The following is a 45121-nucleotide window of genomic DNA, read 5'->3' as shown; positions in this document are numbered from 1 at the left end:
TCTACTTGAGAAACTACCCGTAATTTAAAAGCTATACTGTAGTCTCTTTGGGTGCGCTTTTCTCTTTTTAATACTTGTTCTTTCATAAATAAGTCGATTAGTTGTCAACTTATTTCAGGACGGGACAATAAATACAAAAAAGCCTCCTGAAATCAGGAGGCTTATTTTTTACATTCTGTTTACAGTTCCAATTCCCAGTAACTCCAACGATTTTTTGATCGTTTTTGCGGTAAGGTCTGATAGATTCAGACGGAATTGTTTGATATTTTCATCATCCTGATTCAGAATAGGATTATTCTGATAGAATGAGTTATACGATTTTACAAGATCATATACATAATTAGCAACTAAAGCCGGGCTTAATGTCTCAGCGGACTTAGCTACTACTGTTTTGAAGTTGGCCAATTGCATAATCAGTTCTTTTTCAAACTGGTTCAATACAACATCAACTGTTTCTTTATATTCAAATGCTGCTTTAGATAACAATGACTGAATACGAGCATACGTATATTGAATAAATGGTCCTGTATTCCCATTAAAATCGATACTTTCAGCAGGATTGAAAAGCATTTTTTTCTTAGGATCCACTTTCAGCATAAAATACTTTAAAGCTCCTAGCCCTACTGTTTCGTAAGAAGCTTCTTTATCTTCTTCAGAAAGAGTTTCAAGCTTTCCTAACTCCTGAGCTTTAGATTTTGCCGTCTCATACATTTCCTGCATTAAATCATCAGCATCTACAACAGTTCCTTCACGGGACTTCATTTTTCCTTCCGGTAATTCAACCATTCCGTAAGAAAGGTGGAATAGCTGATCTGCCCATTCATATCCTAATTTTTTCAGTATCTTAAATAAAACTTGGAAATGATAATCCTGCTCATTACCTACCGTATAGATAAGTTTCTGAATATCGTTTTGTTTGAAACGTTCAACAGCTGTCCCTAAATCCTGTGTCATATACACTGAAGTACCATCAGAACGGAGCAATAGTTTTTGATCAAGTCCTTCATCGGTAAGGTCACACCAAACAGAACCATCTTCTTTTTGATACAACACTCCCTTATCCAAACCTGCCTGGATCAGGTCTTTTCCTAAGATATAGGTATTACTTTCATATTGAACCTGGTCAAAATCAACGCCTAATCTCTTATAAGTCTCATTGAATCCTTTGTATACCCATGAATTCATCTCTGCCCAAAGATTTCTTACGGTTTCATCACCATTTTCCCAATCTAAAAGCATTTTTTGAGCTTCCTTCATTACCGGAGCATCTTTTTTAGCCTGCTCCTCGCTTATGCCCTGACTCACTAACTCAGAAATTTCTTTCTTATAATTTTTGTCAAATTCTACGTAATAGTTCCCAACAAACTTATCGCCTTTGGTATTTGTTGTTTCAGGGGTTTCTCCGTTCCCGAATTTCTCCCAAGCCAGCATCGATTTGCAGATATGAATTCCTCTGTCATTAATGATCTGAGTTTTAATAACATTATATCCGGCCTCTTTTAAAATCTGAGCTACAGAAAACCCTAACAGGTTATTTCTGATGTGTCCTAAGTGAAGAGGTTTGTTGGTATTTGGCGAAGAATATTCCACCATTACCGTTGCATTTTTCTTCTCTATTGTGGAAAAACCATTGTGAACAGATCTGAAGTTATCCACAAACAATTGGTTTTTAACTTTAACATTAAGGAATCCTTTAACAACATTGAAGCTTTCGAAAATATCCGTCTGCTCTGTTAGCGCTTCTCCTAATTCAACCCCGATATTTTCAGGATTTTTCTTCAATTGTTTTACCAACGGAAACGTAACGATGGTAAAATCGCCTTCAAATTCCGTTTTATTTTCCTGAACTTCCAGTTTGATGTCTTTTAACTGATATACATTTAAAATGACCTCTGAAAGTTTTTGCTCTATAATATCTTTAATATTCATCTCAAAATTTAAAGCACAAATTTAGTGAATAAAAAAGACAAGTCTATAATACAGAGCCAGACATTCAATTATTTAGAACATTTTTGAATAATCATTTTGAAAACCAACATCTTGCTATATTTTTTATATATTTATTCTACTAATCAAATAACTTTATTATGAAAAATCTAAAGAAAATCACAAAAGACAAGCTAAAAAAAATCACCGCAGGAGATGCACCTTGCTGCGAGCCATGGGGACAATGCCCTGATGGTTATAAACAATGCCAGGAATGGGGAGCTTGTGTCCCGAAATATATTGACTGCGGGGTATAAAAAGAGAAGCTGTCTCCTATGCTTGCAAAGTCAGATGTAGGAGACAGCCTATTTTTATACATACAAATAAAAAACCGCCCGAAGGCGGTATAATATGAATGTTGTTAAATATATTTGATATTAATTAATATCCCAGAATACTTTGCTACTCTGTGTATCAGCAGTTGCAGCACCCCATTGAGCGACTACTGCTTGTGTTCTGTTCTGGTTATTTACACTTCCTTCGTTTACCGGATAAGGCATTCTTACAGGAACTGCTCTTGAACCAGGCTTAACAAAAGTTCTGAAATCAAGTCTTCTGGAGAATTCCCAAGCTTCAAAACCTCTGTTATAAGCAGCTATCCATGCTTGATTACCAATTTTTTGTTTCCAGGTACCTGGTAAAGTTGCATAATTATTTGCTGCAAGATAAGCTGCCTGATCTACAGCGTCAACACCCCAGAAATCCAAAGAAGCTTTCATCCCAGCTGTGAAGTAAGTTGCGGCTGTACCTCCAACGTTAAATCCTCTTTCTGCAGCTTCTGCAAGCATAAAGTTAGTTTCTGCAGCGTCAAATAAATAAGCCATACTATCAGCAACTAAAAAACTGTCCTGAACATGAGAGAAATCAGCAAATACATTTTGTTTACCATATAAACCTCCTACATAAGCACCATTTTTAAGGGTAAAATATTTAGGTCTTCTTGGATCAGATGAAGCATTCAGTGCATCTACAAATGTATTGGCAGGAATAAAGTCATTTCTTCCACTTGTAACCATCTCCTGGTATACAGGGCTGGTAAATTGTCCAGAAGAGCTAAACTTCAAACCTAAGTTCTGAGCATTTGTTAAAACAACTCCTTTTGAATAAGCACTTTCAACTGTTGTTTTTGCTAAGGCATTATTTGTATCTGCTAAATTAAGCCCCATTCTCAATTTAAGAGTATTAAGGAATAATTTTATCTTATCGTTGTTTCCTCCAAAAATCGGATCATTAGAACCAAAGCCTGAAGATGAATTTGACTCCACTAATGCCAGTGCTGCATCAGCTCTTTTAATAAGGTCAGTATAAATTATTTTTGCATCATCATACACTGGTGTAGGATATTTATCAACCTGAAGAGCCTGAGAGTAAGGAATATTACCATAAGTATCCACCAGAGTACTGAAAATATAAATTTCCAATGCTTCAATCGCCGCTGTTCTACTTGCTTTTAGTGAAGCATCTGGTAATGCATTTACAGCAGTTCTGGCTAATTCCAGCTTTGTCATTTGCGAATACATTCTAGTCCAGTTATTATCTGGTACGTTTCTTTTTAACAGATTATATACAGATTCATCTATGTATTGAGTTTCTGTCCATTGTTGTGTAAAAAATCTGAAATTATTAAAATTTACACTTGGTGTTGTCATCTGTGAAACCAATCCTACACTCGCAGAAGTAAACATAACTTCAGTATTTACCTCAGCCGGATTTTTAGGGTCATCATTCAAACTTGTTATATCTCTTCCGCACGATGTTAGCAATAACCCAGCAGCAGAAAGACCTATTATTATTTTTTTCATTGTAATGCAGTTTAGAAGTTAATAGTAAAGTTAGCACCAAAAGTTCTGGTTGTTGGCATTGCACCAATAGAATAACCTCTAGATAGGTTTCCTCCATTTACACCTAAAGAAGATCCTCCAGTGTATCCAGCTTCAGGGTCAGCATAAGGTAACTCTTTATGAATAATCCATAGATTTCTTCCAAAAATACCAAATTTCATAGATTTAATGAATGTATTAGCATATAAGCTCTTTGGAATATCAAAATAGATTGCAGCTTCTCTTAGCTTAATAAAAGTAGCATCATAAACAAATTGACTTGCAGGATAATTTCCTGATGTTAATATTGAACCAGTTTCAGAAGGAGCTTGATCAGCCGCCAATGGCACATTGTTAGGAACATACTGTCCATTTTGCATTACCACCCCTGGTAAAATTACACCCGGCTCCCTGATTGCCAATGTTTCAGGATAAAGACCAGTGTCTGTTCCATATAACATATCTCCAGAATATACACTTCCTCCTTGCTGACCATCAATAAGGAAAGTAAATGTAAACGCTTTATAGCTGATACTATTTCTTACACTCCAAGTCCAATCCGGCATAATGTTACCAATACTATTGGTTTTGGATGTGGTAATCATATAAGCTCCGGTTTCAGGATCAATAACCTTCTGGCCATCAGGAGAATAAATAAAATCTGTTCCATGGATCTCTCCGTATGGTTTTCCTACCTCAGCATTAAATGATACTGAATTCACCCCTAATCCTAACTGTAAATTATTAATTCCTTCGTTAAGACTTAAAACTTTATTTCGGTTAATTGCCCAGTTTAAGTTCATATCCCACTTCAAGTTAGAAGTTTTAATAGGAGTAACATTCAACTGAACTTCAATACCTTTATTTTCAAGCTCTCCAGCGTTATACCATTTTCTAGAATAACCCGATGCTGATGAAATTGGTACTAATAAAATCTGATCTTTTGAATTAGTTTTATAAGCACTGATATCAAATCCGATTCTGTTGTTTAAGAATCTTGCTTCCATCCCTACTTCTATTTCAGTAGATCTTTCAGGTTTCAAATTAGGATTATTTTTATAACTAAATGGATCTACAATAGGAATTCCATTATACAAACTTCTGATATTATAAGTATCAATCAATCTGTAATTATCTGTAGTCTTACCAACCTGGGCCCAGTTTCCTCTAACTTTCCAGAAAGATAGCCATTTTTGGTTGATAAGGTTAGATAGTACTACAGAAGCAGATACTGATGGATAAAAATAAAGGTTATCTCCATCTGGAAGATTGGATGACAAATCTAAACTTCCTGTACCTTCAAGGAAATAAGTGTCTTTATATCCGAATGAAACCTGAGCATATCCTCTTGGAAGTGTAGAAGTAGCCTTATATTCCTGGGCAGGAAGTACTTGACCAGCAGAGTTTCTTATTGCATATAGCCCTGGTACAATTAACCCTTCTCCAGACTTATCCGGTTCTGTAGAAGCATCTAAAGTTTCTATAACGTTTCTTCTTATAGATGTTCCTAATACTCCTCCTAAACTTATATCATTATCAAACTTCTTATTGTAGTTTGCAAATAAATCAAAATTTAACTCGTTAGTATACAAATTACTCAAATAATAACCAGAAGCAGCATTCAATTGAGAAAGACCAAACGCTTCAGCTTTACTTCCTACTGCTTTTCTTACTTCGTTAGTCTGATAAGCAAAATCTGTAGATACTCTACCTGTTAAGCTAATGGCATCTGAGAATTTATAATTCAACATTCCATAACCGAAGAATCTGTTTCTGCTATCACTTTGATAGTTTTGGTATCTGTCAAAATAAGGGTTATTCCAATATGCTGGAGTAAAGAACTTAGTTGGATCACTGTATCCATTTAAGTTCCAGGTAATATTCTGACCTGTATTAAAATAAGCATCTCTTAACTCATAAATATCAGTATTGGTTTGCCACCATTGTCTGAAGCCTGTAAGGATATTATCGTTATATCCTGTAGCATTTCTACCTTTAGTATTCTGCATTGTTAAGGAAGAATACACTGTAGCAGTTAACCTATCAGTCACTTTATAATCAAACTTTGCAGAAATTGTATTTTTCTTCTGCTCAGAATTAGGCATTATACCTGTTGTTAAAAAGTTATTATAGTTAATTAAAATACTTGAGTTTTCATTTCCTTTTTCTATTGTAACAGAGTTAGAAGTTGTTTGTGCACTCTGGAAAAAGTCTATTGGAGTTCTTTTTGCTGCTACCCAAGGAGTTGCTTTATGATACCCTGGCAATTGCGGATATAGAGAATTCCATTGATACACCATTAAGTTAGGATCAAATGCAGTACCTACTGATGCATCATTATTGGTTCCAACTACAAGGTCATCTATTCCATCACCATTTACATCAGCATCTAAAAAGCTTGATCCCCCATAACCTGATCCATATTTATTCTGATATTTAGCGAATGTAGATCTATCAACCTCCCCGTATTGGTATTCTGTTGATAAGGTAACCCCCCATTCGTTGTTCTTTCTGGATTTTCCTTTTTTAGTAGTAATTACGACAACCCCCGCAGAAGCTCTTTCTCCATATAATGCAGAAGCGGCTGCTCCTTTCAGAACGTTAACACTTTCAATGTCGTTCGGGTTTAAGTCAGAAATTGAGTTACCTCCATCGAAAATAGTATAGGAAGAGGAAATAGTACTGTTGTTATTACTAATTGGAACCCCATCTACTACGAAAAGTGCCTGGTTATTACCCCCGATAGATTTCATACCACGTATCACAACACTTGATGCACCCCCAAAGTTTGCACTTGTTACGACCTGAACCCCTGCAGCTTTCCCTGCCATCTGGCTTGAAATGTTCCCTGTGTTAGCTCCTTCTCTTAAAACATCTCCCTTAATTTCCTGAGATGCATATCCGAGTGCTTTTTTCTCTCTTTTAATACCAAGAGCGGTTACGACTACGCCCTCGATTTCTTTTGTTTTAACAGTATCTTTCTTTTGCTGAGCATTGGCAACAGCAATAGAAGAAGATAATACTAAAACAAGAAGACCTGTTGTTAGTTTCTTCATATCAAATTAATTTTGTACCCTACAAATTTGTAAAACTTTCTTAACAACACAAAGATTTTTTTAAAAAAAATAATGATTATTCAATAATCAAGAATTAAAGAAGACAAAAAACTATTAAATTAAGTTAAAACCACATTTTTTAACAAAAACAAAAAAAATTAATCGATATTTTTTTTTGAATACATTAATCACATCAATTATGGATATTTTCTATATACATATTTGCCATATACCACATTAATACATTGATTTACAGAAATATAAATCTCACACCATAGAGAAAACAGAAATAAAAAAACGACATACAATGCTTTGCATATATTTTTTTTATTCCAAAAAACACGATAAAAACGTCGAGCAAGCAGCGAAAAACACACTATAATTTCAATAAAAAATACGAATAAATTAATATAATAAAATCATAAATAGAGTCCTTTCAAAGAAAGATATATATTTTTTTCAATATCCATCTGTTTTCTGATATCTCTTATAAAATTCAGCTTTTACATTTTCCCAAAGGCTCAAATTCCCATCGCTGAATATTTTCATAAAAACGGTCAAAACATAAAGCTAATACATCCGTTTTTTATAATTTTACATCTCGTATATCACATATAAATATGGAATTATTACATAAATGGACAGACCATTACATTGAAGCAGGATGTGATGAAGTAGGAAGAGGATGTTTAAGCGGACCAGTAGTTGCAGCAGCTGTCATTTTAGATGATAAATTTAAACAGAACCTGGTTAATGATTCCAAGAAGCTGACGTTTAAAACAAGAATGGATCTGGATAGCTATATCAAGGATAATGTAAAAAATTATGCCATTGCAGAGCTTCCGCCTGCATTTATTGATGAGCATAATATTCTTAATGCAAGTATTCATGCCATGCATCGTGCATTAGATCAACTCACGATAACACCGGAACTTATTCTGGTAGACGGAAATAAATTCCATCCCTATAATTATATTCCCCACCAATGTATCATTAAAGGAGATTCAAAAGTCTTATCTATTGCTGCAGCGTCTATTCTCGCTAAAAATTACAGAGACAGATTAATGATTGAGCTTCATGAAGAGTTTCCTGAATACGGATGGAATACCAACTTCGGATATGCCACAAAGAAGCATCAGGAAGCGCTCATCAAACATGGTCCTACAATACACCACCGACAGTCTTTCAGATTGAAATATGATTAATGAGATAAATAAGAGTTCTTTATAAAAAAAGAGAAGCAAATTGCTTCTCTTTTTTATTGATCGTTGAAAGATTATTTCTTTTTTCTTTGCTGTTCCTGAGCCTGTTGTTGCTGTTGAGCCTGCTCCATCATCTCTCTCATCTTCTTCTGGAATTTCCCTTCTGTTTTTGGCTTTTCTTTATTAGCCTGGATCTGAGCATGAATCTTCTTCTCATCCAGAATTACATATTTAATCACAAGAATAATTAAGATATTAATCGCATTTGATACAAAATAATACCATGAAAGACCGGATGCTGAAGTGTTCAGGAAGAACAAGAATGTAATCGGGAAGATATACATTAATACTTTCATATTTGGCATACCCTCTTGCTGTGGCTGCTGCATGTTTCCTGATGTCATTACAGTATAGATTAAGATAACCACTGTACAAGCCAATGCGAAGATGCTTAAATGGTCTCCAAGGAATGGAACTTTAAATGGTAACTTAATCAAATCATCATAAGCAGTTAAATCTTTTGCAAACCAGAATCCTTGCCCTCTCAAATCAATAAAGTTCGGGAAAAAGCGGAATAAAGCATAGAAGATCGGAATCTGTACCAATGCCGGTAAACATCCAGCCATCTGATTGACTCCTGCCTTTCTGTAAACTTCCATTGTCGCCTGCTGTTTCTTCATTGGATCAGCATCCTTGAATTTAGCATTCACTTCATCAATTTCCGGACGGATTACCTTCATCATTGCACTCAGCTTATGCTGCTTGTACATAATTGGTGAAAGGATTAATTTTACAATGATCGTCATGGCAAAGATTACCCAACCTGCAGATAGTCCCCAGCTGGCAATAATTCCATATAACCACATGAAGAAGTAACGGTTCATGGCTCCGATGAAAGACCAGCCTAAAGGAAGAATCTCATCAAAGTTTTTATCGTAAGATTTAAGCAATGGCAGGTCCAATGGCATAAAATACCATGTAAAATCCTGGTTCAACTCACTTCCGGTCATCTGAACGAAACCTTCATAGTTGAATTTCTTCAGGTATTCTCCTTCTTCTACATTCTCCTGATTTCCTTTACTTTGGGTAAATCCGTTCTTAGCTTCAATCACAGAAGAGAAGAACTGTTGTTTTACTCCAATCCAGTTAAGGGTTTCTTTCTCCTCATCCATTGTAGTTCTTCCATCATAATCATAATCTTTATAATTATTGAAAGCATAAGAGAATTCAGAATGAGATTGTTCCTGAGCTCTACCTTTTTCAAGGTTTCTTACATTATAATCCCAAATAAAATCTGCTTTGTTATCGGAAGTAACTGCAGAAAGTCCCTGAGTTCTTACTTTAAAGTCAAGGGTATACTTAGGAAGTAATGTATAAATAAACTGGATAACAGCACCATTATAGTTAGCTGTCATGGTTACAGCGTTACCATTAACAGAAGGTGTAAAAACTAAATCTTTAGTATTGACAACCTTTCCTGTTTTGTCTTTAAACTGAAAACCGTAGTTTGAATTATTTTTATTGATAAGATAAAGCGGAAGGTCAGCCTGATCCGTTTTATTATTGTATGCTTTGTATTCTGAAAGCTGAACTTTAGAAACCTGTCCTCCTAAGCTTGAAAACTCAATATTTAATTCTTTGTTAGACAAATTAGCGGTTTGAATTGCGCCAGGAGTTACATTTGGATTGATATTAGTGGCCTGAGCTTGTTTTACGGCATTTTTTACCTGTTCCGTTTTCTGCTGCTGAGCTTTTAACTCTTCTTCTTTCATCTGCTTGTTCTGGAAATAGAACATCGCTCCGAAGAGAATCAGGCATAAAACCGCGAAACTAATCATCTGCTTCTTATCGATTCCGTTGTTTTGTTGCATTTTATTTTTGTTATAATTAAAATTTCCTATTTATTGCCTTGCTACAATTCTATAATAAAATTGATAAATCTGTAGCAAATTTGAGCTGACAAAAATACTGTTTTTTTATCAAAACTCTATACTATAATACATTAGTATATAATAAACTCAGGCTGAGAAAAATCAACCTGAGTTTATGGATAGACGTTTATGGTAATAAATTACCTTATTTGTTATCGCAGGATTGAATGATAAGCACTCTTCCCTACTAAAATATCCTATTTAGAAGTTTCACAAGCCTTAATGAAAGCTCTGAACAAAGGATGCGGTGTAGCTACCGTACTCTTATATTCCGGGTGGTACTGTACTCCAACATAAAATGGATGTCCTGGTAATTCCAGTGCTTCAACCAATCCTGTTTCCGGGTTTGTTCCTGTTGCTAAGAAACCATTCTTTTCAAATTCCTGAAGATAATCACTGTTGAATTCATAACGGTGACGGTGTCTTTCAGAGATATTCTTGCTTCCATAGATTTCATTCAGTCTGGATCCATTTTTCAAAGCACATTTCCATGCTCCAAGACGCATTGTACCTCCTTTATCTATTACATTCTTCTGTTCTTCCATGATTGAAATTACAGGGTCTGGAGTTGCAGTATCGAATTCCATAGAGTTTGCTTTTGTATGTCCTAAAACATTTCTTGCAAATTCAATGGTCATGATCTGCATTCCTAAACAGATTCCCAACATTGGAATTTTATTTTCCCTTGCATATTTCGCGGTAAGAACTTTTCCTTCAATTCCTCTGTCTCCGAAACCAGGAGCTACAAGGATACCATTTACTCCTTTCAGAGTCTCTTTAATATTGTCTTCTGTAATATCTCCGCTGTATACCCATCTTACTTTTACTTCAGTTTCAAGGTCAGCACCTGCATGCTTGAACGCTTCAGCAATAGAGATATAGGAATCCTGAAGAGATACATATTTTCCAACCAATGCAATTTCAACTGTTTTCTTAGGATTCTGGAATTTTTTAAGGAAACTCTTCCAGTCTTTCAGGTCAGCATCTTTATCACTTTTCAGATCCAGTTCTTTCAACACTACATCGTCAAAGTTTTGCTTCTGAAGGTACATTGGAACTTCATAAATTGTTTCCATATCCTTACATTCGATAACATTTTCCAGTGGAACGTTACAGAACTGAGCCAGTTTTGCTCTCTGATCTTTTGGAATTTTATGCTCTGTTCTGCAAACCAATACATCAGCCATAATACCGCTTTCCATCAACTGACGAACGGAGTGCTGAGATGGTTTTGTCTTTAATTCTCCACTTGAAGCCAGATAAGGCAATAAAGTAAGGTGGATCACCATAGAATTTTTCTCTCCCAATTCCCACTTCAACTGACGTACAGTTTCAATGTATGGTAAAGATTCAATATCTCCTACAGTTCCTCCGATCTCTGTAATGATAATATCGTAGTTCTGTTTGGAAAGGATTTTAATTCTACGCTTAATTTCGTTAGTAATATGAGGAATTACCTGTACCGTTTTTCCAAGGAAGTCTCCTTTTCTTTCTTTTTCAATTACAGTCTGGTAGATTTTTCCTGTAGTAACGTTGTTGTTTTGGGATGTAGGAGCATCAAGATAACGCTCATAGTGACCTAAATCCAGATCCGTCTCCGCACCATCTTCAGTCACATAACACTCTCCGTGTTCATAAGGATTCAAAGTTCCCGGGTCGATATTGATATAAGGATCAAGTTTTTGGATCGTTACGTTAAAACCGCGTGATTTTAGCAATAGTCCCAGAGAAGCAGACACGATTCCTTTTCCCAAAGATGAAGTTACACCTCCTGTCACAAAGATGTATTTTGTATTCTTTTTACTCATTAGATTAGGTTTGTGCAAAGTTATGGGAAAAAGAAATACAAAGCAATTTTTTAAATTTTGAAAATACTAAAACATGCTTCAAACAACCATAAACCCTGATTATTTTTTTATTTATATTTTGAAATAGATAAAGTATACCTATTCATAACCACATCATAAAAAGAAAACCCTTAAATATAAAAAAGTGGTTCTGAAATTCCCCAGAACCACTTTTTATTTAAATTTATACTGAAATTATTTCTTAACCAATTCAAAATAGGTATTAATCTCAACCCATTTAGCAATGCCAGCCGCTGATGGGTCATAGTTCAAATTATACTCAAAACGGTTGACTGTGAATTTTGCCCTAAGCCCCATGATCTCTTTACCATCTTTATTTTTTGTAATTCCTCCTAATATTACAGGTATACTAACATCTTTTGTAACATCTTTAATGGTAAGCTTTCCGTTAAAAATATATGAACCGTCTTTTTCTTTTGAAGCAGAAGTTCCTGTAAATTTAATACTTGAGTATTCGTTCCCAGCAAAAAAATCCTTACTCTTAAGATGTTTATCTCTCATCTCAACACCTGTATTAATTCCGTCAACATCAATGTTTATATCAAATTTGGCATTATCAAGGCTGTTGCCTTTCGTCGTAAGATCTCCTCCGAACTTATCAAATCTTCCCTGAACGAAACTGATTCCCATATGTTCAATATTGAAATTTACTGAAGAATGCATCGGGTCAATATCCCAATGGTTCTGTGCAAAAGAAAAAGTACTTAAAAAAGCCAATACGAAGGATAAAAATAGTTTTTTCATTGTAATTATAATTTTACATTAATATTTTAGTTTCAACAAAGCTAAGATATAAAGATATTTCTATGATTGATCTATATTCAGTATTTGTTATTTAAATCCATTTAAGTCTCGGAAAAAAAATGCTTTTTTTATAACTTCGCAGTATGGCAAAACTGAAAACGGCATATTTCTGTCAAAACTGCGGAACCCAATATTCCCAATGGATGGGACAATGTAAAAACTGTGGGCAATGGAATACCCTGGTGGAAGAAGTAGTGGAAAAACCCAATAGTAAAGCGGTACCTTTCTCAAAAACCAAACAACATGTCATCAATATCATTGAGGTAGAAACGAGTGAAGAACCAAGAATAAAAACACCTTCCGAGGAACTTAACCGCGTTCTTGGAGGCGGGATTGTTTTAGGTTCCGTTACCCTGATTGGTGGTGAGCCAGGAATTGGGAAATCTACCCTGCTGCTTCAGCTTGCCTTAAAAATGAAGAAAAAAATTTTCTATGTGTCAGGAGAAGAAAGTGCTTCTCAGATTAAAATGAGAGCAGACAGGTTAACGGATGTTCAAAACCCGAACTGCTTCCTCTTTACAGAAACTTCATTAGAAAAAATTCTCCACGAAGCCAAAAAACTGGAACCGGATTTCATGATCATTGACTCTATCCAGACTCTTCAATCCCAATTAATAGAAAGCTCTCCCGGAACTGTTTCGCAAATAAGGGAATGCTCTAACGAGATCATTAAATATGCCAAGGAAAACAGTATTCCTGTATTTTTGGTAGGTCACATTACCAAAGATGGTCAGATTGCCGGACCAAAGGTATTGGAACACATGGTAGATGTGGTTTTAAACTTTGATGGAGACAGAAACCATCTTTTCAGATTATTGAGGGCTAACAAAAACCGTTTTGGGTCTACTTCGGAAATCGGAATTTATGAAATGATTTCGCAAGGATTAAAAGAAATTAAAAACCCTTCAGAAATCCTTATTACTAAAAAATTTGAAGAACTTTCAGGAAATTCAGTTGCCGTAACCCTGGAAGGAAACAGACCGATGCTTTTAGAAATCCAGGCATTGGTAAGTACAGCTGTTTATGGTACTCCGCAAAGAAGTTCTACCGGATTTGATTCCAAAAGGCTGAATATGCTTCTTGCTGTTCTTGAAAAAAGAGCAGGCTTCCAATTGGGAGCTAAAGACGTGTTCCTTAATATTACAGGTGGGATAAAAACGGATGATCCGGCTTTAGATTTAGCCGTGATTGCTTCTGTTCTTTCCTCTAATGAGGATATAGCCATTTCAGAACATTATTGTTTTGCCGGAGAGATTGGTCTTAGCGGAGAAATTCGTCCGGTTGCCCAAATTGAGCAGAGAATTACCGAAGCAGAGAAATTGGGCTATGAAAAGATTTTTGTTTCCAACCTCAATAAAATTCCAAAAAGGAAATTTGGGATCAAGATTGAAGAGGTAAGCAAAATTGAAGATTTCCACGAAAGACTTTTTTAAATAAGAAAACAAAACCAATCTTATCAAAACAGAAATGAGATTGGTTTTAGATTAAAAAAAGCAAAAGCAGGAATAAAAATTGTAAAAGTCAATAGAATTTAAGATCTTAACAGAAGATTTTTCAAATAATGAAAACAAGTATCCTGAAATATTACAGCAATCTTGCAGAATCCTACGATGAGAACCGGTTTGGAAACTCATATGGGAAATATATTGACCAACAGGAACGAACTTTTTTAACTTCTTTTTTCCACCATAAAAAGTATACAAAAATTCTGGATCTGGGTTGCGGAACTGGCCGGCTATTAAATTTTGCAACTCATGGTGCTGATTTCAGTGAAAATATGCTGAAGGTAGCTCATCAAAAACATCCTGAAAAAAACCTGGCTGTAGGTGAAATTTCCAGAATACCTTTTCATGAAAAATTTGACTGTATTTTCTGCTTCCACGTGATCATGCATCAGAACCAGGAAGAAACCAAAGCATTTTTAAACGAATGTTATCAAAAGTTAAATAAAAATGGAATTCTGATCTTCGATTATCCTGTAAAAAACAGAAAAAAAACTATTTCTCCGCAGGAAGACTGGCATGCCGGTAATAGCTTTTCGGTTTCAGATATCAGTGGGCTTTCAAAAGATCAATGGAAAATTAAAAATACAACCGGAGTATTATTTTTCCCGATTCACAGATTACCGAAATCCATCAGAAAATTCTTTCTCCCTCTCGATACATTCCTTTGCCAAACTTTTCTGAAAAATTGGGCTTCTTATCAAATTACCGTTTTAGAGAAAATATGAAACAGCAGTTAAGAAAGTGGATTCCCCATTCATGGAAGTTGCAGGTGAAGCTTTTGCAGCAGTATTTTGATGAGCAAAGAAATAATTACACCTATCCAAAGGAATACCGTTCAGAAAATATTGGCGAATTTTCATTGAAGCTTAAGCAAACTATCAAAAATGGAGCTTTTCATCATAACAAAATACACAATTTAAAAGTTGTAGGTGATAAGATTAATCACCTTATCATACATCCGGGAGAGGTATTTTCTTTCTGGAAGATGATTGGAAAACCCAACGTAAAGAATAATTTTAAGGAAGGCCGGAACCTCATCAATAATACTATTTCAAGTGATTTGGGTGGTGGAATTTGCCAGTTCTCTTCTATTTTATATCATTTAGCGCTTCAATCCGGATTAAAGATTCTGGAAAGATATCCACATTCTATGGATATTTATAAGGATGAGGAACGTTTTACTCCCTTGGGTGCAGACTGTACGGTTGTTTATGGCTACAAGGATCTTAAGATTCAAAATTTATTTCCGTTTCCTGTACAGTTTAAAAGCCTGGTAAATAATGATGAACTCCATCTCAGCCTGATTTCTTCGGAAGAAATAGTTTTAAATGAAATTGAGTTTAAATATCAGGAAATTGAAAAAGGAGTTTGGGTGGAAACGAATTGCAATAGCCAAACTTTGTTTAAAAATTTCTATATTCGTTTATGAATTATCTGGCTCATTCCTTTCTTACTTTCACTGACGGACAAATTGTCGGCCAGTTTTTGGAAGACTTTATCCGAAACAGGGATCGCTTTTCTTTTCCTAAGGATATTCAGGATGGAATTACTTTACACAGAGCGATTGATACTTTCACAGATTCCCACCCTGCCATTCATGAAGCTAAAAAGGTTTTTGCCCCTTTGGTAAGACTTTATGCCGGAGCATTTGTAGATGTCTCTATGGATTATTTTGTAGCTAATGATCTTTCTCTTAATTCTCTTGCAGAATGGAAAGCTCATTCTTTAAGAGTTTACAGAATTTTAAATAAAAATGAAGAATGGCTCCCCGAAAACTTCAAAAGAATGCTGGTTAAGATGGAACAGGACGACTGGCTTTATAATTACCGCGAAGACTGGGGAATTAAATTCAGTATCCAAAATGTATTGAACAAAGCCAAATATCTGGATAAAGATATTCCTGTTTTTGAAGCTTTTTTAAACAATAAAGCATTCCTGCAGGAATGTTATAATGATTTTTTTCCGGACCTTCTGGCTCATGCAAAAGGAATCAATACTCTTCTTCGGTTGGAAAATTAAAACTGTTTATAAAGGTATCTATTCGGATAGGTTAATTTTTCACTCTTTCTGTCTCCGTTGACAATGATATGGACGATATTAATCTGGTCATCGAAAAGATTATACAGGAAACTCACCGCTGCTTCTACTTTTTTAGGATTGGCTACAGGTTCTGATTCGAGGTAGACATTTACAGATTCGTGATCTTCTTCATATCCTATATAATTTACTTTGAGAAATTTGTTGTCTGTTTTCAGTTTAAAATATTCCTGACAATATCTGGACAGTGCTTCATTCAGTTTTGTCTTATATTTTTCATCATTAAAATGAAAAGCTCCACCATATTTTTTCCCAAGACCATTTTCCAGATCATCAAGAAAGAATCTTCCTGTTACTTCAAAGGTTTTGGACTTAGAACTATAATTGATCTCTACAGATCCTACATGATAAGGATGCCATAGTTCTGTAAAAGATAATAAAAAAACAATTGGGAGTAACAATAGCCATAATTTCTTCATAAACCTTCACTTTTAAATAATGTGTACGAAATTAATCATTATTTTCGTACGCATTATATTTTACTTTATGATGCAGGATTTTCTATTTTATTTAAACCTTGGATGGGAACACATTATTTCCCTTGATGCGTTAGATCATCAGCTCTTTGTTCTGGCACTGATTGCTGTTTACTCTTATAGTGACTGGAAAAAAATTCTGATCCTCGTAACAGCATTCACCATCGGGCATTCCATTACATTAGCGCTAAGTATTCTTGATGTTTTCAGGGTTCCTTCAGATTGGGTTGAATTTCTAATTCCTTTAACCATTGTTCTGACCTCACTGGATAATATTATCATGAAGAACCAAAAGCAGACATTAATGCGTGCCAATTACTATCTTGCCTTGATTTTTGGATTGGTTCACGGGATGGGCTTTGCCAATACAGCAAGAGTAATGATTGCTAAAAGCCAGAGTATTGCAGTTCCGTTATTAGGTTTTAATATTGGATTGGAACTGGGACAGATCATCATTGTTGGAGCTATTCTAATATTACTGTTTATTTTGTTAACTATTTTTAAGGTCAACAAAAAAGATTGGATTCTTTTTGTCTCATCAGGGGTTTTTGCTTTATCCTTAAAAATGACTTTAGAAAGAATTCCTTTCTAAACGCAAAATATTTTTATTATTTCAACAGCTTATTACTATCTTTGACAATTATTAAATCATTTCGGTTATGAAACTAAAAGTTGTTATACTTTCACTTTCTGTATTTGCATATACAGGTTTCACCGCACAAAATATTCAGAATAACCCGGGCAGCAACCACGGAAACAAGTTTGAACAGCTGGGAACTATTCTACCAACACCCAATATTTACAGAACAGCTTCCGGCGCGCCAGGACATGCCTACTGGCAAAACAGGGCTGATTATAACATTACCGCTTACCTTGATGAAGATAAACGAAATCTGAAGGGTTCGGAGACGGTTACCTATTACAACAATTCTCCTGATGAGCTGGATTATATCTGGCTTCAATTAGATGAAAATGAGCATTCCAGCATAAGAAATGCAGGATATGATAATTCTTCCGTACTTCGTCCGTCAACAACTGATCAACAGCTGAAGGTTACAGAACTTCCTGTAAAAGACAATGGGTATGGAGTAACGCTTGAAAAGGTAACTGATGCTTCAGGAACTCCTTTAAAATATACCGTCAATAAAACAATGATGCGTATTGACCTTCCAAAGGTTTTGAAAAAAGGAGAAAAATTTGTTTTCAAAGTAGACTGGAACTACAATATCGGAAACCGAATTAAAATGGGAGGCCGTGGTGGTTATGAAAACTTCCCTGAAGATGGCAACGACCTATATACAATGGCACAGTGGTATCCAAGAATGTGTGTGTATAGTGATTTCCAGGGCTGGCAAAATCATCAGTTTACCGGAAGAGGAGAATTTGCATTGGTATTCGGAAATTATAAGGTCTCTATGAATGTCCCTGCAGATCACATTGTAGGAGGAACCGGAGAATGTAAAAATTACGATCAGGTATTAACTGCTGATCAACTTTCAAGATACAGAAAAGCTGAAAATGCTTCTGAACCTATAGAAATTGTAACCTTAGACGAAGCTAAAAAAGCAGAAAAAAATCATTCCAAGCAAAGAAAAACATGGGTTTTTGAAGCCAATGATGTAAGGGATTTTGCATGGACTTCTTCAAGAAAATTTGTTTGGGACGGAATGCGTGTTACGATTCCTGAAAATAACAATAAGGTAATGGCTATGAGCTTTTATCCTAAGGAATCTTACGGACTTTACAGAAAGTTTTCCACAAAAGCAGTAGCTCATACGATTAAAACCTATTCTGAATTCACTATTCCTTATCCATATCCGGTAGCTCAGTCTGTAGAAGCGGCCAGCGGGATGGAATATCCAATGATCTGTTTCAACTTCGGAAGAACGGAAAAAGACGGAACTTATTCTGAAGGAACTAAAAATGGAATGATCGGGGTAATTATTCATGAAGTAGGACACAATTTTTTCCCGATGATCATCAATTCTGATGAGAGACAATGGGCATGGATGGATGAAGGGTTAAATACTTTCACGGAATATCTTACTGAAGAAAAATGGGACAACAAATTCCCATCTAAAAGAGGTCCGGCATGGACGATCGTAGATTACATGAAGCTTCCAAAAGATCAGCTGGAACCTATCATGAGTAATTCTGAAAATATTGTTCAGTATGGTCCGAATGCTTATTCAAAACCTGCTACAGGATTGAATATCCTTCGTGAAACGATTATGGGAAGAGAACTTTTTGATAAAGCATTCAAAACGTATGCAAAAAGATGGGCTTTCAAACACCCTGAGCCTGCCGATCTTTTCCGTACTATGGAAGATGCCAGTGGTGAAGACCTTGACTGGTTCTGGAGAGGATGGTTCTACGGAACTGATCCGGTAGATATTGCCATTGATAAAGTAACTGTAGCAACTCCTGACCTGGAAACGAATCCAAAAGCGGCTGAAGAAATAAAATATCAGGTTGATAAACCTTTAGTAAACAGCTTTGAAGACCTTTCAAAAATCAGAAACAGAGAAGATAAAAATATTACTTTCTATGTGGACAAGGATAAGGAAGCCCAGGACTTCTACTACCGATATGACAGAGGACAAGAAAAAGTAAGCACTAAAGAATACACAGCTAAAGTAGATGCTACTCTACCTTTGGATGCTAAGGATAAAGAAAAATTCAAAAATATCACGGCTTATCAAATCGACTTTTTGAACAAAGGCGGGCTGGTAATGCCAATCATTCTTGAATTTACTTTTGAAGATGGTTCAAAATTATATGATAAGTCTTCTGCACAAATCTGGAGACTGAATGAGCAAAAGGTTTCTAAAACGTATTATTTCGATAAGAAGCTTAAATCTATTCAGCTAGATCCAATGAGAGAAACTGCGGATATTGATACAAACAATAACTTATGGACCAACAATGGCTCCAGTGGTGAGACTTCCAAATTCCAGCTCTTTAAACAGAAACAGGAAGGTGGTCCGGCAAGAGGAAGCTCAACCGGAAAAGTAAATCCGATGCAGGCCGCAGGAAAAATATAACAAATAAAAAAACAGCTTTATTAAGCTGTTTTTTTTATTTTAACCAAAATACTCTTTCAAATGATTTTTATAAGTTCTTCCCAGTGGAAGCTGCTCTCCGCTTTTCAAATAAATCGTATTGGAATCATATGAACTGATATGGGAAGACAGCACAATATATGATTTGTGAATTCTGATAAATCCTAAATTCTGATAATTTTCTTCAAAATTGGACATCCGCTCCAGAATCATATATTTTTTCAGATGGGTCATCAGGATAATATATTCTCCAAAACCCTGAACCCATTTTATATCTTTAAGCAGGACTTTATTCATGATATAATTCGATTTGAACATAATAAAGTCTTCCTGTTTTTTATCTTCTGCAGACTGCTTAAACTGTAAAAAATCTTTTGCTTTATAAACGGCTTTTTTAAATGTTCCAAAATCTACAGGCTTCACAAGATAATGCACCACATCCAGCTCAAACGCTCTGACTGCATACTGTGTTTCCAAGGTAAGAAATATGCACAAAGGTTTGTATGGCAATTGCAGCAAAAGGTCAATCCCATTGATATAGGGCATATTGATATCCAGAATAACAAGGTCTATCCTATTCTTTTGTAAATATTGAAGGGCCTCTTCAGGATTCTGAAAGGTTTCTAGTAATTCAACATCTTCTATCCTTGCACAATAATTCCGGATAAGTTCTAATGCGGGATATTCATCATCCACTCCTACAATTGTCAGGTTAGCCATTATAGTTTAATTTTTAAAAGGGTCTCGTATGTGTTGTTTTCAGTTTCTTTGGATATAAAAGTAAATCTTTCGGGGTAGTATTTCTCCAGAATACTGATAACAGCTTCATTTCCCAGTCCGTGATTATCCGGGTTCTCCATAAAATTTTTATTTTTTGCTACAGAATTTCTGATTTCAAATACAAATTCCTGATCCTGGATCTCATATTTTACTTTTATGAAACTTTCCGCCTCTATTCCTACTGCTGAATGTTTGAGAGCATTTTCAAATAAGGTAAGACAAACAGAGGGAGGAATTTCAACAACTTCCAGGATTTCTTCCTCACCAATTTCAAAATCAATCTCCAATACATTATGGTATTTTAACTGGTAAAGTCCAATAAGCGATTGAATGGATGAAAACTCCTGCTTAATGGTAATTTTCTCTTTATTGGTATCATAAATAACATATTGAAGCAATTTGCTCAACTGTAAAATAGATTCTGAGGTATTTTCTGATGGATTGAAACTTTTGGAATAGATATTATTAAGTGTATTCAGCAGAAAGTGAGGATTTAATTTGGATTTCAAAAGAGCAAGATACAACTGATCTTTTTCTTCTCCCAATTCTTTAAAATCCTGTTCAATTAAAAATTTATCTTTCGTAATCCCCAGAAATGAGGCAACCAGAATCACAATCCCTTGTGCTGTGTAAACGTTATACAGAAATTTTGTATTGGATAATGTCTCATTAAATTCCATATTGAATACGGCAGGTTCCAGTAAAATCCTAAAAAGGCTTGATACCAGAAAACAAATAAAGGCATACAGGATAAATTCCGGATACTTATTGGAAAGATAAAACCGGGGAACGAGATAAAAATACACCAGATAATACATTCCAATATTGAAAATAATCACAAAGAATACAGACCAGATGAGTTCAGGAACATCCAAAAAGTAATTTTCGGTGAAAAAAGTAATGATGAAAAAGAGTAAAAAGAATAAAACGTGCTGAAATTTCAACAGAAATCCCCAATGATATTCCATCAGCCTTTTCAAAACTTTACCATTTAATAAAATTCTGAAAACCAACAATATAAATATAATATTGATAATAAAAAACATCTAAAATATCCAATTTTCAATCTTTCAAATATAAGACCTTTTTTTCCTGAGATTGCAGTTCACTGATAAAAACTGCTATTGATTGAAAAATAAATTCATGGCTCCTTCTTATAAATATATTTGGAACAACAGGATATTAATTCAATTTTACATGAAAATTAAATTATCATTAATCATCGTTTTTTTATTCGGGTTCAGCCAGTGTATCTGTGCACAAAGCCGTGATAATTATAATATGTGGTTTCAGTATCTGATGTCTGCAAGACTGACAGATAAAAGTACCTTAACCGCTCTTTCCCAATACCGGTCTTTTGACCTGGCTTATGATACCCGCTTATTTCTGGTTTCCGCTTATGTAGACTATGAGGTGGCGAATGACGTAAAACCTGCTTTGGGAATGATGTTCCTGATTCTGGATTCCTATAAATCTGATAATCGCAAAAAGGAGAGGTATGAAAAAAGACCTTTCCAGCAGGTAAGCCTTGGGGGAAATATTGGAAGAACCTCTATTTCTCATCGGTTTCGTGTAGAGGAAAGGTTTATCAGTAATCCTGATGAATTTATTGTAAGACTCCGATACCTTATTTCTTTGCGCATTCCATTCAATAAAGCCGGAGAAAAAGAAAAACTCTACGGTATTCTTAAAAATGAAATCAGGATGAATGTGGTGAAAGAAGAGCCGTTTGACAGTAACCGTTTAACAGCGGGAATAGGCATCAAAGTTGGGAAAAACTCTGCAATAGAAGTCGCTTTTATCAACCAACTGGAAACAGGATCTACAAGCAACTATGCCTATGTTGGCTACAGAAACAGTTTCGACTGGAGAAAAAATAAAAATAAATAACCTCAAATACAATCACCTATGCTTACACTCCTTGGATTTCTGATGATCATTATTTTTATGGTGCTCATCATGAATAAAAAAATGACTCCACTTACCGCCTTAGTTATTATTCCTGTAGCAATAGCACTCATCGCTGGTTTTGGACCCAATCTGGGAGAGATGATGAAAAACGGGGTCAAAGAAATTGCCCTTACCGGTGTCATGCTCATTTTTGCCATTCTTTATTTCAGCTTAATGATAGACACTGGTCTTTTTGAACCTTTAGTGAACTTTATTTTAAAAGCTGTTGGAGATAATCCTGTAAAAACCACTATAGGGACGGCTATCCTTACCACCTTAGTTTCTTTGGATGGTGACGGTTCTTCCACCTATATTATTGTGGTAGCGGCGATGCTTCCTTTATATAAAAAACAGGGAATGAATCCCCTTACCCTTACCTGTATTATCATGCTGGCCGGAGGAATTATGAACATCTTACCTTGGGGAGGTCCTACTGCAAGGGTGATGAGCTCCCTGAAACTGGGACATACAGAAATTTTCGTTCCTATGATTCCTATTATGGCTTTAGGAATTCTGTGGGTAATCTTTGTTGCTTATATCCTGGGAAAAAAGGAAAAAAAGCGCATTGCAAAATATGGAAAACACAATCAATATAGTACGAGCGACATTGTTGGAGAGGCTGATCCTAAACTGCTTCGCCCAAAGCTGATCTGGATCAACCTTTTCCTGACGCTCATTTTGCTGGCTGTTATGATACTGGATATTGTTCCGCTAGGAATTGCTTTTATGATTGCATTTTGTATTGCATCGGTCATCAACTATCCTAAACTGAAAGATCAGCAAAAAATCATTTCAAAGCATGCAGGAAATGCTTTATCTGTGGCAGGAATGATCTTTGGAGCAGGAATTTTCACCGGGATTCTCAATGGAACAGGAATCATGCAGGCAATGGGAAACAGTATGATAGAGATTGTTCCCAAAAGCTGGGGCGGCTATCTTAATATTATTACAGCCATTTTCAGTGTTCCGCTTACCTTCTTTCTGACCAATGATGCTTATTATTTCGGAATATTGCCAATCATTGAGGCTACAGGCCGTCAATTGGATATTGCTCCTGAAATATTGGGAAGAGCAAGCCTTGTGGGGCAGGCCTCGCACTTGCTGAGTCCGCTTGTTCCTTCCACCTATCTATTGGTATCATTGGCTGGTGTGGAATATTCAGACCATCTTAAATACACTTTAAAGTGGGCAATCGGATCATCAATCATCATGCTGATAGGAGCTTTGCTTCTCGGAACGATATAATCAATATTTGATGAATAATGAGTATCTTCAACTTCAAAAAGAATAATCAAGCCTAAAAATATGTTTATAAAAACAGTTTAATTTCCAGATGAATTTGCTACAGTCTCCAAAAACATTCACCGGCAAATACCTCAAAAACCTTACTTTGTATGTGTTTACTGCCATGATATGCGGTGTACTGGCAGGGCATTATGTTCCTGAAGAGAGTATTAAACTGGGAGTCGTAAGCCGGTATTTTTTTATGATCCTGGAAGCCTTTATTCTTCCGGTTATTTTTATGGCAATCATTTATGGAATCTGCCAGCTATCCGAAATTAAAAATGCCAGTAATATTGTGTTGCAAACCATTTCATACTTTTTAATTGTAAGTTCGGCGGCCATTCTGTTAGGGCTTACCTTTGGTTTAGTGATGGAGCCTGGCTCTGATACCGGAATTGACATTACCCGTATTAACACTGCTCTTCCTAAAACCTTTGAAATAAAGGACGGACGTATTTCTACTGTTCTGTATCTCAACAGACATGGTATTTTTCTTTTTCTCTCTATTCTGATAGGAATTGCTATGAATTTTTCATCAAAAAAAGAAAAGTTCCTGAATATTTTGGGGCGTGGGACAGATATCTTCTATACTGTTATTAAATACCTTTATATTATTCTTCCGTTTATCATTTTCTGCAATATTGCATATGGTGTTGCTGTTTATGGCATCAATACTCTTCTTCCTCTGAGTAAGGTAGTGGCAACTATTTATCTTACAGATATTGTATTTATTTTGGGAATTTTAGGGCTTGTTTCTTATCTGTTCAAATTCAATCTGTGGAAGTTTTTACTGGATATCAAGGAAGAAATTATTTTGGTTATCACGACTTCATCCTCCAAAACTGCTTTCCCTTTAATTTTTGAAAAAATGGAATCTCAGGGGTATAGCAGAAAAATTTTAAGATTCATTATTCCTCTGGGATATAATTTTAATCTTGCCGGAGCTTGTATCTATATTTCGGTAACCTGCTGCTTTCTTGTTCAGTTTTATAATATTGATTTAAGCTTTAATGATTATGTATGGCTCTTTGTTATCATTTCCATTACTTCAAAAACAGCATCCGGTGTACCCGGTTCAGGATTCTTAGCGCTTATTTTCACATTAAACAGATTTGGAAAAATACCACTAACGGATATTGCCCTTCTTTATAGTGTAGACCGATTTATGAACGAAGCCAGATCGGTAACCAATTTTATTGGCATTGCCGTTTCAGGAGCTATTATTTCTAAAATAAACCAGCATCAGAAAAGTGAGATCCCTTCTGCTTAATTTGAATCAGTATTTATTTTAATATATTAGTTTTCAATGATGTAACTTTTTAAAAATTAGAATAACTAATTCATAAAAAGACTATGAGAACATTTATTTTTCTTTTATTGATAAGCAGTACTCATTTTTTTTCACAAAAGCTGATTACTCCAGAAAATGCAGACATCAATTCCAAACTGATTAAAGATGAAACATCTGAAGCGGTATGGTACGCCGATAATGCTGGTTCAAAAACAGAAATTGGAAGTATTATTACAGAACTTAAAAGATTAAACAAAACAGATCTTCTCATCAGAACAACTGTAAAACTAAAGCAAGCTCCGGATGCCCAATGGACAGACTCTACCCTTGTAAAAACCTCTGATTTTACCCCCATCTATCACTCATCTTATAATATGATGAGAGATATGGTTCTCAAATCCGGTAAAGATAAAGTGAGTGGTTATTATCTGGATAAAAAGACTCAGAAAAAAGATATTATTGATATTCCTGCAACCCACTATTTTGACAGCAGCAGTTATGCTATGCTGATAAGGTTTCTTCCACTAAAAGAAAATTACACTGCTGAAATTTCTATTTTTGATTACAATCCAAAATCCGAGAAAAAAGGAATGATGAAAGCCTATATTCTGGATACCCAGAAGGCAGAATACAAAGGAAAAACAGTGTGGGCTGTAAAAACAAATGATGACATCAGCAACAAAGCTTCTACTGTTACCTATTATATTGATCCTGAAACAAGAAAAATTGTAAAACAGGAAATGGATATGGAAGGAAGAAAAATGTTTCTGGAGATGATCCCATAAAAGTATTTTCAACCTATCAATACCTGTCTTCTGTCTACAAACTGCTTAACAATCTGTATTAAAAACACTTACCTTTGAAACAGCAATAAAACACGAACTGTCAAAAAAAGCCTGATTGACATTCAATATTCAGGAATCAAAAAAAACGAAGGTATTACACATTATGAAAAATGCTAAATTATTAAACAGAGAAGCACAAAAAGTAATTTGTGGAGGAATTGTTACAGCCAAAATCAAATGCTGTGAAAAGGACAGAAATGGTAATTGTATCTTATGGATCGGGCCTGGGCAATATTGTCCATAGATCAATTTTATAAAGCAAATTATTATAATAGCCGGAAATTGTTTCCGGCTTTTTATATTCATACTCTATCTATTTTAATCATCTTGCTTTGATAGTATTATCATTGATTTCCAAATGCAAAATGAAGAATCCTAACCCTTCTACAAATTCCATCCACAGCACCTATTTGAAATAAAAAACCAGTAACAACTGATAACCAATAAATTATATTTAAAAAAGCGATTAAAATATATCACTTATAAAGGAAAAAATATTATCTTTGATATACACTAAACACCAAATGTCAAAATCCTGATTGACTTTAAACGTTCAGGAAGTATACAAATTAAATATTATTAACTATGAAAAATGCCAAATTATTAAGCAGAGATGCTCAGAAATCAATCAATGGCGGAGCGGCAGGACGCTTTTGCTGTGAGTACAACTACAAAGGACAATGTATCCTATGGATCGGGCCGGGACAACAATGCCCGTAAAACAGCATCCATAAAATTAAACACTTAAAATAAAAGCCGGAAATTTCCGGCTTTCTGTTTTATATTTTTCTGCCAAATTTTCACATTCCGAAATAAAAAGTCTGCCATTTCAACCACTGCTGTCTCATGGCATACATTTAGAGAATTACAAGACAGAAATAATTAAAAAATAAATATATTATGTCAGTAAACTTTAAACCATTGGCAGACAGAGTTCTGGTAGAGCCAATAGCAGCAGAAACTAAAACAGCTTCAGGTATTATTATCCCGGATACTGCAAAGGAAAAGCCGCAAGAAGGTACTGTAGTGGCAGTAGGTCCTGGTAAAAAAGACGAACCTACAACGGTTCAGGTAGGTGACAAAGTTCTTTATGGAAAATATTCAGGTTCCGAATTGAAGTTAGAAGGGAAAGATTACTTAATTGTAAGAGAAGCTGACTTATTGGGAATCATCGGATAAGATTTCAGATCACAGACATCAGATTTCAGATTAAAAAAATCAAATTAAAAACTATCGTTAGTTGTCTAGTATCTGACATCTAACATCTAATATCTAATCAAAATGGCAAAAGAAATAAAATTCGATATCGAAGCAAGAGATGCTTTAAAAAGAGGTGTTGATGCATTAGCAAATGCAGTAAAAGTAACTTTAGGTCCTAAAGGGAGAAACGTAGTCATTGAAAAATCTTTCGGTGCTCCACACGTAACTAAGGACGGGGTTTCTGTAGCTAAAGAAATCGAACTTGAAGATAAAGTAGAAAACATGGGAGCGCAAATGGTAAAAGAGGTTGCTTCCAAAACTAATGATATCGCAGGAGACGGTACTACTACCGCTACTGTATTGGCACAAGCTATCGTAAGAGAAGGTCTTAAGAACGTAGCGGCTGGTGCTAACCCAATGGATCTTAAAAGAGGTATCGACAAAGCTGTAACTTCAGTGGTTGCGAACCTTAAATCTCAATCTCAGGAGGTTGGAGATTCTTCAGAAAAAATCAAGCAAGTTGCTTCTATCTCTGCTAACAACGACGATACAATCGGTTCTCTAATCGCTGAAGCGTTCGGAAAAGTTGGTAAAGAAGGAGTAATCACTGTAGAAGAAGCTAAAGGTACTGATACAACCGTAGACGTTGTAGAAGGTATGCAGTTCGACAGAGGTTACCAGTCACCTTACTTCGTGACTAACCCTGAGAAAATGTTAGCTGAACTAGAAAACCCATATATCCTTTTAGTAGAGAAGAAAATTTCTTCAATGAAAGAATTATTACCAGTTCTTGAGCCAATTGCACAAGGTGGTAAGTCTTTATTAATCATCTCTGAAGAAGTTGAAGGTGAAGCTTTAGCTACTTTGGTAGTAAACAAACTAAGAGGTTCCCTTAAAATTGCTGCTGTAAAAGCTCCGGGATTCGGAGATAGAAGAAAAGCAATGTTGGAAGATATCGCAATCCTTACAGGTGGACAGGTGATCTCTGAAGAGCAAGGTTTCACTATGGAGAACATCTCTTTAGATATGCTTGGAACTGCTGAGAAAGTAACCATCGACAAAGACAACACAACGGTTGTAAACGGTGGTGGTGACGAAGCGAAAATCAAAGGAAGAGTAGCTCAGATCAAAGCTCAGATGGAAACTACAACTTCTGACTACGACAGAGAAAAACTTCAGGAAAGATTAGCTAAGTTAGCTGGTGGTGTTGCTGTACTTTACGTAGGAGCTGCTTCTGAAGTAGAAATGAAAGAGAAAAAAGACAGAGTAGATGATGCATTACACGCAACCAGAGCTGCTGTAGAAGAAGGTATTGTTGCTGGTGGTGGTGTTGCTTTAGTAAGAGCAATCTCTTCACTAAACAACCTTGAAGGAGACAACGCAGACGAAACTACAGGTATTAAAATCGTTAAGAGAGCGATCGAGGAGCCATTAAGACAAATCGTTGCTAACGCAGGTGGTGAAGGTTCTGTAATCGTTGCTAAAGTAGCAGAAGGTTCAGGAGACTTTGGATACAATGCTAAAACTGACGAGTATGTTCAAATGCTTGAAGCAGGTATCATTGACCCAACTAAAGTAACAAGAGTTGCCCTTGAAAACGCAGCTTCTGTATCTGGAATGCTTTTAACAACTGAATGTGTTATCACTGAAGTAAAGAGCGCTGAACCAGCTATGCCAATGGGTGGTGGAATGCCAGGAATGATGTAACAGCGTAAGCTAAGACAATCTAATATACTAACCGTTCTGCTTTTGCAGAGCGGTTTTTGTTTCGATTACGGTTTCCCATAAAGAGGTATTATGATAATATTTTAATTTTATAAAAAGTATAGTTAATTGGAAAAATTGTCTTTTTTTCTGTAATTTTAAAATTATATAACTTGCCAAACCATGAAAAAAGAAGAATTAATTACAAGAATCGACCTAATTATTGATAAAGGAAATAAATTATTAAATACTAAAACATATTCCGAATTTAGTGATGATTTTGTTGATGCTGGATTACATGCTGGGTTCAGAACTTTATCTTTATCTTTTATAGCAAATCTATTTGGAGAAAATCATACATACTATAAAGAGTTTACAAGACTAGTAGATCATAATTATTTTTATAAAGCTAAGGCTGGATTGAATATTTTATACTCAATTAGACATGAAATAGAATTAGATTGGTTAGAAAAAATCAAAAAATTAGTTACAGCAGAGGTGTTTTCTAACTTTTTAGAAATGAGTAAATATCTGCTTGATGAAAAATACAAAGATCCAGCAGCCGTTATGATAGGCTCTGTTTTGGAGGAACATTTACGAAAACTTTGTGAAAATTCCCACATTGAAACAGTAATTACAAAAGAGCATGATGTAATTCCTAAAAAAGCTAATGTTTTAAATGCCGATTTAACTAAAGCAGGGGTCTATGGAATATTGGAACAAAAAAATATAACAGCTTGGCTAGATTTAAGAAATCGAGCTGCTCATGGAAAATATTCTGAATACAATATAGATCAAGTAAATTTGATGTATCAAGGAGTTTTAAATTTTATAATGCAAACAAGCTAATTCCTATCTACTATAAAAATAAAATAAATAATTTTAAATTAAGGAAACTACGAACAACAAAGGAAGAATCAAGACGACTTTGATTTTGTATGTACTTCGCTTTTCAAAAAAACAGTATTATAAAGTGAAAAATAAAATAGCAAATAGCATATGCAGCAATTAAAACTTCAATTTTTATATGGACAGGAATTCTGGGATAAGCTTAAACAATTATTAATTAATGCACAGGAACGCGTATTCCTATTAAGCGCATACATTGGAAAAAAAACATACGATGAATATATAAAACTTATTCCTGAAAATGTATATAGCTTAACAATTTGTAGAAGTGATAGTAATTACATCCCAAATGACGCACTTAAAATAGATCAAAGTTACTTTCATGGGAAATTATATCTTATTGACAACACAGTTATAATTGGCTCACAAAATTTATATGAGGCAAACAAAGAAGGCGAATTTAGTACACTTATCGAGACAGACTCTTTCAACTCGAGTTTAATTTTATATCAAGCTCTTTTAAAATTAATAGAAAAAGAGTCCATAACGGCAGAACCTGTTAATAAGAATTTTGCTGACCTTTATCAAAATGGATGCCCATTTTGTGGTAATACATTTATTCCAGATCCAATATCTCTGCATACTTGTCCAGGTTATGGTGGTAACTTCGTTTCAAATGATGATTGTCAAAGCTATGCTGGTGGTGGATCTTGCAAATATTGTATAGAAGAAAATAGAATTGAAATTGGTGATGCTATTTGTTGTGATGATAATGGCTGTGGTTTAGGTATATCATTAACGGACTATAATTTATTACATCATGCTATAAATCCTGTCACAAAAAATGATTTAAATTTGGCAAGAGAATATTTAAAGCTTTTCAATTTCTTTCAAAGCCAAGATAAAGATGCTGTTAAATTATTTGAAATATTGGGTTTTGTTGGTGAAGTCTATAAAACTTCACTTGAAAGAAAAGAACACCATCTTGTTAATTATAATTCAATAAAAAACACTCATTAATAAGAATATCGACGTTAATAACTAGTACTTTCATATAAAAATCTCCGCTGCACAAAGTCTCCTGACCTAGCGCCAATAAAATAAAAACTAGTCTATTAAAAACTAATCTCCGAAATCTGAAGACTTCGGAGATTGGCTTTTTATTCTATTTTAAAATCAAACAATTCTTGCGGATGAACTTCCAAACCTTTAGCTAGTTCCTGTATTGTTGAAATTCTTAAATCAACTTCTCCTTTTTCAATTTTGCTGATATTACTATGGTCTACATCACATTTTTGAGCTAACTCACGATAGCTTAATCCCATCTTCTTTCTAAATTTTTCAACTCTTTTACCAAAAGCTATTCGAAATTCAATTCTATCCATTGCAAATACCATTATCAAAGCAATTTGGAAAGTTTACAATAAAAAAATGTAGTTGAATTAACCTACAATTCAAAAATTATATTATATTTGTACAATAAGCTACAATAAATGTAGCTTTGCGATACTTCAAAGAAATATAGAAGCTATTGCTTAGAATCTTGTAATAGAAAACTGGTAATTTTTAAGAGACAAGAAGATAAGCAGGAAGCTCACGACCTAGGCGTGGGCTCTCCTTATCTGTCTCAAGGTATACCAGTACCCCTATTACAGATATTGTAGAGTCTCATGCCGTTTTTATTTTCATGCTGTTCTGCTTTTCTACAATTATCTTTTTCTAAGCCTGCTTTACCACATAAAGTATCATGATACGGTACAATGGGGTGTACAATCCATTGCGGCTTTAGGGCTTTTAGAAAAACACAAATTCTATCATATCCATTGGGCTTGTATGGGCAGAAAGTTCAGAACTTATTCCTTTACGGACAGTAAAATTGTACAATAAAACAAAAAATTAAAACCATTAAGAAAAATAAAGAGAATAAGATAAGTTAAGATCCATCAAAGATGGATGAAGCAGCCCGCTGAACACATAGTTTTAGCTATGATCTTAACTATTCTTCATTACTTAAAAAGCTCTTAATGGTTTAAAAAAGGTAATTACATACAATTCACTAATGCTGTTATCTTATTATTATGACTCTGTCATTCTGAATGTAACGAAGTGAAATGAAGAATCTAGGTCATATTATGAGATTCTTCCTTCGTCAGAATGACAGTGATGTAAACTGTATATAGTGTTAAAAAAATTATTAAAAATACATCACCGATAAAAATACACACTCATGAAAAAAATCAGAACAGACCTTCAATCCCGGCTTGGGAAAGGCCGGAAGAAGCATTGTGGCTTACAGCAGATGGAGACGTTTTTTCAGCTCAATGATCTGACAGCCACCAAAGAGCTTTTAAACACCATTATGAGCTATGCCCTTAAAAGAAATAGCTGGATAAAAGAAGATCCTTCCGTCATTTATCATTTTCACCAGGCGATGCGGTCATTTGTCCGTGCAAGCTATTTCCTAATACTGAAAGAAAAGAAATTTGTGGTCAATACTCAGTTGGAAGATGTTTCACCGCTGGCTCTTGGCTTGCTTTCTGAGAAAGAATACCAAAATCCGTTGTTGGTCTTTAAAAAAGCATTCAAAGAGTACAGCATCAAGGAATTTGATTATTTTATTTCCGGGATGGTTTATTTCTCAATGGGAATCTATGACAAACTACCGGAAAGGAACATGATAAACCCATATATTCATATGATTAAAATGCTGGATGCAGCGTACCTTATTATTGAAAGGAAAGAGAAAATATAAAAACACATATTGGGGACATCCACTATTTAAAATCATGTATATTTGAATACCATGAAAATCTTCAATCTAATTTTAATTTTATTACTTCTTTTCTCTTGTAAACCACAAAAGGACTTGCAGGGAGTTTACAAAACAAATAAGGCTGAATTGGGTTTCTTTGTTACTAAGATTGATCTAAAAAATAACAATGAATTTAATTATGTATTTTCTGGAGATCTCCAGCATACAGAACTTTCTGGCTTTTATAAAATAAGCGGTCATGATCTATATTTAAAATTCAATAAAAATAAAGGAGAGGTAGAATATGTTCATGATTCAATGACAATATCCGATATATTATCCGGCAACTATCATCATTATGATTTAAAAAGTGAAAACGGAATCAACTATCATTTAAAATATAAAATTCAAGGAAATAAACTTTTTGCTTACGGAATTAAAAACGGTCAATTGAAAAAGAAATCAAAAGTATACACTAATCAAAGCAAGTTTTTATTTTTTGGCCCCCGATGGAAAAACAAAAGAATTTATCTCAAAAAAATTTAAAACCCAATCAAAAGATTGAAAAGTAATGAAAAGAATATATTGGATATTCATTGTAAACCTTTTTAACAAAATCTAAAGTCAAGAGACTTCTGACAACTATAAAAAACCATGAAAAAAAGACAGTTTAAAAAACTGGACAATTCAATTTCAAGTTTTCAGCGGATAAAAAAAGAAAGTGAAAAATATTGGAGAAAAGTTGAGCTACAAGACTGCTGCTGGGGATTGCAAATTCAGGAAGGAAGCAAATGGAAAAAAGGCTTATCCGAAACTGAATTGGAAGATTTCCAGAAGCAATTGAATATAACCTTTCCAGAGTCATTAAAAAACTATTACAGAACAATGAATGGGCTTGATAGACCAGGTATGGATAATAATGGGGGTGAGGGAGAAATTGATTTTGGTCCTATATTTTATTCATACCCCGATGACATTCCAATAATTAAATCAACAATTGAGTGGATAATGGAAGCCAATAAAGTGACTGAAGATATTGTTAAAGATCAAAATGTTCCTTCCATATTTCCCTATTTAGGGCATCGGTTTTTAATAATAAATAATGAAGAGGTTACTCTTTCAATGTTTGGCAATGATATCATACTTTGGGGAGACAATTTATCAATGGGAATTGCACAGGATATTTTTTCTTTTGGATATATAAGGCCAAAAAAAATTGATCCCAATTCATTTTGGAATAAAAAAATAGACAAATAAACATTTCCATCTGAATATATCACAAAGTCAATACACTTCAAATATCAGAAAAATGTTGCGCTGAAAAAAAATCCCTGCCCTGCAAAGTCTCCCGACTTTGCGGAAATAAAATAAAATAAAATAAAATAAAATAAAATAAATCATCCGAAGTCAAGAAACTTCGGATAGCGGCTCATTTTAACTAAAAGCAATTTTAGAAAAATCTCTTCAACTTTTTCCTATCTTTAAACCACACTATTCAATTAAAGAAACTTAAATAAATACCAAGCATTAACACCATTGAAAACAAAGTTATTACTCCTTTCATTTTTAGGCTCATTATTCAGCCATGCACAGACACTTCATTTTAAAAGCCTTGCTAATATGTCTGCAGACAGAGGTGCTGCATCCAGTGTAATCGTGAATGATAATATCTATGTAAGCAATGGTTATCAGGAAAAAAGAGGTGACGCTAATTATATTGAGAAATATAATATTACAGATAACAAATGGAGTATTCTCAATGCTACTCTACTGACCAAAAAATTTGCTAATTCGGAGACTTACGATAATAAAATCTATATTTTTAACGGTTGGGGAAACAGCCATCTTGAAATTGTAGACCTTGAAACCCAGAAAGTAACGAAGGGAGCTGTGAACCGTTCGTATACGGGAAATGCAGGTTCGGCCATCCATAACGGAAAAATATATGTATTCGGTGGCAGCGGATTAAGCGGAGCCAAAACCACTGTTTTCTCTGATAAATTCCAGTATTATGATATTGCTTCCAATACATGGAATCCATTACCCGATATGCCCACCGCCAGAGAAACAAAAGGTAAAATTGTAAATGATAAGCTTTATGTGATTGGTGGTTTTAATGGTACCCCATCCCGCCTGATTAATGTTTATGACCTCAAAACCAATCTCTGGACCCATCAATATACAATGCCTTCCGGTATATACGGACACTCATTAGCGGTATCCGGTAATAAAATTTTTATTGTTGGTGGGGTTAATAATCAAAATTTTCTGGCTTATTTTGATACTACAACCAATACACTACATCAGTTGTCCTCCAATATGATTCCCAGAAGACATGCTGCAGCGGAAGTCTATAACAATAAATTATACATCATCGGGGGAAGTACAACCTCTGTAACCAGCTCAGCTCTTAAAAGTATACAGGTGGCAGATATTAACTAGAACGTACTCACTGCAAATACTTCGCTAATGCATCACTTTGGCTGTGATTATAATCGATCCTAAAATAACTTGCTTTCACATTTAAATTATACCCATGAAAAAATTATTAAATAAACTTATTATCATTGAATTTGAGGATAAAGAACCACAAAAAGGAATTTTAATTAACTATAGCAAAGATTGGTTTTTAATCAAATCCAATCCTGTTGATTTTGTTTTAGATGGATATTCTGTCATAAAAAATTGTAATATCAAAAATATTACTACAAATGATGAGACTGAATTTGTAGAAAAAGCAATGAAATTAAAAGGTATTTCTGTTGACAAGAAAATACATAAAATATCGCTTAAAAATTTTGATTCAATAGCTGAAAGTATCAACAAAAACTTTGGAATTCTCAGTTTGACTAAGAAAAGAGATGATGCAATTTATCCTGGAAAATTAAAAAAGCTTACGGATAAGAAAATTATTTTAACCTGGATTGATTTGAACGCAAATTGGGACAAAAACAGAGAATTTACAAAAGAAAAAATAAGAACCATTGATTTTGATACTGATTATTTAGTTTCCTTAAAATTACTGGCAGAAAATAAATAACAACAACTGAAAATCATTCTAAACCATAACCATTGAGAATATCAGAGTTAAAAGTTCACAGAATCATCCATAGACCATCAAGAATGGCTGACAAATATGGGCATAGAATTTTTGAAGAATATGAGTATGACTTCAAATACAATCCATATTTTAAGAATAGTGAAACCCAAAGATTATTTGCAAAAACTATTGATATACTTCCGTGGATTTTAATCTTAATTTTTCTTTTCAACCTTACAGTCCTTCAAAGTTTACTAATCTCTATTGCAATAGTTATAGTATATGGAGCAATCTGCGAAACCATATTTGGAAAAACTTTAGGAAAAAAAATATTTAGGCTAATTGTAGTTGATGATTTTGCGCACAAGCCCTCATTATCAAGGTCATTAAAACGAAATATTCTTTGTTTAATCAATCTTTTTCCCACATTTACAGACCACCAAGACAGAACCGGAGTTTGGAAAACTGTAATGAACTTTAATATGTATCTCAACAACAAATTTGCGAAAACGTATATTGTAAAAGAAAAAATGCTAAAAGAAATAAAACAAATGTTGGAAGAACAAACAGCTAATACACAAAATCCCTCAGATTTTGCACCAGTAAATTAAAATTATAACTTTCTCATCCACATGCTCAAGTTTTCAGATTTTGAACCAATAATAAAAATAAAATTTGCCATGAAAAATGTAATCCTATTCTTTTCTATTCTGTATTCATTAAACATATATTCGCAAGAAAAGCCCAATTATCCTGAACCTGAAAAAGGAATGAAAAGAGTTGACCTTAAACTTCCGAAAATTGAGAATGACAAAGATTATAAAGTGGAAATAAAATTTGGGATGGAAATAGAGGTTTCTGAATGCTCAGATGTTCAGGATTTTAGTTTTAACAGTAAGAATTTAGAAAACAAATATGCAATTCCACCTTACAGATACCCTTATTATGTATTACCTAAAGAAATACCAGTAGATATCTTCACCTTTAACAAATCTAACTGCAAAGAATCCAAGAAAGTTAAAAAGAAAATTTTAAGTTCTCAAAACATTTTTAGGGAGTATAATGGATATTATACAATTCCATTTTATATCCCTGAAAATTGGACTATAGAATACAGATTATGGAAAGTAAATTCAGAATTTAAGAATGTAGAGCATTAAAAAAACTTATACAGCATACTATACCCGTTGATTAATGTACTCACCAAAACAAAAAGTTCACCACCATACACAAAAAACACTATGATTAAAATGAATTTAAATTTTAGTAATACTAAAATTGATGAAGCCATCAGGGAAAATACAAAGAGAAGTTCTATGATACTAGATTTGGCTAATACAGCTTCTTTAACAGCTGATGGAAAGTTATTCTTTGGCAGAGAATTTAAGAATAGAATTGAGGTTACAAGAATAAAAACTTATTTCTCAATAGTTCTTCCTACTCTAATTATTGTTTTTAAAAGGAATGATCTTCAAAACCCTAAATTGAGATTAAGCTTCTTTGGGTATATATGGTTCACTCTTTTATTAATGATATTCTTGTTCGCTATTATTAAAAAAATAATTAATCCCGATTTTCAGGGAGATATCACATTCATCCTACTTTTAGCATCATTTTTTTACTCACTGCTCGCAATAGAATTCTATTTCACACAAAAAAAGTTCAATAGATTCAAGTTAAGAATCAGAGAATAATCATGAAAAATAAAACACTCATTTTATCTCAATTCTATTTTTGGGATGTAAAAAGCAAGAATTTGATGAATTTTGATTTTTCCTATGGTAATACTTTTGAGACAGACTTCTCAGTAAAGTTTCAAAGTAAAAATGATTCAATATTTTTATATGAAAATTGGGCATCAGATAACACAGAAATTCCTAAAAGCAAAACCAATTATTTTTCTACTCCTAATAAAAGCCAAAGATCTAAATTGGATAGTTTTATTTCAAATATAGACTTCAAAAATCTGGATACGCTGTATTTTGAAAATTATAAAGATGGCGAATATTTCAATTTTTTATTAGAAAAGGTAAGATCAGGAAAATCATAAAAGTTCATAGCAATAATGCCCCAAAATCGTTACAAAATTTTGCTCATTGGATTTATGAAACAAAAAAGTCATTACAACTAACAGAAACCCAAAGAAATTTCGAGTTTAAAAGTAAAAATATTTTCCCAGAACCTCCTCCAGCACCTGAGCAAGAGAGGCCAACTAAGTAAAAGCATCTATGTATATTTGAATACCAACCATGAAAAAATTCACGCTGCTATTATTCTGTCTTGTACTTTTATCTTCTTGTAGTAAGAAAAATGATAATAAAACTGAAAAACCTAAACCTGTTCTGATAAAAATAGGATACTATCCCACGTTTCATCTCCCTGCTGAAACCATCTTAAATTTTAATGAAAAATATTTAATTTTTTACAGTCCGGTTTCCTATAACCCACCTCCACCTCCCCCACCATCAAAAGAAAATGGAGAAAAATGGAGTATCGAGGAAAAAAAGGAATATCTGAAATATCTTGATGAAAGACCAGAACTGCAACCCTTCAAAATTAATCTGTCCCAAAATGATATCGAAAGAATTGAGCGAATATCAGATTCCTTCACATCAGAAGATTTTAATGATAAAGATTTAAAACCTGCAATGGATGGTATGTCAACAAACATTATCATTTTATACTCCAATGGAAAATTAGTTCAAATCAACCCTATGAATGTTCCAAATGAAAAGCAAAGAGCATTGTATGGAGAGGTTTTAGATCTTCTCTTTGAGAAGAATACACATAAGAATAATTCAGTTATTCTACAGAAAATAAAAACATATCACTGATATCTGGCTCCGCAAAGCTTCCCCCATTGATATGAGCATCACCTCCCCGCTGCGCAAATCCTCCCGACTTTGCACAAAAAAATCTCAGACAATAACCCTCGAAATAGTATATCTCACTATATTGTATCATAATTTAGCTGTAGAATGACATCAATTGCGATCGACATCGTCATAAAAAATTGGATAAGTGAAAATATCAAACTTAGCCAACCTGCAACACAAGAATCCCTCAAAGCGACAGAACAAATTCTCGGATTTCAGTTTCCAGAAGATTTTAAAAATTTTTATTTTCAACTGGATGGTTTCGCAGATTGGGACTGGACAAAAAATATGTTCTCCATCTGGCCATTAGCAAGAACACTGGAAGAATACCATCATGAAAGTGATAAAAACTTCATTGTATTTGCAGACTATTTGATCAATGCCATTCAGTTCGGTTTTGTGAAAGGAAAAGATGGAGTGTTTAAAAATAGTGGTGAATCACATGAATTAATAGCAAATACTTTTTCTGAAGCGATCCTTCTTATCAATTCAGATGCAGATATTTTGTATTGATGGAAACTTATCTGCTATATCATATCTCTATTAACGTTAACATCATACTTATCATTTCCATCAATAAATAAAAACCGCTCTATTTCCAAAGTGATTTATTTTTTCCTTTAAGGTAGTTTCTATAAAGAACTTTTAATCTAACATTTATCCGTAGATTTGAATACTAAGTCCTATCGTGTAAAAATAAGACTCATAACTTCTCAACCTTTATGAAAAAAGCCTTCGAATACCTCAAGCAATTAAAAGAAAACAACAACCGTGATTGGTTTGCCCAGCACAAATCAGAATATGATTCAATTGTAAAAGAAAACAAAACCTTTTTTACTCAGATCTACAATGAACTTCAGGAGCACGACAAAATAAAAGGAATTCATATTTTCAGAATTTACAGGGATGTTCGTTTTTCTAAAGATAAAACCCCTTATAAAACTGATTTCGGAGTGGGGTATTCCCGTTCAAAACCGATGCTCAGAGGTGGATATTATATTCAGCTTGAACCTGGCAACAGCTTTGTAGGCGGTGGTTTTTGGGGGCCTGATGCCAAGGATTTACTTCGTATCCGTAAAGAATTTGAAATCAGTACCAAGGAAATTGAAAAGATTACTTCTGATAAAACCTTTGTAAACTATTTCGGAGAACTTAAAGGTGAGGCTGTAAAAACAGCTCCGCGGGGTTTTGATAAAAATCATCCAGCCATAGATCTGATCCGCAAAAAACAATTGGTAGTGATGCGAAAGTTTACCGATAAAGAGGTCTTCGCAGATAATTTTCAGGAGGAAGTATTGAAAACCTTACTGGCCATGCGTCCTTTTTTTGATTATATGAGTGAAGTGCTGGCAACAGATCTTAATGGAGAACCCATAATTTAGAGTTGAAATTGTTATCATCCAAGCTTTTCTTATACTTACCATGAAAATATTACAAATTGCCATTTTGATAACCGGTATTTTCCTGACTTCCTGCCATAAAAAGAAGAATACCGTTGACTTTGAGAAAAAAGTATTTGATGATATTTTTCTGTCTGCGGTTGATTCCACATTGGTTGATCTGAGAACTTACACAGGGTTTCAATACTCTGAAAAACAAAAAGATTCAATTAAGAAGGATACATTACATAGGGTTGTTGCATTTAATATTCAAAATTACATAGCCCCGGATGATTTTTTAGCAGGCAACGTTTCAAAATATAAACTCGCCAATGATTCTGTTTGGAATTTTACATTAGAAAAATACAGTTCCTTACGATACCTTCTTAAAGATAGTAATGAACTTCCCATTACAGATAATCTAAATGAATGGAAAAATAAATATCCTAAGTTTTCCGGTGGTTTAATCTTCTCTAAAATTTATTTCGATGAGGCAAAAGAAAACGGAATTTTTGAAGCTACCTATTATTGTGGTCCATCATGTGGACGTGGATATGCTGTTTATATAAAAAAGACTAACAATAAGTGGAAAATTTTAAAAGTGAAGAACACCTGGATTTCATAAATATTTCACCTATTAAATTTACACAAGTAATCAGTATTTGATATGAACATTCAAGAACAAATCTCAGAATACATCAACAGCCAGCCTGAACCTAAGCGTAATGATATGCTGGAACTACACCGCATCATACTGGAGCTTATGCCGGATGGGAAATTATGGTTTTTGGATGGTAAAAATGATGAAGGTAAAACAGTTTCCAATCCTAATATCGGCTATGGACTTCATATCATGGAATATGCTGATGGAAAAACTAAAGAATTCTATCAGATCGGAATGAGCGCCAATACTACAGGAATATCTGTTTACATTATGGGAATAGATGATAAAACCTATTTAGCAGAAACCTTTGGAAAAGAAATAGGAAAAGCCAGCGTAACCGGATATTGCATTAAATTTAAAGCACTGAAAGACATCAATATTGAGGTTCTCAAGACCGCTATAGGTTATGGCTACCAGCAAAAGCCGTAATTTTATAGCAATTTTATCAACACCAGCCATGAAGCCATCAAATAAAACGACCAGCAAACTCACCTTATTCCTCATTTCAGGAATATTGTCTCTTCTTATCGGGTTATTTTTTTCTTATATGGCATTCTCAGCAGATGGTTTAGCAGGAATGTATATACTATTGGGACTGATTCCGGTTGTTCTCATCATCATTACAGACAGAATTTGTGTCTGGAGATTTGGGGCAAAAAAGGTGAACAAAGTACAGTTTTATATTGCAGGAATTTTTATTATGCTGTTTATCCTGAACTGGATCAGGCTGCAAGCTCAATAACTCATTATAAATATCTTAAAGAAATATTTTGTGATTACAGACGATTAGAAATCTTAAATTCGTGATCTTATGCTTATAAAACATAATTATGTCCTGTCTCTCCTACTCCTTCTTTTCATCTCTTGTAAAGAAAAAATACAGCATGAAAATAACTTTGTCATCTATCAGGCAGATCCTAAAAAACAGGATATAAAGCTATACTGGAAAAACAGTCAAAATGAAATTCTAAAGAGCATCAACAATCTGAAAAATGATGCAGAGTCCAAAAATAAAAAATTGCTTTTTGCCATGAACGGCGGGATGTTTGAGCCTGATAATTCCCCAAAAGGACTTTATATTGAAAATTTCAAAACACTGAAGCCCATAGATACCTTGCAGGGTTCCGGAAATTTCTACCTTCAGCCCAACGGGATATTTTATATGACCAAAAACCATCAACCTAAAATTACTGAAACTAAAAAATACAGGCACAATAGTGATATTCAGTATGCAACCCAGTCCGGACCTATGTTATTAATAGACGGAAAGGTGAACCCCATTTTTCAAAAAGATTCTAAAAACCTGAATATTAGAAATGGGGTTGGTATTCTGGAAAATGGAGAAATTATTTTTGCAATGTCTAAAAAAGAAGTCAATTTTTATAGTATTGCCCAGCTTTTTAAGGAATTGGGCTGTAAGAATGCGTTATATCTTGACGGCTATGTTTCCAGAGCCTATCTTCCTGAAAAGAAATGGATCCAAACCGATGGAGATTTTGGAGTGATGATAGGAGTTACAGAATTTAAATAGAAATTATTTTCATAGAATAAATTCTCTCCAACAGGTAAAATATACTTATCTTTCTCTTACATTTTAACAACAGATTAACCCTATTACTCTTATTCAACATGAAAAAAGTCATATTAGACCTGGCCACAACCTTAGACGGATTTATTGAAGGCCCCAATGGAGAAATCGATTGGTGCATTATGGATGATGATATGGATTTTGACGGCTTCCTATCACAAATTGATACTATTTTCTACGGAAGGGTAAGCTATGACGCATGGGGAAACTATCAGCCTGATGAAAACGCAGCGCCGGAAGAATTTGAATTCTGGAAAACCATTCATGCCAAGAAGAAATTTGTATTTTCAAGCCAAGACCGGCAAGATGAAAAGGCAACTTTTATTCATTCTGATCTTGTAGAAAAAGTTTCAGAAATAAAAAAACAAGGCGGAAAAGATATCTGGCTGTATGGCGGAGCAAGTCTTATTAAAACCTTTATTCAAAATAATCTTATTGATGTGTACAGAATCTCTGTGCATCCGGTGGCTTTAGGAAGCGGGAAACCTCTTTTTGAAGATTTGAAAGAGCGGTTAAATTTAAAACTCGTTAAAACAAATGTTTTTAAATCCGGTGTTGTACAGCTCATTTATCATCCACAACAGTAAAAACTTTTCTTAGCATGAATATTAAATTGGATTCCATCATTCTCTATGTGCAAAATATCAATTTGATTAAACGTTTTTATGTTGAAAATTTTAATTTCAAAGTGATTGAAGAAGACTCTATCTGGATTTTGATGAATGCAGGAAGTGTAAATATTGGACTTCATACAATTGGAGATCAGTATCTGGACAATATTGAGCCTGGATACCAATTTGATAATAATACCAAACTTGTTTTTGAAGTAGATACTGATATTGAAACAGCAAGAAATGAATTAGTTGCAAAAAAAGTAGAAATGAGAGCCATCAAAACTTTTGAAAACTATGATTTCTGGCTGTGTGACGGCACAGATCCTGAAGGAAATGTATTTCAGCTAAAATGCAGAAAATAACAAATGATATTAAACTTTTAATACCTAAACCATACCATGAAAGCAAAGACGATATTGATCACTTTATTTTTATTTGCTACTCATTTTTTGTTGGGACAAAATATATCCACTATTGAAAAGGAGCTGAATAGTGCCTTTCAAAGAATTGATTATTGGTCTTCCGAGGGCAGAGATCATAAAAACTTTTATGATTCTTTATCCTCTGCCAATACAAAATTTGAAAATTTATTAGTCAGATATACCTCTTCATATCCTGAGACTCTTCACCATGATTTTAAATCTTTAAAGAAAATCGGGCTTATTATGACCACTTCCGAAGATGGCAAATTCAGGGTGTATTCATGGGATAGCTGGACAGGCGGAAGCATGCATTTTTTCAAGAATGTCTACCAGTATGAAACTCCTGATAGAAAAATACATTCTAAAGCTGTAGAAAACCAGGGTGAAGGAGATCCGGGACGTTATTACTACCAGATCAATGATGTTATTTCAGAAAACAAAAAATATTACCTTGCTCAAAGTAAGGCAATCCTAAGTTCTGGAATGAGCTATCATGCCATTACTATTTTTTCCATTGATAATGGGCAGCTGAATGATAAAGCTCAGCTCATTAAGACCCAAAGCGGAATAAAAAATCAACTGGGCTATGAAGTAGACCTTACCTCCTCTTCCAACAGGCAATATGAAGGAAAGGATTATGAAATAGAATATGACCAGAAAAATAAAATCATCAGTATTCCTTTAATACAGGCAGATTCTAAGGTTACGACTAAAAAGATCCGGTATCAGTTCAAAGGAAAATATTTTGAAAAAATATAATTGATATTTTTTACTAGCAGGATGTAATATAGATTCTCTTACAACTGTATTATAATAAAAAGATACATGAGAATCATTCTAACCTGCCTTATGGTAGTATTGGCAGCCAGTCCTATTTTTTCACAAAAAGCAAAACAGCTGGAACAATTATTAACAGCTTATGACAATGCTAATCTGTTTAGCGGAACTGTCCTGGTTGCTGAAAAAGGAAAAATTATCTTTGAAAAAAGTTACGGTTACAAAAACGGTCCTAAAAAAGAAAAAAATACCAATAACAGTATTTACCGTATTTTCTCCACCACAAAAATGTTCACAGCAACAGTAATTCTGAAGCTTGAAGAAGAGGGAAAGCTTTCCGTCAATGATAAGCTATCCAAATATTACCCGGACTTTCCAAAAGGAGACAGCATCACTATTGCGAACCTTCTTTCCCATACCTCCGGCATACCCAATGAAACCGGTTCAGAAAATACTGTAGATGAAAAAACATTTATCAAATTCATTTCCGCAAAACCTCTGAATTTTTCACCGGGTAAGCAATGGGATTATTCCAATTCCGGATATTATATTCTTGGATATATTATTAAAAAAGCATCCGGAATGGATTACGAAAAAGCCATTGAAAGCTATATTCTGAAGCCTCTGCAAATGCATCACACCGGTTTTCATTTTAACACGGTTACTGATGAAAATAAAGCCTTCGGATATGATTTTTTATCCAATCATATGTCCAACGAAGCTTTTCGTTTTAAAACCGATCATCCTTTTGCTGCCGGAGCCATGTATTCTACTGTTGAAGATCTCTTCAAGTTCAATGAATCTTTTAAAAGCAATACAATCCTTAAAAAAGAAACCATTGAAAAAATGTTTACCCCTTATCTTAATGATCATTACGGATTGGGCAGTGATGTCTTAATGGTTGACGGTAAAAAAAGAATTGGCCATGGCGGTGGCGGGCCAGGTTACCGAAGCATTTATTACACAGTTCTGGATGATGATATTTGTTTCATTGCTATGTCTAATTCTATTTTAGCACATACAGATCTCATCGTACCGAAGATTGAAAATATAATATACAATAAACCATATAAGATTCCTGCTGTTCCAAAAGTTAATTTACAGGAATTAAAAAAACTGAAAGGAATTTATTCTACAGGAGATACTAAATTTTATGTAACAGTTGTTGATGGACAAGTTCTTTTCAGAGAAAAAGGACATCCGATATGTTCATTATTTCCTGTCAGCAATACTTTATTTCAATTGGATGAAAATATAACATTCTCCTTTCAACTGGACCAAACCGGAAAAATTAATTCT

47 protein-coding genes are annotated in these 45121 nt (G+C 34.2%); 37 read left to right on the top strand and 10 right to left on the bottom strand.

The features are described from left to right. Positions 1-168 precede the first annotated feature (168 nt). On the bottom strand, positions 169-1929 hold the full coding sequence (gene argS / locus BBH99_RS09650) for an arginine--tRNA ligase (RefSeq protein WP_066695015.1): 1761 nt from the start codon (positions 1927-1929) through the stop codon (positions 169-171). A gap of 158 nt (positions 1930-2087) precedes the next feature. On the opposite strand from argS, the gene BBH99_RS22375 reads away from it, so the two are divergent. Beyond that, on the top strand, positions 2088-2243 hold the full coding sequence (locus BBH99_RS22375; protein ID WP_165601907.1) for a bacteriocin-like protein: 156 nt from the start codon (positions 2088-2090) through the stop codon (positions 2241-2243). 120 nt (positions 2244-2363) lie between these two features. On the opposite strand, the gene BBH99_RS09645 is transcribed toward BBH99_RS22375, so the two are convergent. Both BBH99_RS09645 and BBH99_RS09640 read right to left on the bottom strand, forming a co-directional pair. Beyond that, positions 2364-3788, bottom strand: a complete 1425-nt coding sequence (locus tag BBH99_RS09645) for a SusD/RagB family nutrient-binding outer membrane lipoprotein (protein WP_066695014.1) — start codon at positions 3786-3788, stop codon at positions 2364-2366. Positions 3789-3799: 11 nt separating this feature from the next. Then, the gene (locus BBH99_RS09640; protein ID WP_066695013.1) at positions 3800-6862 is read right to left on the bottom strand and encodes a SusC/RagA family TonB-linked outer membrane protein; all 3063 of its coding nucleotides are present in this window, start codon (positions 6860-6862) and stop codon (positions 3800-3802) included. Positions 6863-7482: 620 nt separating this feature from the next. Here BBH99_RS09640 and BBH99_RS09635 point away from each other — a divergent pair. Then, entirely contained in the window at positions 7483-8067 is a 585-nt protein-coding gene (locus tag BBH99_RS09635) for a ribonuclease HII (RefSeq protein ID WP_066695012.1), read from the top strand. 71 nt (positions 8068-8138) lie between these two features. Here BBH99_RS09635 and yidC read toward each other — a convergent pair whose 3' ends face one another. The 3 genes from yidC to BBH99_RS09620 form a co-directional block, all read right to left on the bottom strand. After that, positions 8139-9935: a membrane protein insertase YidC gene (yidC, locus tag BBH99_RS09630; protein ID WP_066695010.1), complete on the bottom strand. Its 1797-nt coding sequence runs from the start codon at positions 9933-9935 to the stop codon at positions 8139-8141. Between the two features lie 257 nt (positions 9936-10192). Further along, positions 10193-11803, bottom strand: coding sequence for a CTP synthase (locus BBH99_RS09625; RefSeq protein WP_066695005.1), 1611 nt, complete (start codon positions 11801-11803; stop codon positions 10193-10195). A gap of 234 nt (positions 11804-12037) precedes the next feature. Next, positions 12038-12607, bottom strand: coding sequence for a YceI family protein (locus BBH99_RS09620; protein ID WP_066695003.1), 570 nt, complete (start codon positions 12605-12607; stop codon positions 12038-12040). 143 nt (positions 12608-12750) lie between these two features. Between BBH99_RS09620 and radA the strand changes: the two genes are divergently transcribed. From radA to BBH99_RS09600, 4 genes are all read left to right on the top strand, one after another. Next, positions 12751-14100, top strand: coding sequence for a DNA repair protein RadA (radA, locus tag BBH99_RS09615; RefSeq protein WP_066695001.1), 1350 nt, complete (start codon positions 12751-12753; stop codon positions 14098-14100). Positions 14101-14228: 128 nt separating this feature from the next. Then, on the top strand, positions 14229-14897 hold the full coding sequence (locus tag BBH99_RS09610) for a class I SAM-dependent DNA methyltransferase (protein WP_066694999.1): 669 nt from the start codon (positions 14229-14231) through the stop codon (positions 14895-14897). Continuing rightward, on the top strand, positions 14894-15601 hold the full coding sequence (locus BBH99_RS09605) for a VanW family protein (protein WP_066694997.1): 708 nt from the start codon (positions 14894-14896) through the stop codon (positions 15599-15601). Before BBH99_RS09610 ends, BBH99_RS09605 begins: the two co-directional genes overlap by 4 nt. After that, complete coding sequence (locus tag BBH99_RS09600) at positions 15598-16191, top strand: acyl carrier protein phosphodiesterase (protein WP_066694995.1); 594 nt, start codon at positions 15598-15600, stop codon at positions 16189-16191. The genes BBH99_RS09605 and BBH99_RS09600 overlap by 4 nt, the downstream gene beginning before the upstream one ends. Here BBH99_RS09600 and BBH99_RS09595 read toward each other — a convergent pair. Further along, positions 16188-16688: a DUF6702 family protein gene (locus BBH99_RS09595; protein ID WP_066694994.1), complete on the bottom strand. Its 501-nt coding sequence runs from the start codon at positions 16686-16688 to the stop codon at positions 16188-16190. The genes BBH99_RS09600 and BBH99_RS09595 overlap by 4 nt on opposite strands. A gap of 70 nt (positions 16689-16758) precedes the next feature. Here BBH99_RS09595 and BBH99_RS09590 point away from each other — a divergent pair, with 70 nt between their 5' ends. Both BBH99_RS09590 and BBH99_RS09585 read left to right on the top strand, forming a co-directional pair. Continuing rightward, positions 16759-17337: a HupE/UreJ family protein gene (locus BBH99_RS09590; protein WP_066694993.1), complete on the top strand. Its 579-nt coding sequence runs from the start codon at positions 16759-16761 to the stop codon at positions 17335-17337. 67 nt (positions 17338-17404) lie between these two features. Further along, positions 17405-19789 (top strand): M1 family metallopeptidase, encoded by a 2385-nt coding sequence (locus BBH99_RS09585; RefSeq protein ID WP_066694992.1) that lies wholly within the window; start codon positions 17405-17407, stop codon positions 19787-19789. A 39-nt stretch (positions 19790-19828) separates the two neighbouring features. On the opposite strand, the gene BBH99_RS09580 is transcribed toward BBH99_RS09585, so the two are convergent. Together BBH99_RS09580 and BBH99_RS09575 are read right to left on the bottom strand one after the other, a co-directional pair. Beyond that, on the bottom strand, positions 19829-20527 hold the full coding sequence (locus BBH99_RS09580; RefSeq protein WP_066694990.1) for a LytR/AlgR family response regulator transcription factor: 699 nt from the start codon (positions 20525-20527) through the stop codon (positions 19829-19831). Continuing rightward, the gene (locus tag BBH99_RS09575) at positions 20527-21555 is read right to left on the bottom strand and encodes a sensor histidine kinase (RefSeq protein ID WP_066695017.1); all 1029 of its coding nucleotides are present in this window, start codon (positions 21553-21555) and stop codon (positions 20527-20529) included. Before BBH99_RS09575 ends, BBH99_RS09580 begins: the two co-directional genes overlap by 1 nt. A 229-nt stretch (positions 21556-21784) precedes the next feature. On the opposite strand from BBH99_RS09575, the gene BBH99_RS09570 reads away from it, so the two are divergent. The 9 genes from BBH99_RS09570 to BBH99_RS09530 all read left to right on the top strand — a co-directional run bounded on the left by BBH99_RS09570 (position 21785) and on the right by BBH99_RS09530 (position 30730). Next, entirely contained in the window at positions 21785-22477 is a 693-nt protein-coding gene (locus BBH99_RS09570) for a DUF2490 domain-containing protein (RefSeq protein WP_066695016.1), read from the top strand. Positions 22478-22495: 18 nt separating this feature from the next. Beyond that, on the top strand, positions 22496-23782 hold the full coding sequence (locus BBH99_RS09565; protein ID WP_066694988.1) for a CitMHS family transporter: 1287 nt from the start codon (positions 22496-22498) through the stop codon (positions 23780-23782). Between the two features lie 88 nt (positions 23783-23870). Beyond that, entirely contained in the window at positions 23871-25091 is a 1221-nt protein-coding gene (locus tag BBH99_RS09560; protein ID WP_066694986.1) for a cation:dicarboxylate symporter family transporter, read from the top strand. A gap of 83 nt (positions 25092-25174) precedes the next feature. After that, on the top strand, positions 25175-25897 hold the full coding sequence (locus tag BBH99_RS09555) for a DUF3108 domain-containing protein (RefSeq protein ID WP_066694984.1): 723 nt from the start codon (positions 25175-25177) through the stop codon (positions 25895-25897). A gap of 645 nt (positions 25898-26542) precedes the next feature. After that, positions 26543-26677 (top strand): hypothetical protein, encoded by a 135-nt coding sequence (locus BBH99_RS22920; protein ID WP_262483762.1) that lies wholly within the window; start codon positions 26543-26545, stop codon positions 26675-26677. A 180-nt stretch (positions 26678-26857) separates the two neighbouring features. Continuing rightward, positions 26858-27136: a co-chaperone GroES gene (locus BBH99_RS09545; RefSeq protein WP_002976538.1), complete on the top strand. Its 279-nt coding sequence runs from the start codon at positions 26858-26860 to the stop codon at positions 27134-27136. A gap of 102 nt (positions 27137-27238) precedes the next feature. Next, positions 27239-28864 (top strand): chaperonin GroEL, encoded by a 1626-nt coding sequence (gene groL, locus BBH99_RS09540; RefSeq protein WP_066694980.1) that lies wholly within the window; start codon positions 27239-27241, stop codon positions 28862-28864. A 180-nt stretch (positions 28865-29044) separates the two neighbouring features. Further along, entirely contained in the window at positions 29045-29710 is a 666-nt protein-coding gene (locus BBH99_RS09535; RefSeq protein ID WP_066694978.1) for a hypothetical protein, read from the top strand. Positions 29711-29860: 150 nt separating this feature from the next. Further along, positions 29861-30730 (top strand): phospholipase D-like domain-containing protein, encoded by an 870-nt coding sequence (locus BBH99_RS09530; protein ID WP_066694976.1) that lies wholly within the window; start codon positions 29861-29863, stop codon positions 30728-30730. Positions 30731-30870: 140 nt separating this feature from the next. Here the strand turns inward: BBH99_RS09530 and BBH99_RS09525 are convergent, their stop codons facing one another. Next, positions 30871-31095, bottom strand: coding sequence for a helix-turn-helix domain-containing protein (locus BBH99_RS09525; RefSeq protein WP_068944690.1), 225 nt, complete (start codon positions 31093-31095; stop codon positions 30871-30873). An 842-nt stretch (positions 31096-31937) separates the two neighbouring features. Here BBH99_RS09525 and BBH99_RS09520 point away from each other — a divergent pair. From BBH99_RS09520 to BBH99_RS09425, 20 genes are all read left to right on the top strand, one after another. Next, entirely contained in the window at positions 31938-32462 is a 525-nt protein-coding gene (locus BBH99_RS09520; RefSeq protein WP_066694972.1) for a hypothetical protein, read from the top strand. A gap of 51 nt (positions 32463-32513) precedes the next feature. Continuing rightward, a complete protein-coding gene (locus tag BBH99_RS09515) occupies positions 32514-33008 on the top strand; it encodes a hypothetical protein (RefSeq protein WP_066694970.1) in 495 nt (164 codons plus the stop codon). Positions 33009-33116: 108 nt separating this feature from the next. After that, positions 33117-33719, top strand: coding sequence for an SMI1/KNR4 family protein (locus BBH99_RS09510; RefSeq protein WP_066694968.1), 603 nt, complete (start codon positions 33117-33119; stop codon positions 33717-33719). A gap of 279 nt (positions 33720-33998) precedes the next feature. Further along, positions 33999-34904 (top strand): Kelch repeat-containing protein, encoded by a 906-nt coding sequence (locus BBH99_RS09505; protein ID WP_123873097.1) that lies wholly within the window; start codon positions 33999-34001, stop codon positions 34902-34904. Positions 34905-34998: 94 nt separating this feature from the next. After that, positions 34999-35502, top strand: coding sequence for a hypothetical protein (locus BBH99_RS09500; RefSeq protein ID WP_066694964.1), 504 nt, complete (start codon positions 34999-35001; stop codon positions 35500-35502). 32 nt (positions 35503-35534) lie between these two features. After that, positions 35535-36113, top strand: coding sequence for an RDD family protein (locus tag BBH99_RS09495; protein WP_123873095.1), 579 nt, complete (start codon positions 35535-35537; stop codon positions 36111-36113). Between the two features lie 69 nt (positions 36114-36182). Beyond that, the gene (locus tag BBH99_RS09490) at positions 36183-36662 is read left to right on the top strand and encodes an ecotin family protein (RefSeq protein ID WP_165601906.1); all 480 of its coding nucleotides are present in this window, start codon (positions 36183-36185) and stop codon (positions 36660-36662) included. A 90-nt stretch (positions 36663-36752) separates the two neighbouring features. After that, positions 36753-37196, top strand: a complete 444-nt coding sequence (locus BBH99_RS09485) for a hypothetical protein (protein ID WP_123873093.1) — start codon at positions 36753-36755, stop codon at positions 37194-37196. A 65-nt stretch (positions 37197-37261) separates the two neighbouring features. Further along, positions 37262-37552: a hypothetical protein gene (locus BBH99_RS09480; protein ID WP_123873091.1), complete on the top strand. Its 291-nt coding sequence runs from the start codon at positions 37262-37264 to the stop codon at positions 37550-37552. A 199-nt stretch (positions 37553-37751) separates the two neighbouring features. After that, positions 37752-38336 (top strand): hypothetical protein, encoded by a 585-nt coding sequence (locus tag BBH99_RS09475; protein ID WP_066694950.1) that lies wholly within the window; start codon positions 37752-37754, stop codon positions 38334-38336. A gap of 144 nt (positions 38337-38480) precedes the next feature. Continuing rightward, positions 38481-38891 carry an SMI1/KNR4 family protein gene (locus BBH99_RS09470; RefSeq protein WP_066694948.1) on the top strand — a complete coding sequence of 137 codons (411 nt, stop codon included), beginning with the start codon at positions 38481-38483 and terminating at the stop codon, positions 38889-38891. Positions 38892-39100: 209 nt separating this feature from the next. After that, on the top strand, positions 39101-39760 hold the full coding sequence (locus tag BBH99_RS09465; protein WP_066694946.1) for a DUF2461 domain-containing protein: 660 nt from the start codon (positions 39101-39103) through the stop codon (positions 39758-39760). Between the two features lie 40 nt (positions 39761-39800). Next, the gene (locus BBH99_RS09460; protein ID WP_066694944.1) at positions 39801-40382 is read left to right on the top strand and encodes a hypothetical protein; all 582 of its coding nucleotides are present in this window, start codon (positions 39801-39803) and stop codon (positions 40380-40382) included. Between the two features lie 42 nt (positions 40383-40424). Beyond that, positions 40425-40850 carry a DUF1801 domain-containing protein gene (locus BBH99_RS09455; RefSeq protein ID WP_066694942.1) on the top strand — a complete coding sequence of 142 codons (426 nt, stop codon included), beginning with the start codon at positions 40425-40427 and terminating at the stop codon, positions 40848-40850. A gap of 28 nt (positions 40851-40878) precedes the next feature. After that, positions 40879-41163: a hypothetical protein gene (locus BBH99_RS09450; protein ID WP_066694941.1), complete on the top strand. Its 285-nt coding sequence runs from the start codon at positions 40879-40881 to the stop codon at positions 41161-41163. 69 nt (positions 41164-41232) lie between these two features. Then, complete coding sequence (locus BBH99_RS09445; protein ID WP_066694939.1) at positions 41233-41952, top strand: phosphodiester glycosidase family protein; 720 nt, start codon at positions 41233-41235, stop codon at positions 41950-41952. A 98-nt stretch (positions 41953-42050) separates the two neighbouring features. Then, positions 42051-42596 (top strand): dihydrofolate reductase family protein, encoded by a 546-nt coding sequence (locus tag BBH99_RS09440; protein WP_066694937.1) that lies wholly within the window; start codon positions 42051-42053, stop codon positions 42594-42596. Between the two features lie 14 nt (positions 42597-42610). Continuing rightward, positions 42611-42985, top strand: coding sequence for a VOC family protein (locus tag BBH99_RS09435; protein WP_066694936.1), 375 nt, complete (start codon positions 42611-42613; stop codon positions 42983-42985). Between the two features lie 36 nt (positions 42986-43021). After that, the gene (locus tag BBH99_RS09430; RefSeq protein WP_066694935.1) at positions 43022-43804 is read left to right on the top strand and encodes a hypothetical protein; all 783 of its coding nucleotides are present in this window, start codon (positions 43022-43024) and stop codon (positions 43802-43804) included. Between the two features lie 66 nt (positions 43805-43870). Continuing rightward, a partial coding sequence (locus BBH99_RS09425; protein WP_066694934.1) for a serine hydrolase domain-containing protein occupies positions 43871-45121 on the top strand: 1251 nt, incomplete at its 3' end.

It is taken from the genome of Chryseobacterium contaminans (assembly GCF_001684955.1).
GTDB lineage: Bacteria > Bacteroidota > Bacteroidia > Flavobacteriales > Weeksellaceae > Chryseobacterium > Chryseobacterium contaminans.
The sequence above is the reverse complement of the archived record's forward strand: the minus strand, read 5'-3'. Positions and strand labels throughout refer to the sequence as shown.

Coding starts and splice junctions, on each gene's coding strand:
- argS (WP_066695015.1), bottom strand. CDS start 1,929: ATGAATATTAAAGATATTATAGAGCAAAAACTTTCAGAGGTCATTTTA.
- BBH99_RS22375 (WP_165601907.1), top strand. CDS start 2,088: ATGAAAAATCTAAAGAAAATCACAAAAGACAAGCTAAAAAAAATCACC.
- BBH99_RS09645 (WP_066695014.1), bottom strand. CDS start 3,788: ATGAAAAAAATAATAATAGGTCTTTCTGCTGCTGGGTTATTGCTAACA.
- BBH99_RS09640 (WP_066695013.1), bottom strand. CDS start 6,862: ATGAAGAAACTAACAACAGGTCTTCTTGTTTTAGTATTATCTTCTTCT.
- BBH99_RS09635 (WP_066695012.1), top strand. CDS start 7,483: ATGGAATTATTACATAAATGGACAGACCATTACATTGAAGCAGGATGT.
- yidC (WP_066695010.1), bottom strand. CDS start 9,935: ATGCAACAAAACAACGGAATCGATAAGAAGCAGATGATTAGTTTCGCG.
- BBH99_RS09625 (WP_066695005.1), bottom strand. CDS start 11,803: ATGAGTAAAAAGAATACAAAATACATCTTTGTGACAGGAGGTGTAACT.
- BBH99_RS09620 (WP_066695003.1), bottom strand. CDS start 12,607: ATGAAAAAACTATTTTTATCCTTCGTATTGGCTTTTTTAAGTACTTTT.
- radA (WP_066695001.1), top strand. CDS start 12,751: ATGGCAAAACTGAAAACGGCATATTTCTGTCAAAACTGCGGAACCCAA.
- BBH99_RS09610 (WP_066694999.1), top strand. CDS start 14,229: ATGAAAACAAGTATCCTGAAATATTACAGCAATCTTGCAGAATCCTAC.
- BBH99_RS09605 (WP_066694997.1), top strand. CDS start 14,894: ATGAAACAGCAGTTAAGAAAGTGGATTCCCCATTCATGGAAGTTGCAG.
- BBH99_RS09600 (WP_066694995.1), top strand. CDS start 15,598: ATGAATTATCTGGCTCATTCCTTTCTTACTTTCACTGACGGACAAATT.
- BBH99_RS09595 (WP_066694994.1), bottom strand. CDS start 16,688: ATGAAGAAATTATGGCTATTGTTACTCCCAATTGTTTTTTTATTATCT.
- BBH99_RS09590 (WP_066694993.1), top strand. CDS start 16,759: ATGCAGGATTTTCTATTTTATTTAAACCTTGGATGGGAACACATTATT.
- BBH99_RS09585 (WP_066694992.1), top strand. CDS start 17,405: ATGAAACTAAAAGTTGTTATACTTTCACTTTCTGTATTTGCATATACA.
- BBH99_RS09580 (WP_066694990.1), bottom strand. CDS start 20,527: ATGGCTAACCTGACAATTGTAGGAGTGGATGATGAATATCCCGCATTA.
- BBH99_RS09575 (WP_066695017.1), bottom strand. CDS start 21,555: ATGGAATATCATTGGGGATTTCTGTTGAAATTTCAGCACGTTTTATTC.
- BBH99_RS09570 (WP_066695016.1), top strand. CDS start 21,785: ATGAAAATTAAATTATCATTAATCATCGTTTTTTTATTCGGGTTCAGC.
- BBH99_RS09565 (WP_066694988.1), top strand. CDS start 22,496: ATGCTTACACTCCTTGGATTTCTGATGATCATTATTTTTATGGTGCTC.
- BBH99_RS09560 (WP_066694986.1), top strand. CDS start 23,871: ATGAATTTGCTACAGTCTCCAAAAACATTCACCGGCAAATACCTCAAA.
- BBH99_RS09555 (WP_066694984.1), top strand. CDS start 25,175: ATGAGAACATTTATTTTTCTTTTATTGATAAGCAGTACTCATTTTTTT.
- BBH99_RS22920 (WP_262483762.1), top strand. CDS start 26,543: ATGAAAAATGCCAAATTATTAAGCAGAGATGCTCAGAAATCAATCAAT.
- BBH99_RS09545 (WP_002976538.1), top strand. CDS start 26,858: ATGTCAGTAAACTTTAAACCATTGGCAGACAGAGTTCTGGTAGAGCCA.
- groL (WP_066694980.1), top strand. CDS start 27,239: ATGGCAAAAGAAATAAAATTCGATATCGAAGCAAGAGATGCTTTAAAA.
- BBH99_RS09535 (WP_066694978.1), top strand. CDS start 29,045: ATGAAAAAAGAAGAATTAATTACAAGAATCGACCTAATTATTGATAAA.
- BBH99_RS09530 (WP_066694976.1), top strand. CDS start 29,861: ATGCAGCAATTAAAACTTCAATTTTTATATGGACAGGAATTCTGGGAT.
- BBH99_RS09525 (WP_068944690.1), bottom strand. CDS start 31,095: ATGGATAGAATTGAATTTCGAATAGCTTTTGGTAAAAGAGTTGAAAAA.
- BBH99_RS09520 (WP_066694972.1), top strand. CDS start 31,938: ATGAAAAAAATCAGAACAGACCTTCAATCCCGGCTTGGGAAAGGCCGG.
- BBH99_RS09515 (WP_066694970.1), top strand. CDS start 32,514: ATGAAAATCTTCAATCTAATTTTAATTTTATTACTTCTTTTCTCTTGT.
- BBH99_RS09510 (WP_066694968.1), top strand. CDS start 33,117: ATGAAAAAAAGACAGTTTAAAAAACTGGACAATTCAATTTCAAGTTTT.
- BBH99_RS09500 (WP_066694964.1), top strand. CDS start 34,999: ATGAAAAAATTATTAAATAAACTTATTATCATTGAATTTGAGGATAAA.
- BBH99_RS09490 (WP_165601906.1), top strand. CDS start 36,183: ATGAAAAATGTAATCCTATTCTTTTCTATTCTGTATTCATTAAACATA.
- BBH99_RS09485 (WP_123873093.1), top strand. CDS start 36,753: ATGAATTTAAATTTTAGTAATACTAAAATTGATGAAGCCATCAGGGAA.
- BBH99_RS09480 (WP_123873091.1), top strand. CDS start 37,262: ATGAATTTTGATTTTTCCTATGGTAATACTTTTGAGACAGACTTCTCA.
- BBH99_RS09475 (WP_066694950.1), top strand. CDS start 37,752: ATGAAAAAATTCACGCTGCTATTATTCTGTCTTGTACTTTTATCTTCT.
- BBH99_RS09470 (WP_066694948.1), top strand. CDS start 38,481: ATGACATCAATTGCGATCGACATCGTCATAAAAAATTGGATAAGTGAA.
- BBH99_RS09465 (WP_066694946.1), top strand. CDS start 39,101: ATGAAAAAAGCCTTCGAATACCTCAAGCAATTAAAAGAAAACAACAAC.
- BBH99_RS09460 (WP_066694944.1), top strand. CDS start 39,801: ATGAAAATATTACAAATTGCCATTTTGATAACCGGTATTTTCCTGACT.
- BBH99_RS09455 (WP_066694942.1), top strand. CDS start 40,425: ATGAACATTCAAGAACAAATCTCAGAATACATCAACAGCCAGCCTGAA.
- BBH99_RS09450 (WP_066694941.1), top strand. CDS start 40,879: ATGAAGCCATCAAATAAAACGACCAGCAAACTCACCTTATTCCTCATT.
- BBH99_RS09445 (WP_066694939.1), top strand. CDS start 41,233: ATGCTTATAAAACATAATTATGTCCTGTCTCTCCTACTCCTTCTTTTC.
- BBH99_RS09440 (WP_066694937.1), top strand. CDS start 42,051: ATGAAAAAAGTCATATTAGACCTGGCCACAACCTTAGACGGATTTATT.
- BBH99_RS09435 (WP_066694936.1), top strand. CDS start 42,611: ATGAATATTAAATTGGATTCCATCATTCTCTATGTGCAAAATATCAAT.
- BBH99_RS09430 (WP_066694935.1), top strand. CDS start 43,022: ATGAAAGCAAAGACGATATTGATCACTTTATTTTTATTTGCTACTCAT.